Origin of the sequence: Lacicoccus qingdaonensis, from assembly GCF_900101075.1 — a bacterium.
GTDB classification, from domain to species: domain Bacteria; phylum Bacillota; class Bacilli; order Staphylococcales; family Salinicoccaceae; genus Lacicoccus; species Lacicoccus qingdaonensis.
In genome coordinates, this window is record NZ_FNFY01000015.1 from 1 (window position 1) to 57671 (window position 57671).

Genomic DNA, 57671 nt, shown 5'->3' on the forward strand with positions numbered 1-57671 from the left:
ATCATCGGGATACGTTCAACATATCTAACAAAGATAGAAATAATCATGGCGGCATAGTTCAACTCTTCAGGTGCACCAAGTCGGGACTTTTTCGTTACTGCATGATAAATTTTATCCAAATTTATCGTAGAAATAATGGCATCATATTTTTGGGGAGGTGCCATGTCATATAATTCCTGGATGCCAAATAAGCTTGGTTGTCGTATAATGGTCATAAGAAGCACTCCTTCAGTCTTTTTATGGTTTGTTCGTCAACTACCATTATACAAGATTTGGGGAGGTGCTTCTTTTTTTAACTCTCAAAACTGTTGGGAGACATGGGGTTAGAATTATGAAATTCATTCATTCGTTAACGATAATATCTTTTCGATTAAATACTATAAATGAACTTATCAAAAAGATGACGTAATATATAATGAGAATTGTTATAGAGAACGATAAGGAAGTATCTTCAAGTAACATGGAATTATTTTGGTATTGTTGTAAATCTGTATGTGCGAAAAGTAAATATTTAGTAAAAGATTGGTCAGCAAAAAAAGTGACAATCATATTTCCACTGAGCATGAGTACAATAGCCAAAGATATTGCAATTGTACTGTTCTTAAAAATAGTTGATATGGTAAATGCAAGTGTCGCCATCATTATTAAAGGAATTAAATTATAACTATAATTCGAAATAATCATTTTGATTGCATTGAGCTGACCGACGTCCCCATTTCGAAAAGCAACAATTTCTGGATTGATACCTTCAATACCTAGTAAAAAAGCCCCAGTAATAAAGGATGCAAGCTGCATAAATAGAAGTGTAAAGAATGTGAAAATAAGTATTGCGAGATACTTTACTGCCAAAATGGTGCTGCGACTATAAGGTCTAACCATTAAAAGTTTAATCGTGCCCCACTTATACTCATCAGATATTATAGTTGCTCCAATGATGATAGAAAACAAACTGACTATAATCAGCATATCTGCATTATCCAGGACAAATTGCCAGGCCCCATAGTTCATAGGTTTCATATCATTTTCTAAATAAAATTGATTTGTCATGATAGATTCTTGATTAACATCTCTGATAGTTTGCATTCCAGGCATTCCTGAGAATTCTTCAATTTCTTGCACTAAAGTTTTATTTTCTTCTTCTAACTCAACTTTCCAATTCTCTGAGTAGCTTGATTGTGTATTAATTGCAAGGATGGCTCCTCCTGCAATAAAGACAACTAAAAATAGATACATCATCCAAGTTGATTTTCTTTTATATATCTTTAGCATTTCATTAAGAACAAGGTTGAATAGATTTTTAATCAATTGTATTTCCTCCAGTCCATTCAAAAAAACGCTCTTCTAAAGTTGATTTAGTATACGCCACTTCATATATCTTTACGTTATTAACAGTTAACAAATGAATGAGATTAGGTACTTCCTCTTTATTAATATGAAAAATGAGCAAATTATTATCGATTGTATAGTTATATTCATTCAATATTTGTTTTGCTTCATCAATCTGCTGAATTTCAATAGTGACTTTATTTTTTGAGGAATCTTTAATGAGTTCCATCTCACTCAGATTATGTTCAGACACCATTTCTCCATGTTTAATAATTCCAATACGATCACATATTAATTCCATTTCCGATAGAAGATGGCTTGAGATCAAAATTGAAGTGTTATTTTGAAGTGCAATTTTTTTTAAATAATCTCTCATTTCTTTGATTCCTGCAGGATCTAACCCATTTGTGGGCTCATCTAGTATAAGTAAAGACGGATTATGCAGTATAGATTGAGCGATGCCTAATCTTTGTTTCATCCCTAGTGAGTAATTCTTCACTTTCTTATTAATGGAATTAGTGAGTCCAACAATCTCAATCACTTCTTCTATGCGCTTTTTAGATATATTTGGGTACATTCTAGCAAAATGAAAAAGATTTTCCTTTCCTGAAAAGAAAGGATACATGTCAGGCCCTTCAATAATAGTTCCTAAAGTTAACAAAGCTCTTTTTCTTTCTGTACTAATGCTTTTTTCTTTAATAAAAATATCACCACTTGTGATACTTGAAAGTCCAGTAATCATTCTCATTAAAGTGGTTTTTCCAGCACCATTTGGTCCAATTAAACCGTAAATTTCTCCTTTAGGAATTTTAATAGATATGTTTTTTAAAATCTTTTTTCGTTTAATAGCCTTAGTGACATTTTTTATTTCTAATATAGTATTTTCCATTATCTCCTCCGGTAACTGTTCTGACTTCAAAGTATTTATGTAGTGGTATATACTCGACAAAATTTTTATTGATGAAATCAAAAGACTAAAACATGTGTAGAAAAAATACCAACAGCTTTAGTCTTTTGGAATAGAATGATTTATTCATTGATATTCTTATTTTCTAAACTTATGATTTTTTATGTGCATCGCTCTGATTTTTTAGAAAGGTAATGATTGCTGCAATTAGATAAAGTAAAGCTGGTACAATGGGTAAGAGCATCCACCAAAAAACAGCAACAGATCCAATAGCGCCTACCAAAAAAATAAGAGCAGATATCATAGGTTTTTTCTTTAACAGAATTAATGCAACAATACCAATTAGTGAGAAAACTACTAACAAACCTGAATCAAGCGTATAATTAATATCTTCCATAGAATTTACAAACTCTGAAACTTGTTGATCATCTTCATCTTGTGCTACTTCTTCTTGGATGGAGTCACGAAACTCATCATTACTCATCATACTGCCAACTAACATCGTTCCTCCAGCAAGCAGCATAAAACCAATGATTCCAATAATGCCCATAATTTTTATACTACGATTTTTCATCTTTTTCTCCTTAGATTGAATGTTTGACTTATAGATAACTGTTACGTCATCTCCCTCGTTTTTCTATACTACCTTCAACCATTGCTTTAAGAATATTTTCTAAATAGTCTTCCTCTTCTTTTGTCCAAAAGTTTGGTGCTACAAACTCATCATACCCAGCAGAATCTATCTGCTCATTCCAATTTTCTAAGGTTGGAATTGATTCTTCAGGTATTGTTTTCAAAAATATATCTTTCATTTGTATGAGAACCTGCTGTGCTTCTGGTGCGTGAGGGGGTACATCATTTTTTATAAGAGCTTTAACCTCTGCTAAAATCAAAAGCCATTCTTTATCCAATTCCTTACGTTGTTCTGTAGGAATGTTTATTAGGGATTTTCTCAGATCATCTTGAAAGTGCTCCTTTATCCAATCCATTTGTTCATCTTCAAATTCTATTGAGTAAAGTAAAGGGATAAGTGCATTCCAATCTAATGGAATATCATTTTGTAATAAATGGTGAACGCGATCAATCGCTGAAATAGCTCTATCCAACTCCTCTCGTTTATGCACTAAAATCTTTCTTTGAATAGGTAAACTTTTAGTGAAAGTTTCTAAAGTGATCTCTTCAGTAGATAAAATTTTCTTAATTTCTTGTAAAGAATATCCAATGAATTTCAATGATTGGATACGCTGTAAGATAGCTAGTTCTTTCAAACCATATAAACGATGACCACTTTCATTTCTTTCACCAGGGAGGAGAATACCTAATTCCTCATAAAAGCGTAATGTTCTTCTTGAAAGTCCAGTTTTCTCTCCAAATTTTCCGATGGTATACATTATTTATCAGCTCCTTTAAAAGAGAGTATAGGCTATTCCGTAGCGTGAAGTGCAAGGGTTTTATGAAAAATAAAAGAGGAGATAATTATCTGACAGCAATCTCTTCTTGCTAATTTTTGATACACGTTCTGTTAGAACAGTTCTTGTTTCCCTAGAGGTAAGGCTTTTACGAGACCTTTGCTGATTTCCTCAAAGAGCCTGTCATAATAACATCTTTTTCTCTGATATTAGGCATAAGATACATGTCATCTCTATTATTTCCAAGTTAATAAAAAAACTATAGAGTTATTGACGACTTAATCTTTATACCTCCTAAATTAAGACAGAGAAATTAATCTATTTCAGAAATTTTCATCATTTAACAAGTAAATTTGATAAGAAAGATAAGCCGTGGGAGTATATAACTCTAATAATATTTTCTTTTATCTTGATAGTAATTACAGTTTTTACAATTATAATATGTGATAACCCTTTTAACAGATTTTACCTTATCGCACTAATTATAATATTTGCTGTAATTTCTTTATGTACAGCCTGTGTTTTAGAACGTATCTTTAAACGTATATATAAAATAATTATCCATAGTTATCAAAATGATAGAGATGTCGATAAATTTACATTTGAAGATAAAGTAATAGCTATAGTAATTTTTAGTGTAAGTGCACTAACTTTTTTCTCAACACTATTAACGCTAATGATAGGATTATCAGACTTATTATAAATAATTTATATTCAGTGCTTATTTAAAATCTTTAAAGTGCCCTTGATTTGCCCTTAAATTTGGATTTAACAAAGGAATAAACCCTATGACCTTTATAGTCATAGGGTTTATTCCTTTTATATAGTTATTCCCACTCAATCGTCGCAGGTGGTTTATTCGTAATATCATAAACCACTCTGTTAACATGCTTCGACTCGTTCACAATCCGCTTTGAAATCTTGTTCAGCACTTCCCAGTCGATTCTCGCGAATTCACTGGTCATGCCGTCGACGCTTGTCACGGCTCTGATGCCGATGGTATAGTCATACGTCCGGTAATCGCCCATGACGCCGACGGATCTGATGTCTGGAAGTACGGTAAAGTACTGCCAGATGTCTCTTTCGAGTCCTGCTTTACGGATTTCATCTCTTAAAATCCAGTCCGACTCTCTCACGATTTCAAGTTTTTCTTCCGTAATTTCACCCAGTACTCTGATGCCGAGGCCCGGCCCCGGGAATGGCTGTCTCCACACGAGGTGTTCCGCGATGCCGAGTTCGACGCCGAGTTCCCGCACTTCATCTTTGAACAATTTGTTCAGCGGCTCGATGAGTTCGAACTCCATATCTTCCGGCAGTCCGCCGACGTTATGGTGGGACTTGATCGTCGTCGCAGTTTCGGTGCCGGATTCAATGATATCGGTGTACAGTGTGCCCTGTGCCAGGAAGTCAACGTCTTTCAGCTTGCCAGCTTCATCATCGAATACATAGATGAACTCGTTGCCGATGATTTTACGTTTCTGCTCAGGGTCTGAAACGCCTTTTAATTTGTTTAAGAAACGGTCTTTGGCATCAATTTTGATGATGTTCATATTGAATCCTTCGCCAAACTGTTCCATGACCATGTCACCTTCACCTTTACGGAGCAGCCCGTGGTCGACGAATATGCAAGTCAGCTGGTCGCCGATTGCTTTATGCAGAAGGACTGCAGTGACGGATGAATCCACACCGCCGCTCATCGCGCAAAGGACTTTACGGTCGCCGACCTGCTCGCGGATCTTCTCCACTTCGATGTCGATGAAGTTACCCATTGTCCACTCTGCATGGGCACCTGAAATGTCTCTGATGAAGTTTCTCAGGAAATCATCGCCTTTCATGGAGTGTTTGGATTCCGGATGGAACTGCACGCCGTAGAAAGGTTTTTCTTCATGTCTGATCGCTGCAAATTCGCAGTTTTCGGTATGTGCGATTTTAATGAAGCCTTCCGGAATGTCTGTCACTTTATCACTGTGGCTCATCAGCATGGCTTCGTTCTCATTCAGCCCTTTGAAGATATCCACTGATGGATCCAGGACCAGTTCGGTCGTACCGAATTCCCGCCCCGGTGAAGAGACCACTCTGCCGCCGAGTGTATCAACCATCAGCTGCATGCCGTAACAGATGCCGAGCACCGGTATGCCCAGGTTGAAAATCTCAGGGTCCACTCTGTAGGCATCTTCGTCATAGACGCTTTTCGGCCCGCCTGAAAGGATGATGCCTTTCGGGTTCAATTCTTTTATCTCTTCTATTGTAATACTCGGATTGTGCAGCTCACTGTACACACCGAGATCACGGATTCTCCGGGTGATCAGCTGGTTGAACTGACTGCCGAAGTCGATTACCATAATGAGTTCCTGTTCTTTAGCCATTTCCATTTATAAAAATCTCCTATCAAGTAGTATAGTTCGGTGATTCTTTTGTAATCTGAATGTTATGCGGATGGCTCTCCACTAAACTTGCACCGGTGATTCTTATAAACTTGGAATCTTCTCGTAATGCTTCCAGATTTCTGCTGCCTGTGTATCCCATACCTGATTTCAGACCGCCCATCAGCTGATAGATCGTATCTGCAAGCGGTCCTTTGTACTCGGTACGGCCTTCTATACCTTCCGGCACATACTTTTTCGATTCTTTGTCTTCCTGGAAATAACGGTCTTTTGAACCCTGGTCCATTGCACCCATCGAGCCCATGCCCCGGTATGTCTTATAACGCCGGCCCTGGAACATTTCAACTTCACCCGGTGATTCCGTCGTACCTGCAAGCAGGCTTCCGAGCATGATTGCATTACCACCGGCAGCAATTGCTTTTGTGATATCGCCTGACAGTTTGATGCCTCCGTCGGCAATGATTGCCTTGCCTCGTCTGCGTGCTTCCGTCGCAGCGTCATAGACTGCTGTAATCTGAGGCACCCCGACTCCTGTCACAACACGCGTCGTACAGATCGAGCCCGGTCCGATGCCGACTTTGACAACATCCACGCCTGCATCGAACAATGCGGCAGTACCTTCTGCAGTCGCCACATTCCCGGCAATGAGCGTGGTGTCCGGATATTTGTCACGGATATCTTTGATCGCTTCCAGCACGCCCTGTGAATGGCCGTGTGCAGTGTCGATGACCAGTGCATCAACACCTGCTTTCACAAGCTCTTCCGCTCGTTTTTCAGTTTCTTTGGCAATGCCGATTGCTGCAGCGACAAGAAGACGGCCCTGCTCATCTTTTGCCGAATGCGGGAATTCGATCACTTTCTCGATATCTTTGATTGTGATCAATCCCTGCAGAATGTCATTGTCGTCAACGAGAGGCAGTTTTTCTATACGGTGCTTCTGTAAAATCGTACTCGCCTCTTCAAGCGTCGTACCTACAGATCCTGTAATAAGATTATCTTTTGTCATCACATCATCAATCGTCGTCGAATAATCTTCTATAAAACGCAGGTCGCGGTTCGTAATGATGCCGATCAGCTTCTTCTCTTCAGGATTGCTGACGATCGGCACACCTGAAATGCGATACTTCGCCATTAAATGTTCCGCTGCATACACTTCTTCTTCTTTTGTCAGGAAGAATGGATTTTTAATGACACCATTTTCCGACCGCTTCACTTTTTCCACTTCTTCTGACTGGGCTTCGATTGACATATTTTTATGAATGACACCGAGGCCGCCCTGACGTGCAATCGCAATCGCCATGGCTGATTCCGTCACTGTGTCCATGCCTGCGCTCAGCACAGGGATATTCAACCTGATATGTGACGACAGCTGGACGGACAGATCCACATCCTTCGGTAATACTTCGGAATGCCCCGGCTGTAATAACACATCATCAAACGTTAAACCTTCTTTTTCAAACTTACTTTCCCACATCTTATTGCCTCCTGTATTATTGATGATAACCTCCAATAAATGAACATGACGAAGAACAATTAAAGCATCCGATTAATTGTTATCTCATAGTAGGTTTTTTTATGGAAAACCATAGAAACTCACAATCCATATTATTGTGATTATATGAAATAAATAATTATAATATCATAACAAAGTGAACGATAATATACAACTCAATTGTACATGATAACCGGATAAATATCTGTAATATGATGAGTAAAAAATGAACAGTGAGGGTAAATATAAATAATACATCAATTATCGGAGGCAAAGTCTATGAACTACTATGAATTTTTTTCTGATCGTGATGAAGTATTGAAGGAAATTGAAATGTTAAAAACAGATGATTACTTCGAAGAGGACTTTCATCTGCTGGCAGATGAAGATGCAGACCCGGATGAAATGCAGTGGATCAAATATACCGATATCAATTTCCACCCTTATTACGAACAGGCCGAAGGCATAAAATCAATATTCACAGCCAATGAACCGGCAGGCAATTATATTTATGACATCGGACTCTCGGAAGATACGGCCGAGGAATACTTAAACAGGATCAAAGACGGAGAGTTCCTCCTCTACTACAGCGATGAAGCGAAATATACGAGGGAGCAGGATGCCGGAGATACGCCGGGCTCGGAGACCTATTAAATGACGAACGTCCATGCACAACATCATGCATGGACGTTTTTTATTTATGTAACTTTAAGATGACTTTCTTTCCTGTACTGAAAATAACTCGATCAGCTGCTGTTTTGTAATATAAGTCGGTATGCCGATTTTCGGGATGTCGAAGTCTTTGAATTTTATCAGCATCCTGCGGTATATCTCTATATTGAGCGCAGGGTTTTCAATGACTTTCGGCAATTTATTCTTTTCATGCTTTTTCAGGAACCTGTAGTAACTCAAATAATTGTGTTCCTCCACCATATCACTTCTGAAGCCGCCGAAATCAATGATGTACTTTTTCCTTAAAAACTGCTGATCATCATATGTCAAAAATTCAAAGGATGTCTCTATGCAGTGATACATGCGGAGTATGATTTCAACTTCTTCACTGACCTCTTTCGAGATGCCATTGTCCATATGATGGATATGTTCAAATATTTCATCGTACTTGCTTTCAATCCCATTGATGACAATGTCGATATAGTAGTCGTAGTTCATGTAATTTTCACTGCCCTTTTTGTAGCGGTCCCGCCTTTCCATAAGAAGCAGATAGACGAGCAGACGTTCTTCTTTGCGGCTGAGCGGCGGTTTATTGTCGATAGACATCAATATACACCTGCAGGTTTTCCGAAGTCATGAACTGACATGCTTCTTCCCTGCCCCCTCTGCATCAGTACTGTTAAAAACTTCTTATTGTTCATAAGAAATAAACCCCCTTGGTATGTACAAAATCCATTTTAATATGGAAATTTATCTCAATAATAAATGATAAATACATATATGGATATAGGGTTTATTCAACTATTCACTTGTGAATAATTTTCTAATTTGTCCAACAACTCCAAACAATTACCATGCTCGAAAATAATTCGTGTCTTCGCTTTCAAATCTTCGTATTCATCCCATTCTCCCAGCTGACCGTGGGCATTGATCCAAAGACAATAAATGTCACCCATCAAATACGCTGATTCATTCTGGTTCAGCAGATTGATTGCCCTTTTACATTTTAATATGACTTTTCGATACTGGCCGTCCCTAGTGTAGGACGCGATCAGGTTATGAAGTATTTTCATTTCCAGTTTGAAATTCGGCACTTCCAGCCCGTGGCACAACTCTTCTGCATATGCATAATGTTTTAACGATTTCTCGCCGAGATAATACTTCGTATTGCCTATGGCCATATGCAGGTGAGGCAGATAGTCTTTGTACTTGTATTTTTCAGCGATATGGAGAGCATACTCCAACAATGTGTTTGAAGTCACAAAGTCCTTTCTGCTTATGGCCACCAGGCCAAAATGCCACTTCATGTACATCTTGACTTTGGCTGACGGCTCTTCTGTCACATGGCTGAATTCTGCCATCAGCTTTTCCATCATGTTATAATCACGCGCGTCCCTCGCCTCGTCCAGCCTGCTGAAAAATATATTTTCCTGAATCGACTCTTCCTGTGCCAGCAGATCATTGACCGATAAATTCAGCCGCCCCAAAATCTGGTTCACTGTCAGAAATGATAAATTCAGATTATTGCTTTCCAGCCTCGATAAAGTCGACTGTGAACAGATGTCGTCGCACAGCCTTTTTTGTGAATACCCCTGTCTTCTTCTTTCCCGTCTGATTCTGTCCCCTATTGTTGTCAATATGCTGCCCCCTTAAAGTAATAATTCAATCATATTATGATTATCATCCGTGTCAATATAAACTTTCGTTTCTGTTTATTATTATTTTGAAGGGGTATCTTTTTAGTAACAATAAATATATGGATATTGAATGATATTTAATATGGAGGGTTACTATGGGACAGTTTGAAAGCTTTAAAAGTGAACAGGAATTAGTCGGCCGCATCGAACGCCTGCGGGCTGACGGTGTACACGATAATGACATTACAGTATTCTCAAAAGAGTCTTTGGAAGGCACTTCACTGAACTACACAGGCGTCAATTTTAAAAATGCCGATGGGTCCGCGTGGGACAGATTCGTCTCTCTTTTCACGTCGGATGAACCTGAGGAAAGGGCACTGGCGAATCTTGATTTAAATGACTCGGAGAAACAGGATTATATCACTTCGCTGCAGGCGGGAGATATTCTGCTCCACGTCAATGAAGTCGCTTTAGGTGAATCAGACAAAATGGGCAGTGATGAAGAGGAAGCATCCCGTTATGACAGCAATGACAATAATGTCGGCGGTGCCGCACATGAAAAGCAGGCTGTCGGTGAAGAAGACAACCCGGGGGTGGCAGACACTTCCGCCGAGACAGAAAGCATGGGCTCGACGTTCAGTGCTGGAGAAAAACTCGACGAGAGCGATTCCGGGCCGACAACACGTGCAGAACTCGACAGAAACTATGAAGCACGTGAAGTTGACAGCATCAATGAACTGGATGATGACGAAGAACAGAGCGGACGCATCGTCGATGCAGAACCGAACGTGGAATACGGCGCCGGCGAAACAGGCGATCCTGAAAATAAGGAGTTCGAAGGCACGATGAGAGCCGAGGACCGTGAGTCCGGCACTGCAGAAGCAAGCGGCCGTGTCGTCGATACCGAACCGAACGTGGAATACGGCACCGGTGAAACAGGCGATCCTGAAGATAAAGAGTTCGAAGGCACGATGAGAGCCGAAGATCGTGAGTCCGGCACTGCACAAGCAAGCGGACGTGTCGTCGATACCGAGCCGAACGTGGAATACGGCGCAGAGGCTCCGGCGGACCATGAGGATAAAGATTTCGAAGGCACAATGCGGGCAGAAGACTACGGAGATAACAGAGACCCGGCAGAAGACAGAATCAACGTGGCTGACGACAAAGTCGACGTTTCAAATTACGGTTATGGTGACACCGAAAATGTGGACCCCATCGATGAGGATGACGATGATGACATCGAGAGAAAGAAAGCCGCTATGGATCAGCAATATTACAGTAAAAAGAACGACAACACCAAAAATGAACCGGACAGACGAAATTTCAATATATAATGATTGATTATTTCCCTCTTGATGAGAATCAAGGGGGATTTTTAATATGGATAAGACCTTGGTTCAAACGGACTAAGGTCTTTTATTTTCCCCATATTTAACTTTCTTGTACATTTCCCTGAACTTTTCCCTGCTGAAGATGACCGGCACCGGATAGTCCGGATTTGCTTCATCAAATGAATACCCGACCATTTCCTCAATGTCCGCTTCTTCAATTTCAGAGATGCGGTCACCGATGCCGAGTGCTTCATTTAAATCCCGGATGCTCTGGATGAATTTCCGGGCCTTGTCGCTGTTAGTATCGCCATGTTCAGTTATACCGGCACAGTCGGCAAGCTTTGCAAGGTCAGGATGGACGGTTTCGCCATACTCTTCCAACACATACGGCATAATGATCGCATTGGCCTCTCCGTGAGTCACTGGATATCTGGCACCGATCTGGTGAGCCATCGCGTGGATATTGCCGACATATCCGCGGGTGAATGCACGTCCTGCAAGATATGCTGCGTAAAGCATATTCTTTCTGGCGGTAATATTCTCTCCATTATTGTAAGCTTTTTTGATATTTTGATAAATCAGCCCGACCGCTGTTTCTGACATATTTCTCGTTTCCGCCGTATTGCTCAAGTTCGTATAGGACTCGATAATATGGCTGAGGGCATCCATTCCCGTATGTGCAGTGATCTCGGCCGGCAGACCGGTTGTAAGAGATGCATCAAGCACAGCGATTTCCGGCCGCAGCACCATATCCGACACCGCATATTTCATGAGGTTTTCACTGTCGGTGATCACTGTTGCGATCGTTCCTTCGCTTCCCGTACCTGCAGTCGTCGGCACTGCAATGACCGGCGGCAGTTTTTTGCGGATTTTCATCAGTCCCTGATACTTTTTAATGTTTTTCGTCCCTGTACCGATGACTGCTGCAGCCCCCTTCGCGCTATCGAGCGGAGAGCCGCCGCCGAATCCGATAATCGCGTCACATCGGTTTTTATTATAAAGATTCGCCGCTTCGTATATATTCACATCCGTCGGATTCGCCACTGTTCCATCGTAAATAAAGTACTTGATACCCTGGGCGTTCAGCCCGGCCAGTAAATAATCGAGGAGCCCGGTCTCCCGGATCCCCTCATCTGTGATGATGAGCACTTTATTATAATTTTTAGCTTTTAAAGTGTCCGGAAGTATTTTAAGTATCCCCTCTCCGTGAAGAAGGAGCGGCGGCGTCCAGTTCAGTACTTTTGACAGATGCTTCATCGTTTTTTGATACGCTCTGGCATATGTTTTGAATAATTTGAAGTGCACTCTATCACCTTCACTGTTTTAGATGACTCTTCCCTGAACCGGATGTTTCTTAACATCGTTCTAGACGTCGAATGTATTTGTTTCCATATCGATCAGCCAGTGGTTTTTAAGAGACAGCGCCCGCTCGGTTGCTGCAGTGAGGCCGAGTATCAGGAGCGTCCCATTGAGCCAGGCCGGGAACTGGAATGGACTGGTGAAAGTCCCGACGTTATCAGCAACCAGATCCAAGCCTGTAATCAATTCTATCACTTCACTGCAGGTATCGCAATGATCAGGCCGATGATGAGAATGACGATCGCAATGTAGCCGACCCATTTACTCGCTGACAGAAATTTTGAATCGAAGCTTGCCCGCTTACCTTCAAGTGAATGCCGGTCCGGTATCAGCTGCACTTCATCAGTGTCGGTGACATAGTTGATTTTCTTCACCCCGTAAGTCGTCGTTTCAACTTCAATGAACCCGCCAGGCACTTCATAGACCGAAGGCACGGTGGATTCTTTAATACGTACACCATTTTTATACAAGGCGCTCTCAGGGCCCATCAGCTCCTTGCCGTATAGATCCACATCCACAGAGTATAAATCCTCGCCAATTCGTTTATGAAATACCGTCCGATGTAAATACTGCCAGAAATGAATTTTTTTCAATGGTTCCCCGTTCGCATCTTTCACCTTTTTAATTCTGCGCTTTTTCCTGAAACTTTTATATTTTTCCAGCACCTTTATCCATCCCCTTCGATTGAGATAAAGCTATATGTATAATTACAATTTACTCTAGTGCTGGGTTTTAATCAATGAATTTCATACTCAGGTTTAAGATTTTAAAACTTGAAACTGGATGGTGTGAAGTTATCCTATAAAGGGTAAATTATATGTAAGTATTTATATAGTAGTGATTTCAATGACAATGAAGAAGCGATTGGCAGCAGACGCATTATCGACAATACTCCTATTCGGCGCATGCGGAGAAAGTGATGAAACTGATGTGACAGAGCCCGATGATCCGAACAGTGAAGTAGAACAAGAAGACAGAGGCGAAGATATCAGTGAAGAAGAAGGCGATGACGATACTTCGACGGAGTAAGTGAGTGACACGAAACCCGGATTTCCAGTATGTTCGTGTCTCAACACCAGCACAAAACTTAATAATCGTAAGTAAAAGAACCCCGAGAGGCCTGAGCCTCCCGGGGTTCTTCGCATATTATGCTTCTTCTTTTACATATGGTAACAATGCCATATGACGTGCGCGTTTGATCGCCACTGTGAGTGGACGCTGATACTTCGCTGAAGTACCTGTTACACGTCTTGGAAGAATTTTTCCACGCTCTGAAATGAACTTTTTAAGAAGTTCTACATCTTTGTAGTCGATGTGCGTAATGTTGTTTGAAGTGAAGTAACAAACCTTTTTACGACGACGACCGCCTCTTCTTGGACCTGCCATGTGAGACATCCTCCTTTTATTATAGATTGATCGGCTGAGTCCGGTGTGTGGCCGGCTCCTAATGCCTTACGAATCCATAATTTCGTTCATTACGTGTAATATGCCCTGTGTGTATGTGCACGATACATCATACAATATTTGAATTGCATTGTCAATATACACATTTTAATTTTAGGATTCGTTCGCTTTTACCCGGATGAACATCAGCATGAAGAACGACAGTACGACAATGACGATGACCCATGCCCAGGCGAGTGTCATGTTGCCGGACTGGAGAGCGACATATATCGCTGTCGGCAGTGTCTGTGTACTGCCTGGAATATTGCCGGCAATGATGATGGTTGCGCCGAACTCGCCGAGCGCGCGGGCAAAGCTGAGGAGCGCTCCGGTGATGAGGGCCGTCTTTGTGAGCGGCAGTGTAATCTTGGTGAAGACCTGCCACTTGTTTGCGCCGTCCACCTTCGCGGCGTCCTCGATCTCTTTATTGACATTGAGAAAACCGCTTTTTGCCGCCTGATACATCAGCGGAAATGCGACCACCGTACTTGCTGCAACTGCCGCATACCACGTGAAAATGATGGTATCTCCGAAAAGCCATGAGAACATGTCGCCCACAACGCTGTTGTTTCCGAACAATACAAGCAATAAAAACCCAACCACCGTCGGCGGCAGCACAAGGGGCAGCATCAATACCGTTTCGATAATCACTTTTCCCCGGAAATCGTTTCTCGCCATGAATCTCGCAATGACGACGCCTGCGATCAGCACAATCACTAAAGCTATGAATGCTACTCTTAATGAAAGCATCACAGGCGTCAGGAACTCTGCAGCTGTAATGTTACTCGATAATAAAACCATAGTCATTGAAAACCTCGCCTGCTTCCTCACTTTGTACAAATTCGTAGAAAGCGCGCTGCGCTTTTGGATTATCCGTGCCGTTCAGAGTGCCGAGCGGATAGACGACCGGCGAATGGCTGTCTTCCGGTGCCGTATCCACGACTTCAATGCCGTCACTGGTCAGTGCATCTGTGTGATACACAACTCCGGCATCGACATTTTCAGTTTCGACATAGTTCAACACCTGCCTTACATCCGTTGCAAATATGAACTTTGATTCAAGCTCTTCCAATATATTCATATTTTCAAAAGCTTCCATACTATATTCCCCGGCAGGCACCGATTCCGGGTTGCCGATTCCGATACTTTCCGCATTTTCCAGATCATCAAAAGAAGTAACGGTGCTGCTGTCTTCGGGAACAACGAGAACGATCTCATTACGCAGTAGATCAACTGTGTTCTCTTCATCTATGTAGCCCTCGTCCACCACTTCTTCAAAATGGCTTTCATTTGCAGAGAAGAACAGGTCCGCCGGCGCACCCTGGAGAATCTGCTGCATCAGCGCTCCGGAGCCGCCGAAATTGAAGTCCACCTGTACATCTGGGTACTTCTCATTGAAAAGCTCCGAAACCTCTTCAAGTGCGTCCACCAGACTCGCTGCGGCTGAAACAGTGATCGTCCCCTCAACAACATCTTCTGCAGCTTCGCCCGATTTATCAGCGGTGTCTCCATTGCCACACGCTGCCATGACAAAAATAAGCACCGGAAGCAGCATATATTTCAAACTGTTCATAAATTTCATCTTACATAAGCCTCTTTTCACTTAATGTAATCATTTATCTTTAAGTATATTGTTAAAATAATTCAAAGTAAATGATACAAAAACGGTTGAAATGACAATAATAGCAATATTTATGATCCGGTGTATCACTTTACTCAGCAGTGCTGCACCGATACACTTAAAATAATAATGATTACAGGGGGATTGAATATAATGGCCGATGAAAAGTTAAGAGAAGCAGGGATCCAGTTCAATTTAAGCGTGATGGCGGATGACTTTGCGGATGTCATTTTAGGTGCACTGGATAACGTCGATACGACAAATGTCTGGATGAAGACAGATGATGTTGCAACAGCAGCCACTGGCAGCATTGCCGATGTTTTCGACGTGGTCAAGGCAATTTATCTGAATGCGGCGAAAACAGGCATCCACACGGAGATGAGCGGAAATATCGTACTCGGCGGATGCAACACAGGAGAAGACAACAACGATAATGATAAAATCCAGCTGAATAAAGAACTTTCCGATGCGATTTCCCAAAGAGCCGGCTGCCGTTTTTCAATATACCCGTTGGGTGAAGAAAACTACATTGATAAGATCACGAAGGAAGTTGAAAAACTGCCGGATTACGGTGTCGAAGTCAGCATGGCCCCTTTCGCCACACGCCTTGATGGTGAAGTGAACGATATATTTACAGCACTCGAAGCCACATTCACTGAAATTCAAAAAACGAGTGAACATGTCGTCATGCCGTTCACGATCTCATGCAACAGCCCTTCCAGTCAATAAGTGCGTTCAGAGCCGGAATCCTCCGGCTTTTTTATTTCCCGGGAAATCCCTGGACTTATAACGGTGCCCGTTACTATTGAAAAATGCATCATATCAGCAGTTATCCGAGGTTATAACATTCCATGTAACGCCCTGGATATCTTTTTTCAGACATGACGGGAGAAGCATTTCGATGAATAATTTTCGGCTAATTTCATAAAAATGAGGGATTATATTTCAATCACATGAGGATAACATTTATAATGGAACATATCAGAGTTTAGAAAGGGGTATTTAATTGGCACAACTTGCAGGATTAGGGAAATCGGGGATTTATGTTCATCCCATTGCACTTGGCACAAACTTCGTAGGTGGTCACAACTTGTATAAAAATGTGGATGAAGAAGCAGGCAGGCAGACGGTCCGTGATGCACTGGACAACGGTGTCACCATGCTGGACACTGCGCAGATGTACGGCCCTGACCGTTCTGAGGAACTGGTCGGCGAAGTGCTGAAAGAATATCAAAGAACCAAGGTGGCCATTGCAACAAAGGTGGCACACCGTGAAGATGAAAATGGGGAGCAGGTCATTGATAACGACCCTGAATTCCTCAAACAGAAAATAGATGAGGCTCTGGAACGCATGCAGCTGGAGTATATTGACCTCTTCTATATCCATTATCCGGATCCTGAAGAAAAAACACCATTGAATGAAGCTGTCGCCGGTTTAAAAGAAGCAAAAGATGAGGCGAAAATAAGGGCAATCGGGGTCTCCAACGTGACACTCGATCAACTGAAAACGGCAAATAAAGACGGCTACGTCGATGTTGTGCAAAATCAGTATAATCTTCTGAACCGTGAAGCCGAAGATGGCATGTTTGATTACTGTGCAGAAAACAACATAACTTTCATTCCATTTTATCCGCTGGCTGCGGGGCTCCTTGCGGGACACTATGATGAAAATTCCAAGTTTGACGACCTGCGATCCAGGCTGCCGTTCTACCAGGAAGACGAATTTAAGGAAAACCTGGAAAAAGTGAATCAGCTGAAACCAATCGCGGAAAAATATGACGAGGAAGTGGCCCAGATTGTACTGGCTTTCTATCTCACACGCCCGTCTGTCGGTGTCATCATCCCCGGCGCCAAAAAAGGTTCTCAGATCAAAGAAAATATGCGTGCAGCGGATATCGAGCTGCATGAGGAAGATATTCAGAAAATCGATAAAATTTTCAAGTAACATAAAACTGCGGGAATGGATCTTGTCCGACACAGATTCCATTCCCGCAGTCTTATTCACGCACTTCCAGCCATTTTACAACAGGTTTCAGATAATTTTCATCTTTCCAGTCATATGCCGTTTTGCGGTCCCCCATGATTTTGTACTGTTCCGGGTTTTCACTAAGCTTCTTTTTATAGATCATATATCCGATCCTCACCATCATCTTGTCGGAAAATTTCATATTTCTGAAATCAAATTCCCCTCTTGCATAACAGACTTCCACGTCAAGCTCCAGATCTTTGAAATTTTGCAGCCAGATTTTTTCTGTGAGTCCTTTATGGAAATTTTCTGCACCGACCGCAAGTACCGCGACTTTCATCTTTCCCAACTGATCTGCGTATTTCTTCATAAAATCAAGTCCCCCAAATTTACCGGCATAGATTCCGCCTGCGATTATAACCTTACTGTAGTTTTCAATATCCTCAGGCAGCCCTTCTTCCATCTGCCGGACCTCGCATTCCACGCCCGCTTCCAGCCACTCAGCATACTGTCTGGTGGCGCCGTATCCGGATGTATAAAATACCAATATCCTGTCCATTATCATCCCTCTTTTCCGTATCACTGATATTTTACCATCTAATCTTCAAAATTATCTAAATCTTTACAATGTTCACCCAGTGTATTATTATTCTTGTATACAGTATACAAGAGGTGGTCAAACATGTTGGAAAAAATAAATCAAAGAGTGACGAAACTCGAAATACCGGGGACGCGCCAGTTCTCAAACAGGGTTTCTGCGTTACGTGACGGCATTAATTTCACGATTGGCGAGCCTGACATACCAACACCGCATTCGGTGAAGAAGGCGGCCATAAAAGCGATTGAAAACAACCAGACCGGCTACTCCCACAACGCAGGTCTGTTTGAACTCAGGGAAAGTGTATCCAACTTCTTCAAAGATACATACGATGTCAAATACAACCCTGAAGATCAGATCGTCGTCACGACCGGCGCGAGCGAAGGGCTGAGATCAGTCTTTGAAACGATTTTGAATGAAGGTGATGAAGTCATCATTCCCGCACCCTGCTACTCCGCCTATGAGCCGCTTGTGGACCTCTTAGGCGCCAGCGTCACTTATATGGATACTTCAGATACGGATTTTGTACCGGATCCTGAAATGTTGAGAAGCATGATTACCGATAAAACGAAAGCCGTCCTCCTCAACTTTCCGTCGAATCCGACCGGGAAAGTATTATCAGAGACAGAAATGGCACCGCTGGTGGAGGAACTCGCGAGCCATGAGATCTTTATCATTTCAGATGAAATCTACAGTGAGATCACTTATGATGCGAAGCACATTTCGTTTTCACAGTACCCTGAACTGCATGACAAATTATTCCTTATTCACGGATTATCCAAATCCCACTCGATGACTGGCTGGAGACTCGGTTATGTGCTGGGCCCATCCGAACTTATGCCGCACGTTTTGAAAGTACATCTGTACGATACGATCTGTGCATCCCTGCCGAGTCAGTATGCCGCAATCGATGCGCTCGACAACAGCCGTCACTCCGCTGCTGAAATGGCTGCGACATACAGGGACAGACGGGACCTGATTGTTGAAAGACTGACACAGATCGGCCTAAAAACAAAAACACCGCAAGGTGCTTTCTACGTTTTCCCATCTATAGAAAAATTCAATATGTCATCATTTGAATTTGCAGACAGACTGCTTGAGGAAGAACATGTCGCCGTCGTTCCCGGCAGCGGTTTCACAGAGTTCGGCGAAGGGTTCATCAGAATTTCCTATGCCACTTCAATTGAAAATATTAATGAGGGATTGAAAAGAATCGAAAGATTTGTAGAAAAGCTTTCATAAAAATTTTTACAGGGGGATGGCGCTATGAAAACGATTCAGACGAAAGTCTCTCTTTCAGAACAGGCATTTCATATTCTGAAAGAAGAAATTGCTACAGGGAAATTGAAGGTCGGCGATGCGCTGCCGGAAGAAAAGATATCAGCGCAGCTCGGCATCAGCCGTACCCCGCTCCGGGATGCACTTGCCAAACTGGAAAATGAAGGGCTGATCAGAACCAGGAGCGGAAAACCCTCTGTCGTTTCCGGTTTTTCAAAGGAAGACTCCCTCAACCATATGGAGATGCGACGTATTTTGGAAGTTGAAAATTTAGAGCGCATCATTCATAAAATGGATGAAGGTAACCTGGAAAGCCTGAATGAAAATATATACCGGCAGGAGCGAGCTGTAAAGGACGGCCGTCACCAGCTCTATCTGGAGCTCGACAGTGAGTTCCACATGCTGCTTACCGAAAGCAATGACAACCGGCTGTTCCGCGAAATGATCACCCGCTTGAGTACAGGTGTGGACAGAGCTTTTCTGACTTTATCAAATACGATTGAAGTCAGCCTCGAGGATGCTTTGACTGAACATAAAGAAATACTGGATGCTCTGACAGTCAAAGACCTTTCACTTGCGAAAGAGGCACTGCTCCAGCACCTCAATAACGTAGAGGAGCGATTTCTGAAATTTTACGACAAAGGGGAAAACACTTATGAGTGAGACATCAAACACAAGCTGGCAGACGCCCGGTCAGTTATATGAACTGATTGCACAGCTGGTCAGTTTCGACAGCAGGTCGGGTACATCAGGAGAAATCGGATTTCCACATTTCATAAAAGAGAAGCTGATGGATTTATCATACTTCGAAACACATCCGGACAGGCTGCATCTTGTCGATTCAGAAGAGGACCGGCATGCCCTCATCGCCCATTACAAAGCTGATGACACAAAGGACACCGTCGTATTGATCAGCCATTTCGATGTTGTACATACAAAGGAGTTCGGCGATCTTGAAGAGATTGCCTTTGACGTTGAAAAACTGACGGAAGCAATGAAAGAAAGAAAAGACGGTTTCAATGCCACGCTCAAAAATGACATTGAGTCCGGCGATTATATATTCGGACGTGGCGTCATGGATATGAAAATGGGTCTTGCGCTCCATATGAGCCTGATCGAACTTGCATTCACCGAGGAGTGGCCGCTGAACATCATCCTCGTCACCGTACCCGATGAAGAAGTGAATTCCGACGGCATGCGGGCCGCTGTCAAGTTTCTGTCCGGACTGAAAGACTCTGAAAATCTGGATTTAAAGCTGATATTGAACAGTGAACCTTCATTCAGCCAGAGTCCGCAGGATACCAGCTATTATATTTACACGGGTTCCATCGGCAAAATCATGCCTTCCGCCCTTTTCTACGGTGTCGGCACCCATGCGGGAGAGCCGCTTCAGGGCATCACCAGTCATTTTATGAGTTCTTATTTAACAAAGGAGATGGAATTCAATGCAGATTTTTCAGAAGAAAAATTCGGGGAACGGACGCCTCCGCCGGTCTGTCTGCAGCAGAATGATCTGAAGAAAGATTATTCCACCCAGACTTCGCATCATGCCTATGCACTCTACAACGTCTTCACACTGGAGCGGAGTCCGGGCGAAGTGATGGATATTTACCGGACTGTGGCAGAACGCGCAATGGATGAGTGCTGGTCGGACTACAGCGACTTATGCAGAAAACTGGAGACAGAACCGCTGGATAAAATTCACACCATCACTTTCCATGACCTCGCCCTGCACGTCATCAACAAGCACGGCCGGGACCGTTACGACTTGATTTCTGACAGTGTGTTCAACGACAGTACGTTGAATATAAGGGAAAAAGCGATTAAGATCACCGACCGGCTCATGGACGCGGCAAAAGAGCTTGCACCAGCAGCAATACTCTTTTTAGCACCATCCTATTACCCTGCCGTCAACGCATCGGATGATCCGGAGCTTGAGAAGAAAATAAAATACATCCAGAAGATTTTCAAATCGGAGCACGATGTGGATGCGAAACAAATCCATTATTTCAACGGCATTTCGGATTTAAGCTATGTGAACTATACCGGCAGTGAAGCCGGATGGATGTCATTCATGGAAAACATGCCGGTCTGGGGTGAACCTTACACCATCCCTTTCAAAGAAATGCAGAACTTGAAGGCACCTGTATTGAATGTCGGACCTTACGGCAAAGATGCACATAAAATGTCGGAAAGGCTGCATAAGGACAGTGCCTTTATTTACACGCCGGATGTTTTAAGAAAATTGATGACAAGTTATATACAGCAAGCACCAAATAATTGAGGGGTTGTTTTTATATGAGAAATTTAAGTTTTCTGGTGTTGATCACCGTATTGATACTGTCTGCCTGCGGCAGACCGAATATAGATGAACAAACCGGTCAGAAGACAATCCGGCTTGCGTATCTGGTGAACCCGACCCAGTCGACACATATCATGTCGGAAGAGTTCAAGGAACAGGTCGAGGAGGAATCGGACGGACGTCTGAGAGTCGAACTCTACCCATCCGGTTCCTTATTCCCGTCTGACAGGGAAGCGATTGAAGCAGTGCAGCTCGGAAATGTCGAAATGACCATTCCGGCACTCGCCAGCGTCTCCGGCTTTGACCGGGACTTTATGATACTCGATCTGCCCTACTTGTTTGAAGATACAGAAGAGGCCTACTCCGTTCTCGACGGTCCGTTCGGCCAGGGTCTGCTCGACGGACTTGAAGATGTCAATATTAAAGGACTCGTCTACGGGGAAAACGGCTTCCGTCACATTACCAATAACATTCATCCGGTCTATACTCCGGAGGACATAGAAGGACAGAAGATGAGAACACTGGAAAGCCCGGTACATACGGATGTCTTCAATGCCTTTGGCGCCAACGCTTCACCATTCGCTTTCGGTGAAATGTACTCCACACTGCAGCAGGGAACATACGATGCAATGGAATCACCCATCGCCCTGATGTATACGAGCAACTTGTATGAAGTTCAGCAATATATGTCACTCACTTCCCATGTGTATATGCCGGTCGCACTGCTGATGAATAATGATTTTTATGAATCACTTGAACCGGACCTGCAGGAGATCGTCATGGATGCGGCTGAGGATTACAGAGAAAATCAGCGGATTCTCTCCCAGGAACAGAACGAGGAATACATGCAGGAAATGGTCGATGGCGGTCTTCAGGTCAATGATCTGACCGACGAAGAAAGACAGGCATTCAGTGAAAAAGCTGAGCCGGTTTACGAGAAATATGAAGAAATGCTCGGATCCGAACTCTTCGATGAACTGAATAAAGCTGTTGAGGAAGCACAATAGATATGTCACAAAATAAGGGGACTCTCTATGAAAAAATATTTTAACAGATTTGAAGAAGGTTTTCTGATTGCCACACTCGTACTGATGGTCCTGCTCATATTCGGACAGGTCGTCGGCCGTTACGTTTTCCAGAGCGCACCCAGCTGGACGGAAGAATTCGCAAGATTCATCCACATCTTCCAGGTATGGATAGGTGCAGGTTATGCGGTGAAGCTGAGAGAGCACATAAAAGTGACTGCATTTGTAGATTTATTTAACGGAGTGACGAGAAAGGTCATGGATATCGCCTCTACTTTAATATGGTTTCTGCTCATTATACTTGTTGCGATTTTCGGTACCCACCTGGTCATCGCAACGCTTCAGTACGGCCAGGTATCACCGGCAACGCAGATTCCGATGTGGGTCGTATATATTGCGGTGCCACTGGGCGCGCTCAGCATGGCCATCCGTCTCATCCAGCAGCTGCTCGAAATCATCCGCAAAGATTACTCGAACATTAAAGAAGAAGAAAAAGAGAAAGAGGAGGCACCGCTATGAATATAATCATCATATTATTTGCTGTCCTGTTAGTGTGCTTCCTGATCGGCGTACCGATTGCGATTTCTCTCGGAGCAGCGGCCATCGTTGCCATCTGGTTTGGAACCGATCTTCCAATAAATCTGATTGCACAAAAAGCATTTACGTCGCTTGACTCATTCTCACTGCTTGCGATTCCGTTCTTCATACTTGCCGGAATTCTTATGGGCAGAGGCGGGATTTCAAAACGTCTGCTCGCCATGGCGACGGCACTTGTCGGCTGGATCAGGGGCGGTCTGTCTCTTGTAACGATTGTTGCCTGTATGTTCTTTGCCGCCATCGCGGGTTCCGGCCCGGCAACAGTTGCTGCCATCGGAAGCTTCATGATTCCGGCGATGATCGACAACAAATACCATAAAGGATTCTCAGCAGGTGTTCCTGCCGCAGCCGGTTCCATCGGAGTCATCATTCCGCCGTCCATACCGTTCGTCGTGTATGGTGCAGTCGGCAGTGTGTCCGTCGGCGCAATGTTCATGGCAGGTATTCTGCCTGGTATTTTAATCGGTGCAGCGTTACTGATTACGGCTTACCTGATTTCTAAAAAACGTGGATATAAACCTCAGGAAGGTGCAGAAAAACTTGTTTTCAAAGATGTTTTAAAAGCGTCATGGGATGCCAAATGGGCCTTATTCGTCCCGGTCATCATTCTCGGCGGAATTTACGGCGGGGTCTTCTCCCCGACAGAGGCTGCAGTGACAGCCGTTGTATATGCGATCATAGTCGGTGTCTTCATACATAAAGAACTCGACTGGAAGGGAATGTACGACGCCTTTATGGAGACCATTCTCATCAACGCAACAACGATGATCATCATCAGCTTCTCTGTGTCATTCGCATTCTTCATGACGCTTGAGCAAATACCGAATACGATTGCCGATGGATTGATGCAGCTGACATCGAACCCGATATTCATACTCATCATCATCATTATCCTGCTGCTGATCGTCGGCATGTTCATCGATACCATTTCAGCATTGATCATTTTGACACCGATTCTGCTGCCGGTCGTCACGTCTGTCGGTATCGATCCGGTTCACTTCGGGGTCATTCTCGTCGTGGCACTTGCCATCGGTTTTGTTACACCGCCGCTCGGCGTCAACTTATTCGTCGCCTCAAGTGTCGGTAAAGTCAAATTCGAGCAGGTCGCAACCGGCGTCATGCCGTTTGTGCTGATCATGATCGTATGTCTGTTGATCATCGCATTCATCCCGGCGATTTCGATGTTCCTGCCCGGTTTGTTTGAGTAACCAATTAATGGAGGTAGACCGTTATGAATAAACCACTCATCTGGATTTTAAATGACGTCTGGAAAGAACATGATTATGAAATTGAACGATTGAACAACGAAGGTTATGAAGTTGTCGTCACCAGACTGGAAAATTTTGATGCAGACTCGAAAAAATATTCGGCCTCTGCATCAGTCGTCATGTTCCAGGTCGGCTTCATCGTTGATCAGGCACTGATTGACACACTTGATAACTGCAAGGCGATTATTGCCATGGGCATGGGCTATCAAAATGTCGATATGGAGGCAGCAACCAATAAAGGGATCCATGTCTCCAATATTCCGGATTACTGTATCGAGGAAGTGTCGGACCACACCATCGCCATGATGCTTCACGGCATGAGGAGACTGGCGGATTACAGTGCCGTCGTAAAAAACGGCAGCTGGGATTCATTCGCCGTTTCCGGTGTAAAACCGATCAACAGCCTGACCGTCGGCCTGCTCGGCTTCGGCAGAATCGCAAAACGCGTTGCTGAAAAGCTGAAACCGTTCGGTGCAGAGATCATCGCGCATGATGCGTTTATTCCCCGGGAAATATTTGAGGAATATGAAGTCGAAGCCGTTTCATTTAATGAGTTGATGCAGCGTTCCGACCACTTGAGCCTGCATGTGCCGCTGACCGAGGACACGAAACATATAATCAACACGGACAGCCTGAAATTGATGCAGGACGGTGCATATATCATCAACACATGCCGCGGCGGTATCATTAAAGAAGATGATCTTGTCCGGGCCGTCGAATCAGGAAAGGTCGGCGGTGCGGCTCTCGATGTGCTCGAACAGGAACCGCCCGACTTCAGTGATGTTCTGCTGAATAAAGACCAGGTGCTGATCACACCCCACTCCGCCTATTATTCCGACGAGGCGCTGAAAAACCTCAGGATCAAAGCATGCGATAAAGTCGTTGAGGCCATCGAAACCGGCGCGGTCGGCACTTCATTGAACAAAGATAGATTGAAGTGAATATAAAAACCAGCTGTGATTATAAAAAATCACAGCTGTTTTTATGCTGTCAAAGCCTCCGTTGCACTTCACAATAGTATTCCTGAATGCTATTTGACCTCGTTGACCGCAAAGTAATTCTCTTCATCATCCGAGAAATTGAATACCCGTCCATCCGGAGTCTCCACGATATCTCCGCACCGGATGCCTTTATTCTTAAAATCTGCATACAGTTCATCCAGATTTTTCACCTGGAACATGAGTGACGGCGTTCCGAGATTCACTTCAGGACTCGCCTCCCTTATGAAGGCCTTGTCAAAAATCACGATGCTCGTCTGTGAATCAAGACTGGGCGCCACTTCCACTGATTTGTAGTCATCGTAAATAATGTCTTCTGATTTAATTACAAACCCCAGATCTTTCGTCCAAAAAGCCACGGATTGTTCCTGATTGTCAACGTAAAGCATGACACTCTTCAAACCATCGATCATATTTACTCCCCCTATTTATAAACGCATCAACCAGCTTACTATTTCAATTATAAGTATCCGTTTACTATTACACAAATTTAAAAAAAAAAAAACAGTTCCTGATCATTGAAGATAAGGAACTGTTTTAATCAATCACTTTTTATGAACAGAGTGAATGACAAGATCTTCACCGTAACGGCGGCGGCTTATTTTTCTGGCATCGATGGAACTGCGTGCCGGAACTTCATAACTCTTTTTACCGCCATCCTTTTCCACTGTCACCATGAAGCATTTAGTACCGCATCTCATATACATACACCCTTTCACATTTTAATCTACATCGGGCCATATTCAATGAAGAATGCAATGACCAGGAATATCGCCCCTGCTCCATACCATAACAGAAGCAGCGGCCAGATGAACTTGAGCCAGTCTGTATACTTGATTTTGGCAATCGCAAGTGCCGCCATGAAGTAACCGGACGTCGGGTAGAATATGTTCGAGAAGCCGTCACCCATCAGAAATGCAAGAACTGCAGTCTGACGTGTCATTTCCGTCAGGTCGACGATACCGACCATAATCGGCATGGTGGCGGCCGCCTGTCCGCTTCCGGAAGGAATCAGGAAGTTAAGCAGTCCCTGTACGATCATCATTGCGACAGGAACGAGCCACTCAGGCAGGAATGTCACAATCTGACTCAGGTAATGTACAGTCGTATCCATGATGACACCGTCTTCAAGCATTACAGCAATCGCACGTGCCACACCGACGATCAATGCACCTAAAATGATATTTTGAATCCCTTCGTTCATCGCCGTCGCAATTTGTGATGGTTTCAGTCCGCCGATCAGACCTGTAATCAAACCTGCCAGTATGTAGAAACCTGCAAGTTCGATGAAATACCACTGATACTGGAATATGCCGAACAGCATGAAACCGAGGGATGCGATGAAGACCCAGGTCGCGACGATCGTTCTTGTGGTGACATCTTTCGTATCATCGTCATCCTTGATGAACTGCGAGTCGTCCACATCGTCTGTTATCAATGTTTTCGAAGGATCTTTCTCTACCTTTTTAATATAGCGCATCACGAACAGAATACCCAGCAACGTCATCACTGCAAGCATGATACCGCGGTATCCCATACCTGAGAATAAAGGCAGTTCAGAGATGGTATGCGCCGTCCCCAGGTTTGCAGGTGCCGTCAGTGCCAGTGAAAATCCGACAACCGTTGCAATCAGAACCGTGGCTGTCGCAGCCATGCGGTCAAAGCCGAGTTTCAGGAACAACGGCAGCAGTGCAGGCAGGAAAATCAGCGATGATTCTATGTTCCCTGTCAGTGAAACGAACAATGCCAGAGGAATGACAATTGCAGGAATGATCAGCAGCCCTTTGTTTCCGAACTGTTTGATCAGGAAATTGATGATGACATCAATGACACCCGCTTTTTCAATGACTCTGAACATTGCACCGATCGCCATGATACCGAAGATGATGATGACAGTACCTTCAACACCACGCGGAATCGCTGTCATGAATTCCAAGATGCCGACCGGTGACTGGGCGACAAATTCAAACGTCCCGGGGATGATCACCGATGTACCGTTGACTTCCTCACGTGCGAATTCCCCGGCCGGCACTATGTAGGATGCGATTGCCGCAAGCGTGATCAGAATGAACAGTATGACGTAAATGTGCGGCATTTCAAACTTACGTTTAGTCGTATTTTTTGCCAAATGTAAAACCTCCCATCAATATTTTTAAAATTTAAACAATTATATAGAAGCCATTATTACATAATTTACTAAAAATTTGGAGCTTATTTTTATTTTGGTTTAAACTTTTAGTGTATTTTTTCATTAATAAAATTATATTATGAAGCTTTGCATTTAAAAACATTATGATATATTAAATTTCAGTCAATCCCTGTAAGCTAAGGGTAACAGTAGATTAAGAAAAGGGAGAGGACACAATGGAACGTATCATCAGTTTCCAGGATGACATATTAACTGCATTGTCCAAAAATGACAAACAGAGATTCAGGGATATTTTTCTGAATATCCATCCGATGGATCAGGCTGCGATTTTTAATGCTCTTGATCATTTAGGGCATGAACAGATAAAAAAATACCTCTCAGCAAAAGAATTCTCGAGTGTGTTTCAAGCTTTGGACCTGGAGCACCAGAATGACACCGCGAAAGAACTCGATGACCGTTATATTGCAAAAATGTTCGGCTACATGTTTGCAGATAACGTTGCAGACTTTCTGGAAATTCAGGATGATGCCTACCGTACAAAAATTCTGTCCCTGATGACGGATGAAGAAAGTACGGAAGTCGAAGAACTGCTGAATTATGCCGAAGACAGTGCCGGCACGATCATGACCAAGGAATATATCGCTGTCGACCGTAAAGACCAGGCCGGCAACGTTCTTAAGCGCCTGCAGGAGGAAGCCCCGGATGCGGAGACGATCTATTATCTGTATGTCGTTGACGCACAGCACCGTCTGCAAGGTGTCTTGTCTTTGAGAGATCTGATCGTTGCAGAAGACAGCGAAAGAATTGAATCCATCATGCAGACGAATTACATTACAGCCGGTGTGGATGAAGACCAGGAAGAGGTGGCAGAAATCATTAAAAAATATGATCTGATCGCCCTCCCCATCATTACAGCCCAAGGCCTTCTCGCCGGTATCGTCACAGTGGATGATGTCCTCGATGTCGTCCAGATTGAAACAGAGGAAGATTTCGGTGAACTCGGTACGACAAGAGGCGCAATGGACCATAAACTCACCATCTTCCAATCCGCCAAAAAGCGCGGTCCATGGATTATTCTGCTCATGCTGTTCGGCATGATTACAGCCAATATCATCGGTGCCTTCGAGAACACATTGGAAGCCGTCGTCCTGCTCTCCGCCTTCATCCCGCTGATCATGGATTCAGCCGGGAACACAGGCACACAGGCGCTGACCGTCGCCGTCCGTAACCTGGCGCTCGGCAATATCGGACCGGGTTCCGTGATTAAAACACTGTGGAGAGAACTCGGCACAGGATTTTTGCTCGGCTTGGCATGTTCTGTCCTGCTGCTCATCATCATTCCATTGCTGTACCCTTCAGGTGATATCATGCTCGCAGTCATCGTCAGCTTGACCCTGATCATCACATTGAGCTTATCCGCGGTCGTCGGCGCAATCATACCCATGGTCATCAAGAAATTGAAAATCGACCCCGCAGTCGCATCCGGTCCGTTCATCACCACGATCAATGACATCATGGGACTGTTGATCTACTTTACGATTGCGACCACACTGCTCAGTTATTTGTAAAAAAACATAGTCTGCCTTCAATTTTGGCAGACTATGTTTTCATCATCACTAATTTTTAAAGTCAAACTCACCATATGAACTGACATTAATATTATCCACACTTGTTGAATGTGCATTATAATCTGTCGGATGAAGGATGAATATTGCAGGTGCTTCTTCAATTAAAATCTCCTGAACTTCGGCATATAGATCATGTCTCTTTTCTTCGTCACCCTCCTGTCTTCCTTCGTCTATTAATTTATCCGCTTCTTCGTTGCTGAAGTACATGAAGTTCGCTCCCGGGTTACTGCTGTCAGAATGGAATATCGGTTTAATCCCGTTATCAGGATCACCTGTAGAATTCCCCCAGCTCATTATATATAAATCATGTTCCTGATTGCCCAACGCGTCTAAAAAGGAACCCCATTCAAGCTGAACAATTTCTAAATCAACCCCGATTTCCCGAAGTGATTCCTGAAGCCATATCGCTGTATCCACGCGCTGTGGGTTGTCATCATTCACATACATGGTAAGGCTGAAACCATCTGGATAGCCTGCTTCTTCGAGTAAACGTTCAGCTTCGTCCAAATCATATTCAAGTGGCTCCAGCGAGTCATTGAATCCAAATATATCCGGTGCAAGTGGTGACACTGCTTCAATACCTGCACCGTCATAAACACCTTCAATCACTTCTTCTTTGTTGAAGGCATGACTGATTGCCTGACGTACTTTCTTGTCCTGGAGAATCTCACTTTCAGTATTCATACCAATATATTCAAGTGCGACCGTCTCCGTTTCAGCCAGCTCCACTTCCTCATTCGACTCAAGACGCTCTCTGTCACTCGGTGGGACATCGCCTACGACATCTGCTTTACCTGTTTCAATTTCAGCAATACGCGAACCGGTTTCCGGTACGATCTTTAAAGTCAGTTCATCAATATCCACGTCGCCTGCCCAATATTCTTCGTTGCCTATTAATGAAGTACTGTCACCAGGCGTTCGTGAATCGAATTCAAGATAACCAGTACCTATCGGGTTTTGCTCAACAATTGAACCTGCAAACTCTGAAATTTCCTCCGCAATTTCTGTGTGTTCTTCTCCGCCTTCATTCCTCAGTTCATAATATTCCTCCAAAGTCACATCAACTTCTGCTTCTTCTAAAGCAAATTGATAATCCTCATCGATCTGCTCGGGAGAAATCATATCCCCGGCACCGTGGCTTAAATGATTAAGGAGCGGCTGGAATGGATACTCTGTTTTTATTTCCACTATGTAATCTTCAATAACACTCACTTCTTCAATCGCTTCCAGCACATGTGAGCGGGATGCCGCACGCCCTGGATCAAGTAGACGTTCTATGTTTGCTTTGACTGTCTCTGCATCGAACGCCGAGCCATCATGAAATGTAACACCCTCCTGTAAAGTGAAATGCCATGTCAGATCATCTATTTGCTCCCACTCTGTAGCAAGTGATGGAACAATGTCAAAATTCTCATCCTGTTTGACCAAACCTTCAAAAATATGTTCTCTCACTCTCTCGGAGGGTGAGTCGTTACTGCCGTGAGGATCGACTGACACAGCATCTGACGGCAGTGATAAAGTGATGGATCTGCCTTCCCCGCCATTTTCTTCGCTTGCTTCTGCGTCTTCCTCCATTTCACTATCATTTGTACAGGCGCCCAGTATCAATACTAATGAGAATAATAAACTAATTGCTAAAAAATGCTTCATTTTAAATACCTACCTTCTTAGTATGCTTTATATCATATAATATTACTATGATTTAAAATGAAGTCAATGAAACTTTTGATTTATTAAATAATTTCAATAAAAATCCTCTGGAGCATTAACTCCAGAGGATAATGTTTATTTCCCAAATACTTCTTCCGCTGTTTCTCTGATCAGCTCAAGCTTTTCCCACTGTTCCCTTTCGGTCAGGTCATTGCCTTCTTCGGTCGAGGCGAATCCGCACTGCGGGCTGATGCATAATCTGTCCTTATCAATATATTTCGCCGCTTCTTCAATGCGCCCTTTAATCTCCTCTTTATCTTCAAGCTCAGGGAGTTTGGAAGAAAACAGGCCGAGGACCACCACTTTATCACCGCTCACTTTTGACAGTGATTCAAAACCGCCGGCGCGTTCCGTATCAAACTCCAGGTAGTACCCCTCCACATTTTCTTCTCCGAATAAAACATCAGCCACCGTGTCGTATGCACCGGATGATGCCCATGTAGAACGGTAGTTTCCGCGGCAAACGTGTGTCGTAATGACGAGGTCTTCCGGACTGCCGGCAATGGCTTTATTGTTCAGATCGACATATTTTCTGCTCAAATCTTCAACAGTAAAGTCCGCATTCATATCTTTCCAGAACTCTTCATCGACAATCATGCCCCATGTACAGTCGTCCAGCTGCAGGTTCCGGCAGCCCGCCGCATATAATTCCTGGATGAAAGTCTGATATGCCGCCGCAATATCTTCAAGCAGTTCTGCTTCATCCGGATAGAATTTCTCCGTCGCTTCCCGGTTATCCGGACGGTGCAGTTCCGCTAAAAACTGGGCAGGTGCTGGAATCGTCTGTCTTGCGATCACTTCCGCATCGGCAAAACGGTTGACGAACTTGAAATGTTCGATGAACGGATGACCGGAACCGCCGAGTTTTCCTGTCAGACGCGCCGATTCCGCTCTCGTTTCCACATCTGCAAATTTATAACCTTCATCAACATACACTTTCTCCACACCCTGAAGTCCCCACATAAAGTCGAGATGCCACCATGATCTGCGGAATTCACCGTCAGTGATTGCCTTCAGACCGATTTCCTTCTGCTTTTCAATCAGTTCTTCAATCGCCGCATCTTCCACCGACTTCAATTCCTCTTCTGCAATCGCCCCTTTGGCAAATGCATCACGCGCTTCCTTCAATCTTAACGGACGCAGAAAACTCCCCACGTTATCAAATCTGAAAGGCGCAGTTTTTCTTTTGGTCAAATTACTAATAGTCATATCCAGCACTCCTCTATGTGTTATTGATGTATCAAGATTAGCACAGACACGAGCAATAGTATAAGAGTTAATATTCATGGCTTGGTATAGCTTTTAGCTATACTCCATTTAAGGTATAATTTAAATAAAGTTCACCGGAAAGCAGGTATATTTATGACAATCCAACAATTAAAATACTTGATAGAAGTCGTTAATACAGGTTCCATCAATGAAGCCGCCAAAAATTTATACATATCACAGCCGACATTATCCAAGTCGATCAAGATGCTTGAAAAGGAAATGGGTATCCTCATTTTCACAAGAACATCCACAGGCATCGTCCTGTCTTCCGACGGCGCAGAATTTATGAGCTACGCAAGACAGGTCGTCGAACAGGTCGGTCTGATGGAGAACCGCTATTTGGATTCACCGCAGCAGGAGCAGCTGTTATCCGTCTCGACACAGCACTATTCATTTTCAGTGGATGCCATGGTAAAAATGATCGATCTTTACGGCGGCGACAAATATCAGTTCACCTTAAGGGAAACGAAAACTTTTGAAATCATCGATGACGTCAAAAACCTGACGAGTGAAGTCGGTGTGCTGTACATGAACTCCTTCAACTCCCAGGTGCTTACACAGATGATCAAAGAAAACAGCCTGGCGTTCGAGCCTTTATTTACCGCAAGTCCGCACATATTCATCAGCCGGGACAACCCGCTCGCCAAAAGATCTTCAGTGACGATTGAAGACCTGGAGCCGTACCCGAGGTTATCCTTTGAACAGGGCCAGAACAATTCCTTTTATTTCTCAGAAGAAATATTAAGAACTCTGAACAGCCCGAAAGATATACTGGTCAGTGACCGGGCAACGTTATTCAACTGTCTCATCGGCCTGAACGGTTATACCATTTCGACAGGCATACTGAGCGAAGAGCTGAACGGCACGGATATCATCCCCGTCAGACTGGAAGTCGATGACCAGATCACCGTCGGTACGATCACCAATAAAAAAGCACAGCTCAGCCGCATGGCCAAACTGTACCTGGAAGAGCTCGAAAAATGCATCGAGTCCTATGATATTTTATAAAAACAACTTCATGCCCTCATGTGTCACTTCAAACCCTAGCTTGTGATAGAACTCATGTGCACCGCCGCGGCGTTTGTCTGTCGTCAACTGGACAATCCCGCAGCAGTTTTCCTTCGACAGACGAATCGCTTCTTCGAATAAAGCCCGGCCGACACCTTTTTTCTGATGTTCTTTGTGCACTCTGACACCTTCGATCTGCGCCCGCTTCTGCCCGCCGCGTGCCAGTGTCGGGATGAAAGTCAGCTGCAGGCAGCCGATGATTGCCTCACCATCAACAGCGAGCAGGATCTGATTGCCACTCTGTGCTTCAATATCCTTAAATGACTGTAAATATTTCTCTTCCACCGTATCCGATACCGATTCACGCGTCTTCCCCAGCTCATCATCCGCAAGCATCGCGACGATATCTTTAAGATCGTCCTTTGTTGCGATTTTGAAATTCATTTCATCACCTCTTTGATTATATTTAATTTTCAGCGTTCCCTATTGGGCTTCTGCACAGCCAGGTTTCATCATATTCTTCGCTCAGTATATTTTTGATATTCAATATGGGGTTGCCTTCATATATATGGTACTTGATATTATCCCAGACCTCGACTCCGGCGTCCGAACCTGTGTCTTTATTTAGCAGCTTATCAAACCATTCTTTAACTTCATCTGGATAAATATTACCAGCGATGGAAGATAGACGATTGTATCCCCATGACACTTTCTTTTCCAGATCATTCTCTCCACCTGCATAAAATTGAAAATCCTTTTTGATTTCTTTTTTTAAATAAACCACTTTTTTCTGGTCACCAGGATCTTTTATGCCAATCACCGAATCACTTTTACTCAAGTAAATAATACTGTCCGATGATAAATCAAAGCCTGTCCTTCCGGGGTTATTATATAGAATGACCGGTTTGTTTGATAATTCTATAATCCTTTCTGAATATTGTATTGCTTCTTTCTGTGTGGGCTGTATGTAAGGCGGAAAACCTAGCATGATACCTGAGATGTTCGATTCACTTATCTCTTTCGCGAGTTTTTCAGCCTCCTTTTGTCTTACTGAAGACACACCCATTATAATCTCCATTTTTCCGATCAAATCTTCTTCAACATTAATAGCATCGAGTAATGCTATCTTTTCTTCCAGACTCATACTATGCTGTTCACCAGTGGTGCCTGATATTAAAACGGATTTCACACCTTTGGAATACAGTCTTTTGATATGCTGTACCGTTTTAACCGTGTCCAGACTTTCATCTTCGTTAAATGCCGTGGTTACCGCTACATGCATTTTTTCTTTTAACAAAAGTGACTCCTCCTTTATCTCATTATATCGAACTTTATCATTAAAAAATAAAGGAACAAGGCCTTTCACAGACCTTATTCCTTCAAAGTGATTAGTTTATTATATGATTATTTTAAATAACTATGCTTCATCCGGTTTCGGCTTTAACGCTTCTCTTTTCTTTCTGTTCCCTTTATCAAAATAAGAAACTGTAACTATCACAATGATATTAACAACAATACCATATATTATTGGATTACTGGATCCAAGGCCTTCTATCCATAACCCAATCAGTACAGTGACAGCTGATAGTAAGATGGCAGAAAATGCAGCATTAGACGTAATTTTCTTAGAAAACAGACCAAACAGGATCGGTATAAAGATTGAACCTGCAAGAATTGCATAAGCAACATCGATGGCCACAAGCAGTTCCTCGATCCACAAAGAAATGATGATAGCAAGAACCGCCAAGATAAACGTCGTGGTACGTGAAATCAATAAGAACTTCGCATCATCTATCTTCGTAAAGAAATGGTCCTTTAAAATATCCTTTGAAATCAGTGTTGACGACGCCAGTAATGTCCCGGATGCGGTAGACATGATAGCAGCTGCCACTGCCGCAAATACTACTCCCAGGAAACCTGTTGAAATAGTTTCAAAAGCCATTGTTGTGAATACATCCTGGGTATTTTGAATGCCCGGGAGCACTACAAGCGCAGCCATACCGATAACCACCATTGCCAGTGAATAGAGTAAACTGTAGACACCAACTAAAACACCAGCTGTTTTTGCAACTTTTCTATTTTTAGCTGTAAAGTACCTTTGCCATATATCCTGTCCCACCATCATCCCTAATGTATAGGTCAGTAAATAGGACATAATTTCTCTTAAACCAATTTCAGTAAAATTAAAATAAGTGCTTGGCAAATTGTTTCTTAATCCTTCAAAACCTCCTGCATCACTTAAACTCTGGGGCAGCATTATGACAAATATACCGATAGTCATTATCGCGAACTGGAAAACATCCGTGATGGATAATGTCCACATACCGCCAAGGATCGTATAACCGAAGACAATAGCACCACCGACTAAAATCGAAGATGTGAGCCCCCAATCGAATACTCCTGAGAGTAACGCTCCAATCGCAATAATCTGAGTCACACTGATAAGTAATGTATAAATCGCAGCGACTACTGCCCCGATAAGCTTTGAGTTGGTTCCAAAAAGTTTTCCCAACAGTTCACTGATAGTCAAAAGTTTATAGCCCATTACACGGTCAAGGAACAGTAATCCGAAAAGGGCAATACCCAGACCCATGGAGAATACAAACCAGACGCCTGAAAGTCCCATTTCATAGCCCAGTTGTGAAGATCCGATTGTTGAAGAGCCCCCTAAAAACACAGCAGTCAAACAGCCGAACAACATCCATACACCGAGATTTCTGTCAGCCACCATATATTGCTCACTGGTTTTTGCACGCATCATGCCGAGTAAACCTATACTGATCAATAGTAAGAAGTATACGGCAAAAATTAAATAATCTAATAGTTCCATAAATCTTATCCCACCCTGTTTAAACGACTCGTCGATTTCTAAGATGATGACTCCCGTTTATTAATTGCAATCAAACTGATCATTTCAAAAATTATTGCGGAAGCTGCCACAGCAGTTATTTCACCACTGTCGTATGTTGGCAATACTTCCACCAGATCGAAACCTTTGATATCAAGCCCCTTAAGATTTCTTACAAATTCCAGGCCTTCAAAAGAAGTCGGTCCTCCGACTTCTGGTGTCCCTGTACCAGGAGCATAGGCAGGGTCCAGAAAATCAATGTCGTATGATACGTATGCTTTTGCACTTCCGACACGTTCACGGATGCGTTCTGAAACTTTATCGAATCCAATTTCACGTGCCTCACGCATCGTTATCACTTCAAAACCTAAATCTCTGGCATCTTCGATACAGCCCGGACCGTACAGAGGCCCTCTCATTCCCACCTGGATGGAATGTTCTGTATCAATCAGTCCCTCTTCCACTGCTCTTCTGAATGGCGTTCCATGCATATATTTTTCTCCAAAATAATTATCCCATGTATCACCATGTGAATCGAAATGAATCAAAGCTACAGGACCGTACTTTTTATGGAACGCTCTGAGATGTCCAAGGGAAATTGAATGGTCGCCTCCCATCATCACAGGTGTGATACCACTGTCCAGGACAGGAGTAAGAGATTCTACGATATTGTCATAAGTCGCATGAATATTGCCTGGAATCACATCAATATCGCCATAATCAACACCTGAGCAGTAATCAAAAATATTTATATCCTGATCTGGGTTATATGGTCTGAGCAGTACTGAGAAATCCCTGATATGCTGGGGTCCGTACCTTTGTCCGGTACGATTTGAAGCTGCAGTGTCAAAAGGCACACCGATTACAGCGAAATCCACATCTTCTGTTGTTCTTATATGTTCCAATCTCATAAAAGTTCTTGGTCCTACAAAACGTGGTGATTTTGATGAATCTTTTGGTCTATACATAAATATCTTCTCTCCTTGTTATATTAAATTCCCTATCGACAAATATTTCGTATCCAAATAAGCTTCAATACCTTCAGGTCCGCCTTCTTTACCGAGGCCGCTCTCTTTCAGGCCGCCGAACGGAGCGTGTGCGGCCGACGGTGCACCGTCATTCCAGCCGATGACGCCGAAGTCGAGCTGATCTGACAGGTACAAGCCTGTTCTATAGTCATTCGTGAAGTAATATGCAGCGAGACCGAACGGAAGGCTGTTGGCAAGTTCAACTGCTTCTTCTATATCCGTAAATGACTGGATCGGAATCAGCGGGCCGAATGTCTCTTCACTCATAATTTCCATCTCCTGGTTCGCATTCTTGATGACAGTCGGCTCGAAGAAATATGTTTCTTTTTCATCGTCCGTGATGCCTTTGCCGCCGCACAGGATCTCTGCACCCAAACCTCTCGCATTTTCAGCCTGTCCGCTTACTTTTTCATAAGCCTTCTTATTGATCAGCGGCCCGACTTGAATGTTCTCTTCCAGGCCATTGCCGACTTTAAGCTGCGCCACTTTCGCACTCAGTTTCTCTGAGAACTCATCCACGACGGATTCATGGACGAACAGTCGATTCGCACATATGCACGTCTGCCCCGCGTTTCTGAACTTGGATGCGATGGTCTGGTCGACTGCGATATCAATATCCGCATCGCCGCACACGATGATCGGTGCATGGCCGCCAAGTTCCATGGACACATGCTTAACCGTCGCCGCACTGTTTTCAATCAGTGACTTGCCGACCGGGGTGGATCCCGTGAATGTGATTTTTCTGACCAATGGACTGTCTGTAAATAAAGACCCGATCTCACTGCCCGAACCGTTCACAGCTTTGAACACATTTTTCGGCACCCCAGCCGCGTAGGCGAGTTCCACCAGCTTCATCGTTGTAAGCGGCGTCTCGGCCGCAGGTTTGATGATGAATGAACATCCTGCCGCCAGTGCCGGCGCGACTTTTCTCGTCAGCATCGCCGCCGGGAAGTTCCATGGGGTGATGCCCGCAACCAGTCCGACCGGCTGCTTTTTAATGATGATATTCTTATTCGGAGAATTTGCCGGGACCGTTCTTCCGTAAATGCGTTTTGCCTCTTCAGCGTACCATTCGATGTAGGCATTGGCGTAGGCCACCTCGCCCAGCGCTTCGTGCAGTGGTTTGCCGCTTTCTTTCGTGATGATTTCAGCCAGTTCGTCCTTATTTTCATTGATCAGGCGAAACCACTCCTTAATAATACCAGAACGGTGATGGGCATCCGTCTTCTGCCATTCTTTGAATCCTTCATGGCATGATTCGATTGCTGCCTGAACCTCTTCTTTCGTATTTATCTTTAAAGTATCAATGACCGCGCCTGTTGCCGGATTTTTAACATCAAAAGTTTGAACCATTACGCCTTACCTGCTTTCTCAAGTGCCGCATCCAGGATGTCGAGCCCTTTATTGAGCTCTTCGTCAGTAATGACGAGAGGCATCAGAAATCTGATGACATTGCCGTAAATGCCGGCTGAAAGTAAAATCAATCCGTTGTCATTCGCATATTTTGCGATCTGACCGGTAAGTGCTTTATCAGGTGAATTTTCCTTATCATCATTGACGATCTCAACCGCCACCATCGCACCGAGGCGTCTGACTTCACCGATGAATGAATATTTATCCTGATAAATTTTAAATACATCTTCAAGTTTATGGCCGATTCTTTCCGCTTTGGTGCAGAGATCTTCCTCTTCAATCACATCAATGACAGTAAGTGCTGCTTGACATGCCACAGGGTTTCCGGCGAATGTTCCGCCGAGTTCACCCGGTTCTGCCGCGTCCAGAATTTCAGACCTGCCGACGACACCGCTCAAAGGGAGACCCGCTGCCAGTGATTTCGAAACCAGTACCAGATCAGGCTCAATACCGAAGTGCTCTGATGCGAACCATTTGCCGGTACGGCCGAAACCGGTCTGGATTTCATCTGCCACAAATACGATGCCGTTCTCTTTACAGAATTCGGCCACGGCTTCTACAAAACGTTTCGGCGGTATGATAAAACCGCCTTCGCCCTGAACCGGCTCCATAACGACGCAGGCGACATTTTCCGGTGCCACAGTCTCAATGAAGAAATCATGAAACTCCTTGATCGTCTGGTCGATATACTCTTCTTCAGTCAATGCGGAATGCCTGCGATAAACATAAGGGTACGGTGCCGGATAAATATCAGAAGCAAACGGTCCGAAGCCGTTTTTGTATGGTTTGACCTTGCTTGTCATGCTCATCGTCAAATTCGTCCTGCCATGGTAACCGCGTTTGAATGACACAACAGCATTTCTTCCTGTATGTTTCCTGGACATTTTCACTGCATTTTCAACCGCTTCGGCACCGGAGTTGAAAAGGATCGCTTTTTTATCAAAGTCACCCGGTGTAATCTGGCACAGTTTTTCAGCGAGTTCGATATAACCGTCATACATTATGCAGTTGAAGCCCGGATGCAGAAACTTATCGACCTGACTTTTTACCGCCTCTGTCACTTTAGGATGTGTATGCCCTACATTCTGTACACCGATTGCGCCCGCAAAATCGATCAGTTCATTGCCTTCAGGGTCGGTGATTGTCACACCGTGGGCATGGCCTGCGATACTCAAGTTGCCGTTGCTCACACTTCTGGATACATATTTATCTCTTTTTTTCTGTAAATCTTCAGTTCTCGTCATTGCTGAAACCCCTTTCACATTATGAGTATGGTCATTATTTCAAATATTGGAATAATTGAAAGTACCAATTTCATAAAAATAAGGGGACCAGATGAAAAGGGAATCTTGTTCATGCTGAAAATCAGTTTATCTTCATACCATTCAAAGTATTAAGTGTCATCAAAGACCCACAAAAATGACCCCGGTTCATTATGAACCAGGGTCATTCAGCTGATATTACTTTTTAATTTGATCCAGCAGCCAGCGGGCGACGTCTTTCTTATTCTGCTCACCGATCTGATGCGCCGTATCATACGTGGTATAAGAGACATTCGCACCTTTATCCTTAAAAAACGCTTCGTTCTTCTTCCCGATTTCCGGCGGGAAGATCTCATCTTCACTGCCGACTGACAGGAAGACATCCAGATGTTCCACACTTTTTACGCCGTATCGCTCCTCCAGGAATTCAGGCACATAGCCGTTCATGGACACAATGCCGCTGATCTCATCACCCATCAGGAGTGCCAGTGTATTCGACAGGATCGCTCCCTGGCTGAATCCGCCGAGATACACATGATCTTTATCCACCGGATACGCCTCAATGATCTCAAACACGAACGCCGGCATCTTTTTCATGCACGCATCAAACGTCTCCATGTCCGGCTTGCCGAATTCCTCAAGCAGATAATACGCATAGCCGTTCTTAAACTCCAGATTCCCGCGGACAGCGACGACGATAAACTCATCCGTCACACCGTCAAAGTTGATCCACGCAAATTCTTCATGATGCCCGATGCCATGAAACGCAATGAGCATCGGATACTTTTTATTTTCATCATAATTTTCAGGTGTTTTCACTTCGTAATAAAATTCATTCTCCACACGAATGCCTCCCCTGTCTTTTGTCACTATTATAGCTTTGTCTCATGCGTGAACGAAAATAATCTGCACCGCTCAATATGAACCGTTTTGATTAATGGAGGGCCTTGTGAAATAATCAATATATCAAATCAGACGATTTTAGAGAGGGATATGACATTGGAAAAACTACAGAATCTGGACTTCCGGGGACGCATCAGTCTAATGGAAGAGACAGCAAAACAGTTCAAGGAGACCGCACGGGAACATGATGAAAATGCCACGTTTCCGTTTGAGAATTTTGAAAAGCTGAAAGCGATCGGCTATCCTTCACTGTCCATACCGAAAGTATATGGCGGCGGGGGCATCAGTCTCGCTGAATTGATGAAACACCAGGAAACCATTGCGAAGTATGACGGCGCGACTGCACTGTCGATCGGCTGGCATATGGGCATCATCATGGATCTCGGTGAGAAGAAGACATGGGAGGAAGAAAAATATAAAAAGGTTGCTGCAGATGTGATCGAAAACGGCGCGCTGATCAACAACCTCGCCACAGAACCCGCAACGGGCAGTCCGACACGCGGCGGCAGGCCGGAAACGACTGCGGTGAAAGACGGTGACACCTGGATTTTGAACGGCAGAAAAACATTCGCCACACTCTCACCCGTCTTAAAATATGCTTCGGTCAGTGCAACAATCGAGGACACCGGCGAGGTCGGGGACTTTATTGTCGATACTGAACTTGAAGGTGTAAGTGTCGACGAAACGTGGAATTCTGTCGCAATGCGTGCAAGCGGCAGCCATGACTTCATAATGAAAAATGTCCGTGTGAAAGAAGAAGACCTCGTGTCATACAGAACACCCGGCAAAAAAGACCCGTCCGGCTGGCTGCTCCATATACCCGCCTGCTACCTCGGCATCGCGAAGGCAGCACAAAAAGCAGCAGTGGATTTTGCCTCGACCTATTCGCCGAACAGCATTAAAGGCACGATTTCAGAACTGCCGAACGTCCAGGAAAAACTCGGACGGATAGAAATGGCGGTGATGGAAGCTGACGCATTTTTATATACAATTGCGAAAGAATGGGATGACGTGGACCATGAGAAGAGAGAAGAAATGGGTCCAAAACTCGGTGCAGTCAAAACTTCCATCGTCAACAAGGCCGTCGACATCGTCGATCTGTCCATGAGAGTCGTCGGTGCGAAAAGTCTCGATGCCGACAACGAACTGCAGAGACATTACAGAAACGTCCGCGCCGGTCTCCATAATCCCCCGATGGACGATATGGTCATCATCAATCTTGCTGAATCATCAATTAAAAGGATTGGAGAGTAAATATGGAAAAAGTCATATTGGATGTGGATACGGGCATCGACGATGCCCTGGCCATCATTTACGCGATTGAAAGCAGACAGCTCGATATTCAAGGCATTACCACGGTGAACGGTAATGTGCCACTCGATTATGTAACCAAAAATACACTGAAAGTGCTGAAACTGGCAGACAGTAATGACATTCCCATCTATGAAGGCGCCGCCGAACCTTATGTCAGAGAAGCCGTCCATGAATTTAAGGTGCATGGGGGTGACGGGATCGGCAATGCCCTCGACGATATGGCAGTGTCAAAAGAACTGGAAGAGACTTTTGCCGCAGATTTCATCATCGAAAGTGCGCACAAATATAAAAAGGGACTGACTCTGATCATGGTGGGGCCTCTGACGAACTTGGCACTTGCCTTAAAGAAAAATCCGGCCATCAAAGATATGATTGGGCGGGTCGTCATCATGGGCGGCCTCGTGTCAAACGCCGGTTACGGCAATATGCTGCCCACTTCGGAGTTCAACATCTTCGCCGATGCGGAAGCGGCCAAAGTCGTGTTCCATAAAGGGCTGGACATCACACTAATCAGCCTTGATGTCACGCATCAGGTGATGATGACCGATGAACATGTAGAACAACTCAACGGCTCGCCGTATTATGATTTTATTAAAAATGCGACTGATGAATATATGGACTACGGCCTGAAACTGTATAATAAACGCCAATGCGCACTGCACGACCCGCTCACGGTGGGGTACGTGCTCGATTCCTCACTGCTTACGACAGAAAAATATTATGTGGACGTCGAGACCTCAAGTCCCCTCGGTTACGGTCAGACCATATGCGATTTCAGGGGGCTGCTCAGCAAAGAACCGAATGTGAACATCTGCGCCGGGGTGGACAGTGCACGTTTTCTGAAGGATTTCATCGGAACACTGTCTAAGTGATTTTATGATACAACCAAAAGTAGTATTGATATTAAGAAACGGCAGCGGGATTAAACCCCGCTGCCGTTGTTCGCATTTCAAATGATTTTGTGCACCTTCATAAAATTAATATCATTTACTGGTTATTGATTAAAAGTGAATTTTAATCTGCATGAAGAAATTTTAAGATAAAACCTCATTTAATATGCAAATTTCATATATCAAGTTTAATTCATATATTAAAGTGTATATAAAAGTAAATTGGAAGTTAAAACAGGGGGTATCGATATGGGAGAGTTTATATTCACCGTCTTATCCGCAGCATTCTTCATGTTTTTGGTGGCCTGGTATTCATATCTCAAGACAAGAAACACCATCAGTGATTCGACAGGCTACTTTCTCGCAGGCCGGGGCCTGACGGGGGGCTTCATTGCAGGTTCGCTCATACTGACCAACCTATCCGCTGAACAGTTGATCGGTCTGAACGGTCAGGCCTACAGCAGCAATATGACGAATATGGCCTGGGAAGTTACGGCGGGGTTCTCCGTCATCGTTTTGGCTTTGATTCTGCTGCCGCGCTACCTCGGCGGTTCATTCACAACCCTTCCCGAATTCATCAACGACCGTTTTGACCAGGGCACGCGCATCCTGGTCGTACTTTTATTCATGCTCGGATACGGACTTGTGACCATACCGTCGGTCCTGTACTCCGGTGCAATTGCAGTGCTCCAGCTGTTTGATGTGCCGGCGGCGCTCGGCATCACCTTCGAGCAGTCCATGTGGCTTACGGTCTGGATCATCGGCATCATCGGATCCTGTTATGCGATCTTCGGTGGCCTGAAGGCCGTTGCGATTTCGGATACGCTGAACGGCATCGGACTCTTCATCATTGGACTCATCGTTCCCGTGCTCGGCTTCATCGCCCTCGGGGACGGCAATATGCTGGACGGGATGAGGACGATCACACTTGAAAGTCCGGAGAAGCTGAACTCCATCGGTTCGAGCGATGACGGAGTGCCGTTTGGGACGATTTTTACGGGTATGATTTTCGCGAACCTCTTCTACTGGGGAACGAACCAGTATGCCATACAGCGTACACTCGGGGCCCAGAGCCTCGCAGAAGGTCAGAAAGGTGCCTTGATCACCGGGTTTCTGAAGATTCTCGTCCCTTTTATGATGATGATTCCAGGCATCATCGCCTTTCATCTGTATGGGCCGGGATTTGAGACGATGGATCTGGCATACCCTGCGCTGATTTCGGATTTGCTCCCGACATTCCTGAGCGGATTTTTTCTGGCTGTCCTGCTCGGTGCGGTCTTCTCAAGTTTCAATTCACTGCTCAACAGTGCCGCAACGATGTTTGCTTATGACATCTACAAAGTGCTGATTAATAAAAGGGCGACGGACCGTCAGATGATTCGCATCAGTCAATGGTTCGGCGTGGTTCTGTCGCTGGTCACTTTCTTCATTGCCCCGCTGCTGCTCAATGCACCTGAAGGGCTATGGACGGTCATACGTGAGTTCACCGGGTTCTTTAACATACCGATCATAGCAATCGTGCTCGTTGGTATATTTTCAAAATACATCCCGCCTATCGGCCCAAAAGTCGCAATCATCGTCCACGTCATCAGCTATTACATGTTGATGTGGGGCATGCCGATGTTTGTCAATATCGAAGTGCCAATCAACTTCATTCACATACAGGGTATACTGTTCGCGGTCGCAGTCATCATCATGTTGACGGCAGGATTCATCCGACCGCTGTCGGAACCCTTCAGATTCAGGCCGGATGCATCTGTCAGCATGGTGCCATGGAAGTACGCCATTCCCGTCACCATCATACTGTCCAGTGGGATGGTGTTCACATTTATGTTATTCTCCACAATAGGACTTGCAAGTCCTGACAATATCGTATCCGGCTGGTTCCTGCCCATCGCTGCAGGGTTGATCATCGTCACCATCCTCCTGTACATTGTAGCGCTGAAATCATGGAACAGGAAATACCAGGACTTCATCACCGGAGCTTAGCAAATAATCGACAGCGGAGCTCCAGCGTTATTAATATCAAATTTAGTCATTATAATAGATTAATAATGAACCCGGAAACTTAATTGTTTTCGGGGTTCATTTCGTTTATTTTATTAATGTTTGAAAAATGTAAATTTGGAAAAACTAATAATGAAAGTATATATAATTTGCATATTTTTAAACTGAAACTTGAGGAGGTGAATAAAATGCCTGATAGAAAAAGAGTGTGGTTCGAAGAAAGCGGCAACAGACTGGACCCTGCACTGATCGAGTTGTTGCGTAGCAACCGCAGAACTTTCCTGAAGGATACGAATACTGATGAAATTCCCGTGATCATCAAATATAAACGGGGATGTAATCAAAGTGAGAAAGATGATCTTGTGCAGGCTTGTAATACAGATTCACACAATCATCTTGAAGAGGAAATCCGCCTCATCAACAGTGTGAAAGGTCATCTGACACCAGAAAAGATCAAGGAAATCAGGAACCACGAAGCAATCGAGCGGATTTATTATGACCGGCCTGTCCAGGCTTTTCTCGATATCGCAGACCCCGGCACCGGTGCCGAAGCTGTCAGAGAAGCCCGGGATCTCAGCGGCAAAGGCGTGACAATCGCTGTGCTTGATACCGGCATATACCCCCATGACGATTTAACGACTCCGGAAAACCGCATAATAGCGTTTCACGATCTGATCAACGGAGAGACGGAGCCATATGATGACAATGGACACGGCACACACTGTGCCGGTGATGCAGCAGGTAACGGCGCACTGTCAGATGGTAAATATAAAGGACCCGCACCGGAAGCAGACATCATCGGCGTAAAAGTGCTGGATGAATCCGGCGGAGGCAGCCTGTCCACCATTATCGAAGGGATTGAATGGTGTCTGGATAATCAGGAAACACATGATATAAAAATCATTTCCCTTTCACTCGGCGCTTCTGCCCTCGAGTCGTTCAGAGATGATCCTTTGTCCATTGCGGCACAGGAAGCCTGGCACAGCGGAATGGTTGTCTGTGCAGCCGCAGGTAACAGCGGCCCTTCCCCGTCTACCATCGGCACACCCGCAATAAATCCTTTCATCATTACAGTCGGAGCCTCCCATGATCAAAACACAGTGGACCGTGCTGATGATGAAATCGCAGAATTCTCGAGCAGAGGACCCACGATTGACGAATTCGTAAAGCCTGATATTTACGCACCCGGCACAGACATCATTTCATTGCTCTCACCGGGTTCAGCGGCAGAAACACAATATGCAGAACAGGTCGTGGATGAAAATTATATCCAGATGTCCGGTACTTCAATGGCAACACCGATATGTGCCGGTATAATCGCATTAATGCTTGAAGCCAGTCCGGATTTAAGCCCGAATGATATAAAAAGTATATTACAGATGACAGGAGAACCCCTTTTCGAAGATCCCTGGGGTTATATCGAAGCAGAAAACGCTGTGGATAGTGCCATCAGCTACGCTGAAAACTTACAAAAAGCAGCTTCGAGTCATTGATTCTGGTTTAAGAATAAAAAGGTGTCCCCCGTTCAATTGATCGGCGGACACCTTTTTTAATATAAATCAATAATTAAATTTATCAATTCCAAATATCAGTGGAAGTATATAATAAAGGATTCCAAAATCAGGCTTTTATAGAACTGTAAAATATAGTAAAATGTCAACTGAAGCCGTAATCATAATTACATATAAAATTGGGAGGTGTAATTTATCCGCAAGGGTATTACAACAGCTGTATCATTTATACTGCTTTCCTTCATTATCATCGGCGGTGCTTTTTTATTCATCTTTATGGGAAATAATGACCCCGGCGGGGAAAATGAGGCCCATGCCCAGCTTTCTGCACCTAACGACGCAAAGCAGGACGTAGATCCCGAAACAGATGATATCATCGATTTTGATTCCACAATGGCAAGAAAAAAGAATGAGGAAATTTCCTTAAGCTTTGAAAATGAAGTCGATGAACCGAATGAAGAAGTGACCGAAAAGGTGTCCGACAATATCCACAGAATGACGCATTAAAAAGTCAGGGCCGAACACAAATGGGGGCACTTGAGAATCACAGATGAAAGAATTGATGAAATGATTTCATTGTTAGAGCAGTATGATGTACCTGACAGAACGTTTTTGCATGAAGAAATGCTGAACTGGAAAAACGGGGATTACTCAAATTCCGTCGAAATCCATAACGTATTGACGCAGCCAAGCGATTACTCGGTAAGGATAGGGAAAGCATACGGACTGATACAGCCAGGTGAAGAGCAGCGCTTTATCGAAGAAACATATCAGGAATCCGACGACGTACCGCAGGAAGAATACGCAGGATACCAGGAAATACAGCGAAGAATTGAAGCACAGAGCAGACTTTAAAGACGCCCAAATCGGGACGTCTTTTTTGTATACTGTAGATTCCAGTTCTGCACTTACGTCTCAATCTTTCTGTTTTATTCAATCTGAGAATGGAGATTTTCCTTTATTGAAACAGGGTAAATATAAACGGGTGATAATATGAGCGAACGTTATGAAATCGAGAAGAAATGGGCACGGGAAAAGTATAAGGTGATGATGCACAGTCAGAAGCATTATAATCTGATAAGGGAAGTATTGAAGAAGGATGTGGATATGGAAGAGCTGACCAACCTGATTGAAGAAGCATACGAAGTTAAACCGACAAAAGGATCAATGGAAAATGCTTATAACCACATATGGGGATATTTCAAGAAAATATGTACAGAAAAAGAGCGGGAAGCGTCAAAACAGATGAAGGCCGGTTTTATGAATGACGAATTAAACCGTGAGGAGCTGTTGAAGTTTATTTCACATTTAGCTGACAAGTATAAGGTTGAGTATCTTCAAAATTCATCGATACTGCATTCGAATCATCGGCAGAATAAAATGAATGGATGACGGAATCGATCCGTCATTCATTTTCACTTCAACCATTCAGGTACGGTGAGGGTTGTAAACCCTGAGACTGCTGACTGAAGACAATCCATGGTGCTGCTGATAGACACATCATCCTTATTCAATAATGCAGGGCCGTAGTGTACAAACTTGCCGGAATTGGTCATTATTTTACATGTATCCTTTTGAATATATGATTCTATGAACGGATTGATCATACACAGACAGCTGTCTGTAATGATTTCTGCGCCAAATCGTTTGATTTCATCTATATAACCCAATTTTTCCGCAGCATCATATGCATACCGGTTCGTCGTCAATATCAATTTCACATCAAGATGTATTTCCTTGTCCATCACAAATTCATTGATCTGTTTAAACTCGTCCAATGACAATTGCGGACTGCCCATCAGAATAAAATCCAATCGATCATTGTCAGCCGGTTTTAATTTTTGCCATGTCTCAGACAATTCTTCTTTAGTAATATGCCATACTTCAGATGGTTTCCTGTTTCCAAAGGCTGCTTCAACGGAGGGTGCCTCGGGCGTAACGCCGACGATATGGAACATGCCCACGGCACCGCTTGTTGCCAGTGCCGCCCCGAAAGCTTTCAGGTCGTCATGATCCGGTTCGTGGTTCAGCCCTTCCATGACCGGTACACCTTTACCCGCCCTGTGCCCGACCAGATATCCCAGAATCGGATAGAGGAACGAATCAATATGTTCTATATCATGCAGTCTGATGTGAATGGTTCCAAGCCTTTCCTCATCAAGATGATAACCCGAAAGCGGCGCCCTGCCTGTTAGCGCGATGCACAAATCCATAAAATCACCGTATCTGTTCGATCTTGCCCCGATGACACTGTTGGCAAACACGACAGCATTGGATTCAGCCCATGCGATATGTTCACCAAATTCCGGTGCACCCGGCAGCTGGTAAGGCGTACAGGCGTATGTCGGCTGAACACCCATCTTTTCATATTCCAGGGTGACCTGATTGCCCTTCTCTTCAAAGCCTGCATCCAGACCGGCCGCATTATAACGTCTTTTATCTATGGATATGGCATTCATCGTCGTCGGCACGCTGACCTGGCTGCCGTCCTTTGCCATTTCACGTGGGAATAGTATACTTGCTTCACCATTATAGGCACACCCGTCTATATGTGCCTTTGAAACATCAATCAGCTGCACTGCACCCTGCATCTCCGCCATTCTTAATATTATTTTCATCGCTTTTTTCTTCGTTTCACCAAATTTTCCCGACAGCAGATCCTGGTCATAACGCGACAGCTCAATTTCAGTCATCCTGATCACCTTCCATGAAATGAACTGTGACATCATTGTCACTGATATTGATATATTCCGCATTGATAAGATGTGAAAAATCTTCATCATCCAAAACAACCACAGGAATCCCTTCCGTAAATATTTCATCAGCGACGATACCGCCGAGTGTAATGATTTCATCAGCAGCTTTCAATATTATGCCGTTCGGTCCGTTTTCGCTTAATATCGCTTCCAACAGTACGACGCTCCCCGTACAAGACCCACGCCCTTCCGGTAAAACCATAATCTTTCCTTTTACATCCACATCATATAAATCATGATATCTGTCTATCACTTTTCCTTCGGACGGGTCAAAACCACCCCAAAAACTGAGCGGCATATTTGATGTGATGGCTTTTCCTTCAGCTCTGCCTTCAACGATTGTTTTTCCTTTAAAACTTTTTTCACAGGTCATTCTGTTCATATTCATCACCATGATTTCACAAATTTAAATGATTGAATTTTCTTACATTTTATATATTTAAAACTATATAGGACTGACTGTAATATTTCAAAATATTTATCAATAAAAGCCGCTTCAGCTTAGTTTAAAATCACTTTCAAATCCATTTGTAAAAGCCCCGGACATCCTTTATACTTTGAAACATAAATTGAGAAAATGCTCAAATAATTACAAAGGGGAGGATTATCAATGGCTCAAAAATCGAAATTCAAAGATCCCGGGCTGATTTTGACTGTTGTGGTTTTTATCTATTCGGTGTTCGTCTGGGCATGGTGGCCGACCGATATTCACATCGCGGGTGTGTCACTGGTCGCCTGGCTGATGTTCATCGGAATATTCATCTGGTTCGCTCTGGCGGTCATTTATGTTGTGTGGGTTGAGAAAATAGAAGGAAAACAAAAAAATGAAACAAGGGGGTAACAGTTCATGCAGGTAACTGAAGGAATTATTGTTCTGGCCTATCTGGTCTTGATGACATTTATCGGTATTTATTTTTATAGAAGGGCACGACACAGTGAAAGTGACTACTTCACTGCAGGACAGAGTATCAATACATTTGTCGGCGCATTTGCAGTTTTCGCAGCGATCGCCAGTTCCAGTTCATTGATGGGTGCGGTCGGTTCGGGCGTCACACTTGGGCTGCCGTATTACTTTACATACGCATTCGGTGTGCTGGCAGCGCTTCCGCTTGCCATGTTTCTCATTTCCGGACAGGTTCGCCGTTCCGGAGTAAAAAGTATGCCTGAATTCTTTTATCAGAGGTTTGGTAAATCTGTACAGATTTTAGCAGCAATCATTGTCGTCGTTGCGATGACATTTTACATGGTGCCGCAATTGACGGCAGCCGGTCTGATTGGGTCGCACGTGCTCGGTATCAATTACGGCACAGCAACTATCGTACTCGGTCTCGGTTTTACTTTATATGCGGCACTCGGCGGTATGTGGGCAATCACTTATACAGACCTGATCCAGGGTGCCATCATGCTGATCGGTGTCATCATACTCGCCGTTGTCATTTTCGCCGACTTCGGCAGTATCGGCAACCTTTTGGACAGCGCCCTGGCTGCAGACCCGGAATTCGGTGATGTAACACAGCCGTGGATGTCCTACTTCGGCATATTCATCGCTTTCATGTGGTTTGCCATCATCTCACCTTCGGTAGTCATGCGTAACTTCGCCTCGAGAGATGCACGTACAGCAAGACGTTCCGGCATGTGGGGGACATTGATCTACATCCTCCTGTTCCTTGCAGGTTTCTTCATCACAGCAGCAGGGGTGACTATGGATATCGTCGGCACACTCGATAACACCGATATGATTTTCATCACAGTGGTTGAAACATATCTGCCTGCGATACTGGGCGGCATCCTGCTCGCAGGACTGCTTGCCGCGATCATGTCATCTGCCGATGCGATGCTGCTGGCCATTTCCGCCGGTGTCGCACATGATATTTATAAAACACATATCAATAAGGCAGCCAGTGAACGCTTTGTCACACTGCTCGGGTTGATTACGATGTTCGTCGCTGTCATCATCGGTATTGCAATCGCACTCAATCCACCGGGCATCATCGCAGTCATGGTCGGCTGGGTCGGCGGCTTCCTATTGTCGTCATTCGGCTTTCCATTTGTGCTTGGAATCTGGTGGAAACGTGTCAACAAAATCGGCGCATTCTCCGGCATACTGACCGGTGCGGCACTTTTCGCCATACTCGCATCACTGCAAATATTGCCGACCAACGCAGAACCGATCATCGCAGCACCCGCTTCCCTGATCGTCATGATCATAGTCAGTCTGATGACGCCGCCGCCGTCTGAAGAACAGCAGGCTAAAGTGGATATGTATCATTCGCACCTCGAGCAGTAGGTGACTGAAGAAAAGGAATGGCTGAGTCTATGAAAATCAAACGAATCGGCAATGAAATACTCGGTATGGACGAGCTGCATCATGCCATATACAAAAGTATGGGCCTGAAAACGCGGTTTGACTGGAATATCGATGCACGGCATATAAAAGAAAATATCAGGGATGTAGAGCTTAAATACCATCCGTTCTGGATGGTTAAAACATTGCTCGTAGCAGCACGCCCGCCCTTTCCGCCGAGAAAACTTCCTAGGATGCTGTTCATCGATGCAGTATCCGGCTATCGGGGGCTGTTTTCACACGTCCCGCCCGTCAGTGAATCAGATATCGAAACAGAAAACCTCGTCCAGCCGGTCATCAAAGATGAAACAGAAACAGATCGCTACATCAAAGACGTGCAGGAGAAACAGATCAACCGTTCTTATATATTGAAAAAACCGGAACATGAAGTTTTGGAAAAAGAACTCGTGTATCTGCCCATCTGGACCGGAACGGTACAAAGCGATTTCGTAAACATAACATTCCATATCAATGCCAACACCGGCGAATCCGAAAAATTCCTCGCCGACAGATGGCAAAATGGAAAAGATCTGCTGACATGATTGGATCGGAGTCACAATTTGATGTGGCTCCTTTTTTATATACCGAAGCAAATTTATCCAGTAAAAAAGGCATGATTATCCATTGAAAGATTATCGTGAAATCTTTATTATAAATTTCCTGTTTGATGTACAAAAAGCTGCGAAAAATGACGGTATACTCGTAAATTCAAAGTATGATAATTTCCGGGAAGAACTTGGCTATTTCCAAAGTGAATATAACGTAGAATTCGAGAACTCAGAAGGCAGTGAGAGGTTGATCAGTTTAATGTATGCAGTGAGGACATACTTGAATATTGAATGGAAAGAGATATATGAGAAGTTGTAAATATTCAAAAACAGGAGCAATCCCCCTTTATAAGAAAATGCTCCTGTTTCTTAATTACAGTTTACTTAGTTGTGTAATTCAACAATGCTTCTATTCCTGCTGAAATTGCTTTTTCCGAGAAGATAATTTTTGCATTATGCAATCCGAGAACACTTCTCTCTTCTCCTTCAATTTTCGTTCCAACTCTGAATAATGCACCATCGATTTCTTCCAGATAGAACGCAAAATCTTCTGAGCCCATTGAAGGCTGGGCCAGTTCTTCCATCAGTTCGGCTGGACTGGAATTTACAAAATTATTAACTGTTTCCTGATTATTGATCACAGGCGGACAGTAATTTGAAAAAGTAACATCACACTGTGCATCTGACATATCGGTTATATTGTTGATATACTCCTCTATCAACCGGGTCGCTATATTCAACGATTCTTTGGAGAAGCTCCTGATTGTTCCGCTGAATTTACATGAGTCACTGATCACATTGGATTTAGTACCGCCATTAATTGTCCCAACTGTAATCACCAGGGGATTGACAGGATTATTATATCTGGAAACTATAGTTTGGATAAAACCAATTACATTGGATGAAAGAAATACCGGATCTGCAGTTGTATGTGGATGCGCAGCATGACCGCCACTCGCTTTAATTTCCACATCGAAACTCATCGCACCTGCCATCATATCTCCTGTACGGTATCCTACCTTGCCTTCTTCAAGAAAAGGCCATGTATGATAGGCAATAATTTCATCAATTTTTATATCCAGTTTTTTTAACTCTTTTAATATATATTGCGCACCTTCCATAATTTCCTCGGCGGGTTGAAAGATGACTACAACATTATAATTCAAGTTTTCTTTTAGATCAGATACAATTTTGCAATATCCATATAAAATGCTTGTATGAATATCATGACCACATGCATGCATCACGCCTTCATTTTGAGATGAATACTCCAAGCCTGTATTTTCAATGATAGGCAAAGCATCAATGTCGGCTCTTATCGCCAAAGTTTTAAGAGATTTATCTTTCTCTATATAACCTATCAGACCAGTTTTTTCTTTCAGATGGAAAAATTCAAAAGCAGTATCTTGTAGTCCATCCGCAATATTTTTGGTCGTTTCAAATTCCTCAAAGCTTAACTCAGGATTTTCATGCATATTTCTTCTGAACGTGATGATGTGATCAATGTTTTCCTGGATCAATTTTTTACTCACCTAAATCCTCCTTACCCATTTCCACTATTTCATTATATCTTTCTTCTCCCCATGTTTCGACACCTAGCTCATCTCTCACACTCTGAGTCTGTTCCTCAAAAGCTTCAAGATCTGGTTCTATAATTGTTGTGCCGTTGTCTTCCAAAGTCTGAAGCGTTTCTTCCTCTTCTTCTTCCAGTAGTTGTGTGGTGACTTCTTCAGCTTCCAGAGCAGCATCATAGAAAACTTCTCGGTCCTCTTCTGATAATGACTCAAAGAATTCATTATTTACAGTAATAAATGCCGGTTTATACATATGGTTCGTAAGTGAAATATCACTTTGAATCTCCATAAACCCACCCGCAACAATCGTTTCTAAAGGGTTTTCCTGAGCTGTGACAATCCCGGTATCTATTGCACTGTATAGTTCACCAAAGTCGACAGGGGTAGGGCTTGCACCCAAAGCTCTGAATGTCTCCACATAATAATCTCTTTGAGGTGCTCTGATCTTAAGCCCAGCCATGTCTTCCGGGGTTTCTATTTCAACATTCGATGAAACTATTCTTGGTCCTCTAGGTAAGATACCGATATTAATCAGGCCCTGATTCTCTCTCATTTGATCTTCCCACTCCTGACCAATATCAGATTCGAGCACATTTTTCCAATGTTCATTACTATCCATCAAATAAGGGAGTGATAGCATTTCTATTTCCATTAAACCTGGATCACCACTTGACATCATTTCGATTGACCCCATCATCACCTGTTCCATCTGTTCTACTGTAGCTCCGAGCTGATTTCCCGGAAAAATGTTAATATTATACTCAGTTTCTTCTTCTATGATTTCTTCAAACCTAAGCATTCCATCAAATGCCGGCTCACCGGGATTAGCCCATGTACTGAAGGAAACATCATACTCACCACTGCCTGGAGCTTCACTTTCTACTTCGCTATTTCCATTGCATCCTGCTAAAGTAACAATAGAAGTAAGTAAAAGTAATATGCTTTTTTTCATATCAATTACCCCTAACTAATATAATTTCTCAACACTCTCGCATATATTATTCACTATATGGTCAATAGCCTTTTCTCCTATATCTGCACTTGGTTTGAAGGTGGTGGAATATATTCCGTCTTCAGATATGTCGCTCATATCCAAATATACATCCACGTTTATCCCATCAATATTGACCTGATTAAGATTCAAGATTTCCATACCATCTTTGCTTACTTTCTTTTTTTCAATGACTTCTTTTGTAGTATCTACATAGTCTCCATATAAATATCTCATTATTGAAGTCAATGGTTCTGCACCATGACCAGAAGGATCTTGATCGGTTGGGTATAAAGACTTTTTTTGATTCGGTGTGAATGTTTGCCATAAATTAAATGTGTGTACTTTGAGGTCAGTAATTGTTTCTTTTAATTCTCTGACAGCAGTAGTTATTGAACTCTTATTACCTGCATGACCATTTAAAAATACTATTTTATACTGCCCATGATCTACAAGATTCTCAATAACATCTTTTACTATTCGTGTGACCGTTTCTTCTCTTAATGAAATTGTACCTGGAAACGATTTAAAATAACCAGAATTACCAAAAGGGATCGTCGGAATATACAGGTTGTCAGTCTTTTTTGCAACCTTTTCAGCAATGTGTGTTGCTGCCAGGAAGTCACCATTAATAGAATGACTGCCGTGCTGTTCCATAGAACCCATAGGAATATAAATAACCTTGTCTTCAGTAAATGCTTTCTCTATCTCTTTCCAAGTCATATAGTGTAATCCAAATTTTTCCACCTAATACACTCCTCTTTTAGTTAATAAACCATTCAATAAGAATTAATGAAATTCCCGGAATAAATCCGACAAGTAATGAAGTTGCGAGTAGCGGAACATACATTGGTGCAACTTCTTTCAGTAAAGGTACATAACTTACTTTTGCAATATCGGCAACAATATAAAGCAGAACACCCACTGGTGGCGAAGCACCGCCAATAGTCAGTGTCAGAACCATCAGTACACCAAACTGTACAGGATCCATGCCTACTTCGATCATGATTGGTGTCAATATCGGCGCAAATACAACGATCCCTTCACTAGGTAACATGAATAATCCGATGATAAGGAGGAATATAATTATCATAGTCACAATCAAATACTGATTTGTTGTTATGCTGAAAATGAAATCACCTATCACTGCTGAAAGTCCTGAACGGGTGATTACCCAAGCAAAGACAGAAGCAGCCGCAATAATCAGCAGAATTTTTGCCGATTCAAATGTTGATTCTTTAAGTATTCCCCACAATTCTTTAATAGAAGCAGATCGATAAATAAATAGCACGACTATTAAAGCATATACCAGAGCAATACCTGCCGATTCAGTTGCTGTAAAAAAACCTGACACAATACCGACGACAATAATTATCGGTAACAGTAAAGCAAATACACCTTTATACATAGCGGTACCACGCTGTTTAAAAGTGGCTTTCGGATCTCTTGGATAATCTCTTTTTTTAGAAATGAAGTACGTATAAATCATTAACGATAAAGAAACTAAAATACCAGGAATAATACCTGCTATAAGTAATGGTCCAATTGGTGTCCCGCTGACTACACCAAAAATAATTAAAGTTATGCTTGGCGGTATAATCGGACCTACAATAGATGATGTTGCTGTAATTGCTGCAGCAAATTTCTTATCGTATCCTTCCTTCTCCATTGCGGGAATAAGTACTTTACCAAGTGCAATTGTATCCGCTGTAGCTGAACCCGATAAGCCGGCAAATATTGTACTGGATATGATATTAACCTGTGCAAGACCACCTTTAAAATGGCCAACCAGTGTTTTTGCAATATCAATAATTTTGTCGGTTATTCCGCCTGTATTCATAATGGCACCAAGGAACAGGAAAAATGGAATTGCAAGTAGTGTGAATGAATCCACTCCTCCAACCATACTCTGAGCAACCATGCTTAGATCATAACCTGCGAACACGATATACAACATAGATGCGATACCGATTGAGAAAGCAACTGGTACACCTAATATGAGCAAAATGATCATAATTAATATGACTAGTGTGATTAACATTACTTATCCCCCTTCCATTCCTTCATTTTGAGAAACTGATTATAAATTATTGCAACAATCATCAATATCGACCCTGCAACAACTGAACCCCTCCAAAATGAATATGGTATATCCAGTGCAGGACTGGTGTTGTAACCTGCTACTCTTAACAGGTCAATCGAAAAAACAACTAGTACAATTAAAAATGCCAGAACAATAAATGCTGAAAAGGTTTTTAAAAAATTTGTCATTTTTGGCCCTGTATATTCATAGATGAAATCTACAAACAACTGTTTATCTTTAAAAGAAACTACTCCTGCCCCTAAAAATACCATCCAAATTAAAGCAAATCGTGCAAGTTCATCACTCCAAATCAATGGAGAACCAACAACATACCTAAAAAAGACTCCAGCAACTGTTGTAAACATAATAATGATCAATAAAATTGAACATAAAACTAGAACTGCGTTATAAAAAGCTTTCATTCGGACACCTCCTAATATTCATAATCAATATGGTATTGCCAGATGTCAGTGTTGACATAATATTCTACGTATTCTACAAGCTTATGTTCTGTGTCGTGAGTAAGACGCTCAATCTTCAGGATGGCTTTATTTTCTTCAACATGCAGATTATTGCTGACGATTTTGTCGGCATTCACTGCTTTTAACCTTTCGTTTGAAAATTGAAAAACAGTATCTGTTTTCTTTTGTATCCAACTCCGTAAATTGTTTACATCATAAAACTCTTCATTTGTGATATTTTTTACCAGGGATTTTGGGTAGTGCGTTCTGATAAAAAATACAGGTTCCCCTTTAAACTTTCTGACTCTCAATACTTTAATCAGAGGATCATTTTCTTCTTGTTGTATAATCTTCGCTATTT

The 57671-nt window shown here is 43.5% G+C and carries 59 protein-coding genes, 2 pseudogenes and 1 riboswitch (1 of these 62 running past the window's edge); of the genes and pseudogenes, 25 read left to right on the forward strand and 36 right to left on the reverse strand.

Annotation, left to right across the window (positions count from 1 at the left end; all coding sequences use genetic code 11):
- The 7 genes and pseudogenes from BLR15_RS08745 to guaB form a co-directional block, all read right to left on the reverse strand.
- A pseudogene (locus tag BLR15_RS08745) lies at positions 1-215 on the reverse strand (IS5/IS1182 family transposase); the annotation flags it as partial.
- Between the two features lie 127 nt (positions 216-342).
- On the reverse strand, positions 343-1305 hold the full coding sequence (locus tag BLR15_RS08750; protein WP_245696713.1) for an ABC transporter permease: 963 nt from the start codon (positions 1303-1305) through the stop codon (positions 343-345).
- Positions 1298-2215 carry an ABC transporter ATP-binding protein gene (locus tag BLR15_RS08755; protein WP_092986653.1) on the reverse strand — a complete coding sequence of 306 codons (918 nt, stop codon included), beginning with the start codon at positions 2213-2215 and terminating at the stop codon, positions 1298-1300. Before BLR15_RS08755 ends, BLR15_RS08750 begins: the two co-directional genes overlap by 8 nt.
- Positions 2216-2384: 169 nt before the next feature.
- Entirely contained in the window at positions 2385-2807 is a 423-nt protein-coding gene (locus tag BLR15_RS08760) for a DUF4064 domain-containing protein (RefSeq protein WP_092986655.1), read from the reverse strand.
- A gap of 46 nt (positions 2808-2853) precedes the next feature.
- On the reverse strand, positions 2854-3624 hold the full coding sequence (locus BLR15_RS08765; protein ID WP_092986657.1) for a MerR family transcriptional regulator: 771 nt from the start codon (positions 3622-3624) through the stop codon (positions 2854-2856).
- Positions 3625-4469: 845 nt separating this feature from the next.
- The gene (gene guaA, locus BLR15_RS08770; protein WP_092986659.1) at positions 4470-6014 is read right to left on the reverse strand and encodes a glutamine-hydrolyzing GMP synthase; all 1545 of its coding nucleotides are present in this window, start codon (positions 6012-6014) and stop codon (positions 4470-4472) included.
- A 16-nt stretch (positions 6015-6030) separates the two neighbouring features.
- Complete coding sequence (gene guaB, locus BLR15_RS08775) at positions 6031-7500, reverse strand: IMP dehydrogenase (RefSeq protein WP_092986661.1); 1470 nt, start codon at positions 7498-7500, stop codon at positions 6031-6033.
- Positions 7501-7567: 67 nt separating this feature from the next.
- Positions 7568-7668: riboswitch (purine riboswitch) on the reverse strand.
- A gap of 129 nt (positions 7669-7797) precedes the next feature.
- Between guaB and BLR15_RS08780 the strand changes: the two genes are divergently transcribed.
- Positions 7798-8172 (forward strand): general stress protein, encoded by a 375-nt coding sequence (locus BLR15_RS08780; RefSeq protein ID WP_092986663.1) that lies wholly within the window; start codon positions 7798-7800, stop codon positions 8170-8172.
- Between the two features lie 54 nt (positions 8173-8226).
- On the opposite strand, the gene BLR15_RS08785 is transcribed toward BLR15_RS08780, so the two are convergent.
- Entirely contained in the window at positions 8227-8796 is a 570-nt protein-coding gene (locus BLR15_RS08785) for a YfbU family protein (RefSeq protein WP_092986665.1), read from the reverse strand.
- Positions 8797-8987: 191 nt separating this feature from the next.
- Positions 8988-9827 (reverse strand): helix-turn-helix domain-containing protein, encoded by an 840-nt coding sequence (locus tag BLR15_RS08790; RefSeq protein WP_092986667.1) that lies wholly within the window; start codon positions 9825-9827, stop codon positions 8988-8990.
- Between the two features lie 155 nt (positions 9828-9982).
- Between BLR15_RS08790 and BLR15_RS08795 the strand changes: the two genes are divergently transcribed.
- Positions 9983-11161, forward strand: a complete 1179-nt coding sequence (locus BLR15_RS08795) for a general stress protein (protein ID WP_092986669.1) — start codon at positions 9983-9985, stop codon at positions 11159-11161.
- A gap of 72 nt (positions 11162-11233) precedes the next feature.
- On the opposite strand, the gene BLR15_RS08800 is transcribed toward BLR15_RS08795, so the two are convergent.
- Genes BLR15_RS08800 through BLR15_RS08810 form a run of 3 tightly spaced genes read right to left on the reverse strand, consistent with a single transcriptional unit; the run spans position 11234 to position 13182 of the window.
- Positions 11234-12463 (reverse strand): iron-containing alcohol dehydrogenase, encoded by a 1230-nt coding sequence (locus BLR15_RS08800; protein ID WP_245696715.1) that lies wholly within the window; start codon positions 12461-12463, stop codon positions 11234-11236.
- Positions 12464-12523: 60 nt separating this feature from the next.
- Positions 12524-12712, reverse strand: a complete 189-nt coding sequence (locus tag BLR15_RS08805; RefSeq protein ID WP_143003950.1) for a hypothetical protein — start codon at positions 12710-12712, stop codon at positions 12524-12526.
- The gene (locus BLR15_RS08810; protein ID WP_092986673.1) at positions 12709-13182 is read right to left on the reverse strand and encodes a hypothetical protein; all 474 of its coding nucleotides are present in this window, start codon (positions 13180-13182) and stop codon (positions 12709-12711) included. The genes BLR15_RS08805 and BLR15_RS08810 overlap by 4 nt, the downstream gene beginning before the upstream one ends.
- A gap of 187 nt (positions 13183-13369) precedes the next feature.
- On the opposite strand from BLR15_RS08810, the gene BLR15_RS14065 reads away from it, so the two are divergent.
- Positions 13370-13546 carry a hypothetical protein gene (locus BLR15_RS14065; RefSeq protein ID WP_176754112.1) on the forward strand — a complete coding sequence of 59 codons (177 nt, stop codon included), beginning with the start codon at positions 13370-13372 and terminating at the stop codon, positions 13544-13546.
- Positions 13547-13663: 117 nt separating this feature from the next.
- On the opposite strand, the gene rpsR is transcribed toward BLR15_RS14065, so the two are convergent.
- The 3 genes from rpsR to modA all read right to left on the reverse strand — a co-directional run bounded on the left by rpsR (position 13664) and on the right by modA (position 15533).
- Positions 13664-13903 (reverse strand): 30S ribosomal protein S18, encoded by a 240-nt coding sequence (rpsR, locus tag BLR15_RS08820; protein ID WP_092986677.1) that lies wholly within the window; start codon positions 13901-13903, stop codon positions 13664-13666.
- Between the two features lie 171 nt (positions 13904-14074).
- The gene (modB, locus tag BLR15_RS08825) at positions 14075-14761 is read right to left on the reverse strand and encodes a molybdate ABC transporter permease subunit (RefSeq protein WP_092986769.1); all 687 of its coding nucleotides are present in this window, start codon (positions 14759-14761) and stop codon (positions 14075-14077) included.
- Positions 14742-15533, reverse strand: a complete 792-nt coding sequence (gene modA, locus BLR15_RS08830) for a molybdate ABC transporter substrate-binding protein (RefSeq protein ID WP_092986767.1) — start codon at positions 15531-15533, stop codon at positions 14742-14744. The genes modB and modA overlap by 20 nt, the downstream gene beginning before the upstream one ends.
- Before the next feature lie 201 nt (positions 15534-15734).
- On the opposite strand from modA, the gene BLR15_RS08835 reads away from it, so the two are divergent.
- Together BLR15_RS08835 and BLR15_RS08840 are read left to right on the forward strand one after the other, a co-directional pair.
- Positions 15735-16310 carry a YkoF family thiamine/hydroxymethylpyrimidine-binding protein gene (locus BLR15_RS08835; protein WP_092986679.1) on the forward strand — a complete coding sequence of 192 codons (576 nt, stop codon included), beginning with the start codon at positions 15735-15737 and terminating at the stop codon, positions 16308-16310.
- A 277-nt stretch (positions 16311-16587) separates the two neighbouring features.
- Entirely contained in the window at positions 16588-17526 is a 939-nt protein-coding gene (locus tag BLR15_RS08840) for an aldo/keto reductase (RefSeq protein WP_092986681.1), read from the forward strand.
- A 52-nt stretch (positions 17527-17578) separates the two neighbouring features.
- Here BLR15_RS08840 and BLR15_RS08845 read toward each other — a convergent pair whose 3' ends face one another.
- Positions 17579-18106 carry a flavodoxin domain-containing protein gene (locus BLR15_RS08845; protein ID WP_176754113.1) on the reverse strand — a complete coding sequence of 176 codons (528 nt, stop codon included), beginning with the start codon at positions 18104-18106 and terminating at the stop codon, positions 17579-17581.
- Between the two features lie 123 nt (positions 18107-18229).
- Between BLR15_RS08845 and BLR15_RS08850 the strand changes: the two genes are divergently transcribed.
- Genes BLR15_RS08850 through BLR15_RS08880 form a run of 7 tightly spaced genes read left to right on the forward strand, consistent with a single transcriptional unit; the run spans position 18230 to position 25556 of the window.
- Entirely contained in the window at positions 18230-19387 is a 1158-nt protein-coding gene (locus tag BLR15_RS08850; RefSeq protein ID WP_092986685.1) for a pyridoxal phosphate-dependent aminotransferase, read from the forward strand.
- A 24-nt stretch (positions 19388-19411) separates the two neighbouring features.
- A complete protein-coding gene (locus BLR15_RS08855; RefSeq protein WP_092986687.1) occupies positions 19412-20086 on the forward strand; it encodes a GntR family transcriptional regulator in 675 nt (224 codons plus the stop codon).
- Positions 20079-21707 (forward strand): M20/M25/M40 family metallo-hydrolase, encoded by a 1629-nt coding sequence (locus BLR15_RS08860; protein ID WP_092986689.1) that lies wholly within the window; start codon positions 20079-20081, stop codon positions 21705-21707. The genes BLR15_RS08855 and BLR15_RS08860 overlap by 8 nt, the downstream gene beginning before the upstream one ends.
- A 14-nt stretch (positions 21708-21721) precedes the next feature.
- Positions 21722-22732, forward strand: coding sequence for a DctP family TRAP transporter solute-binding subunit (locus tag BLR15_RS08865; RefSeq protein ID WP_092986692.1), 1011 nt, complete (start codon positions 21722-21724; stop codon positions 22730-22732).
- Positions 22733-22759: 27 nt separating this feature from the next.
- Positions 22760-23269 (forward strand): TRAP transporter small permease, encoded by a 510-nt coding sequence (locus BLR15_RS08870; RefSeq protein ID WP_092986694.1) that lies wholly within the window; start codon positions 22760-22762, stop codon positions 23267-23269.
- Entirely contained in the window at positions 23266-24555 is a 1290-nt protein-coding gene (locus tag BLR15_RS08875) for a TRAP transporter large permease (protein ID WP_092986696.1), read from the forward strand. The genes BLR15_RS08870 and BLR15_RS08875 overlap by 4 nt, the downstream gene beginning before the upstream one ends.
- A 23-nt stretch (positions 24556-24578) precedes the next feature.
- Positions 24579-25556 (forward strand): C-terminal binding protein, encoded by a 978-nt coding sequence (locus BLR15_RS08880; protein WP_092986698.1) that lies wholly within the window; start codon positions 24579-24581, stop codon positions 25554-25556.
- Between the two features lie 89 nt (positions 25557-25645).
- On the opposite strand, the gene BLR15_RS08885 is transcribed toward BLR15_RS08880, so the two are convergent.
- The 3 genes from BLR15_RS08885 to BLR15_RS08890 form a co-directional block, all read right to left on the reverse strand.
- Positions 25646-26026: a VOC family protein gene (locus BLR15_RS08885; RefSeq protein ID WP_092986700.1), complete on the reverse strand. Its 381-nt coding sequence runs from the start codon at positions 26024-26026 to the stop codon at positions 25646-25648.
- A 132-nt stretch (positions 26027-26158) separates the two neighbouring features.
- Positions 26159-26290, reverse strand: coding sequence for a hypothetical protein (locus BLR15_RS14400; protein ID WP_281182372.1), 132 nt, complete (start codon positions 26288-26290; stop codon positions 26159-26161).
- Between the two features lie 50 nt (positions 26291-26340).
- Entirely contained in the window at positions 26341-27741 is a 1401-nt protein-coding gene (locus BLR15_RS08890) for a YfcC family protein (protein ID WP_092986702.1), read from the reverse strand.
- A 236-nt stretch (positions 27742-27977) separates the two neighbouring features.
- Here BLR15_RS08890 and mgtE point away from each other — a divergent pair, with 236 nt between their 5' ends.
- Positions 27978-29330, forward strand: a complete 1353-nt coding sequence (gene mgtE, locus BLR15_RS08895) for a magnesium transporter (protein ID WP_092986704.1) — start codon at positions 27978-27980, stop codon at positions 29328-29330.
- Positions 29331-29378: 48 nt separating this feature from the next.
- On the opposite strand, the gene BLR15_RS08900 is transcribed toward mgtE, so the two are convergent.
- A complete protein-coding gene (locus tag BLR15_RS08900) occupies positions 29379-31040 on the reverse strand; it encodes a glutathione ABC transporter substrate-binding protein (RefSeq protein WP_092986706.1) in 1662 nt (553 codons plus the stop codon).
- A gap of 135 nt (positions 31041-31175) precedes the next feature.
- Positions 31176-32315: a 5-methyltetrahydropteroyltriglutamate--homocysteine S-methyltransferase gene (locus BLR15_RS08905; protein ID WP_218118664.1), complete on the reverse strand. Its 1140-nt coding sequence runs from the start codon at positions 32313-32315 to the stop codon at positions 31176-31178.
- A 147-nt stretch (positions 32316-32462) separates the two neighbouring features.
- Here BLR15_RS08905 and BLR15_RS08910 point away from each other — a divergent pair, with 147 nt between their 5' ends.
- The gene (locus tag BLR15_RS08910) at positions 32463-33377 is read left to right on the forward strand and encodes a LysR family transcriptional regulator (protein WP_092986710.1); all 915 of its coding nucleotides are present in this window, start codon (positions 32463-32465) and stop codon (positions 33375-33377) included.
- On the opposite strand, the gene BLR15_RS08915 is transcribed toward BLR15_RS08910, so the two are convergent.
- From BLR15_RS08915 to BLR15_RS08945, 7 genes are all read right to left on the reverse strand, one after another.
- Positions 33372-33821, reverse strand: coding sequence for a GNAT family N-acetyltransferase (locus BLR15_RS08915; protein WP_092986712.1), 450 nt, complete (start codon positions 33819-33821; stop codon positions 33372-33374). The two genes, BLR15_RS08910 and BLR15_RS08915, sit on opposite strands and share 6 nt — an antisense overlap.
- Before the next feature lie 22 nt (positions 33822-33843).
- Positions 33844-34674, reverse strand: a complete 831-nt coding sequence (locus BLR15_RS08920) for a dihydrodipicolinate synthase family protein (protein WP_176754114.1) — start codon at positions 34672-34674, stop codon at positions 33844-33846.
- A 120-nt stretch (positions 34675-34794) separates the two neighbouring features.
- Entirely contained in the window at positions 34795-36207 is a 1413-nt protein-coding gene (locus BLR15_RS08925) for a sodium:solute symporter family transporter (RefSeq protein ID WP_092986714.1), read from the reverse strand.
- 38 nt (positions 36208-36245) lie between these two features.
- Positions 36246-37193, reverse strand: coding sequence for an agmatinase (speB, locus tag BLR15_RS08930; protein WP_092986716.1), 948 nt, complete (start codon positions 37191-37193; stop codon positions 36246-36248).
- A gap of 18 nt (positions 37194-37211) precedes the next feature.
- Positions 37212-38606, reverse strand: a complete 1395-nt coding sequence (locus tag BLR15_RS08935) for an NAD-dependent succinate-semialdehyde dehydrogenase (protein WP_092986718.1) — start codon at positions 38604-38606, stop codon at positions 37212-37214.
- Complete coding sequence (gabT, locus tag BLR15_RS08940; protein ID WP_092986720.1) at positions 38606-39910, reverse strand: 4-aminobutyrate--2-oxoglutarate transaminase; 1305 nt, start codon at positions 39908-39910, stop codon at positions 38606-38608. The genes BLR15_RS08935 and gabT overlap by 1 nt, the downstream gene beginning before the upstream one ends.
- Positions 39911-40126: 216 nt before the next feature.
- Positions 40127-40771 (reverse strand): alpha/beta hydrolase, encoded by a 645-nt coding sequence (locus BLR15_RS08945; protein WP_092986721.1) that lies wholly within the window; start codon positions 40769-40771, stop codon positions 40127-40129.
- Positions 40772-40921: 150 nt separating this feature from the next.
- On the opposite strand from BLR15_RS08945, the gene BLR15_RS08950 reads away from it, so the two are divergent.
- The 7 genes and pseudogenes from BLR15_RS08950 to BLR15_RS08980 all read left to right on the forward strand — a co-directional run bounded on the left by BLR15_RS08950 (position 40922) and on the right by BLR15_RS08980 (position 47945).
- A complete protein-coding gene (locus BLR15_RS08950; RefSeq protein ID WP_092986723.1) occupies positions 40922-42085 on the forward strand; it encodes an acyl-CoA dehydrogenase family protein in 1164 nt (387 codons plus the stop codon).
- 2 nt (positions 42086-42087) lie between these two features.
- Positions 42088-43017, forward strand: a complete 930-nt coding sequence (locus BLR15_RS08955) for a nucleoside hydrolase (protein ID WP_092986725.1) — start codon at positions 42088-42090, stop codon at positions 43015-43017.
- A gap of 267 nt (positions 43018-43284) precedes the next feature.
- The gene (locus tag BLR15_RS08960; protein ID WP_092986727.1) at positions 43285-45024 is read left to right on the forward strand and encodes a solute:sodium symporter family transporter; all 1740 of its coding nucleotides are present in this window, start codon (positions 43285-43287) and stop codon (positions 45022-45024) included.
- A gap of 206 nt (positions 45025-45230) precedes the next feature.
- Complete coding sequence (locus BLR15_RS08965) at positions 45231-46535, forward strand: S8 family peptidase (RefSeq protein ID WP_092986729.1); 1305 nt, start codon at positions 45231-45233, stop codon at positions 46533-46535.
- Positions 46536-46829: 294 nt separating this feature from the next.
- Complete coding sequence (locus BLR15_RS08970; RefSeq protein WP_092986731.1) at positions 46830-47060, forward strand: hypothetical protein; 231 nt, start codon at positions 46830-46832, stop codon at positions 47058-47060.
- A 12-nt stretch (positions 47061-47072) separates the two neighbouring features.
- Positions 47073-47408 (forward strand): annotated as a pseudogene (locus tag BLR15_RS08975) (DUF6241 domain-containing protein); the annotation flags it as partial.
- A gap of 138 nt (positions 47409-47546) precedes the next feature.
- On the forward strand, positions 47547-47945 hold the full coding sequence (locus tag BLR15_RS08980; RefSeq protein WP_092986735.1) for a YbgA family protein: 399 nt from the start codon (positions 47547-47549) through the stop codon (positions 47943-47945).
- A 23-nt stretch (positions 47946-47968) separates the two neighbouring features.
- Here the strand turns inward: BLR15_RS08980 and BLR15_RS08985 are convergent, their stop codons facing one another.
- Both BLR15_RS08985 and BLR15_RS08990 read right to left on the reverse strand, forming a co-directional pair.
- Positions 47969-49246, reverse strand: a complete 1278-nt coding sequence (locus tag BLR15_RS08985; RefSeq protein WP_176754115.1) for an aconitase X — start codon at positions 49244-49246, stop codon at positions 47969-47971.
- Positions 49239-49682: an aconitase X swivel domain-containing protein gene (locus BLR15_RS08990; RefSeq protein WP_176754116.1), complete on the reverse strand. Its 444-nt coding sequence runs from the start codon at positions 49680-49682 to the stop codon at positions 49239-49241. Before BLR15_RS08990 ends, BLR15_RS08985 begins: the two co-directional genes overlap by 8 nt.
- 237 nt (positions 49683-49919) lie before the next feature.
- Here BLR15_RS08990 and BLR15_RS08995 point away from each other — a divergent pair, with 237 nt between their 5' ends.
- From BLR15_RS08995 to BLR15_RS09010, 4 genes are all read left to right on the forward strand, one after another.
- On the forward strand, positions 49920-50150 hold the full coding sequence (locus BLR15_RS08995; protein ID WP_092986741.1) for a hypothetical protein: 231 nt from the start codon (positions 49920-49922) through the stop codon (positions 50148-50150).
- A gap of 6 nt (positions 50151-50156) precedes the next feature.
- Positions 50157-51596 carry a sodium:solute symporter family protein gene (locus BLR15_RS09000; RefSeq protein WP_092986743.1) on the forward strand — a complete coding sequence of 480 codons (1440 nt, stop codon included), beginning with the start codon at positions 50157-50159 and terminating at the stop codon, positions 51594-51596.
- Between the two features lie 29 nt (positions 51597-51625).
- Positions 51626-52195, forward strand: a complete 570-nt coding sequence (locus BLR15_RS09005) for a hypothetical protein (RefSeq protein ID WP_245696716.1) — start codon at positions 51626-51628, stop codon at positions 52193-52195.
- An 82-nt stretch (positions 52196-52277) separates the two neighbouring features.
- Positions 52278-52520: a hypothetical protein gene (locus BLR15_RS09010; RefSeq protein WP_092986747.1), complete on the forward strand. Its 243-nt coding sequence runs from the start codon at positions 52278-52280 to the stop codon at positions 52518-52520.
- A gap of 61 nt (positions 52521-52581) precedes the next feature.
- Here BLR15_RS09010 and BLR15_RS09015 read toward each other — a convergent pair whose 3' ends face one another.
- The 6 genes in view from BLR15_RS09015 to BLR15_RS09040 are tightly spaced (at most 16 nt apart) and all read right to left on the reverse strand, a layout consistent with a single transcriptional unit that may run on beyond the window.
- The gene (locus BLR15_RS09015) at positions 52582-53733 is read right to left on the reverse strand and encodes a M20 metallopeptidase family protein (protein WP_092986749.1); all 1152 of its coding nucleotides are present in this window, start codon (positions 53731-53733) and stop codon (positions 52582-52584) included.
- Entirely contained in the window at positions 53726-54727 is a 1002-nt protein-coding gene (locus BLR15_RS09020; RefSeq protein ID WP_092986751.1) for a TRAP transporter substrate-binding protein, read from the reverse strand. Before BLR15_RS09020 ends, BLR15_RS09015 begins: the two co-directional genes overlap by 8 nt.
- Before the next feature lie 15 nt (positions 54728-54742).
- Positions 54743-55513, reverse strand: a complete 771-nt coding sequence (locus tag BLR15_RS09025; RefSeq protein WP_092986753.1) for a creatininase family protein — start codon at positions 55511-55513, stop codon at positions 54743-54745.
- Positions 55514-55529: 16 nt separating this feature from the next.
- A complete protein-coding gene (locus BLR15_RS09030) occupies positions 55530-56807 on the reverse strand; it encodes a TRAP transporter large permease (RefSeq protein WP_092986755.1) in 1278 nt (425 codons plus the stop codon).
- Positions 56807-57271, reverse strand: a complete 465-nt coding sequence (locus tag BLR15_RS09035; RefSeq protein WP_092986757.1) for a TRAP transporter small permease — start codon at positions 57269-57271, stop codon at positions 56807-56809. Before BLR15_RS09035 ends, BLR15_RS09030 begins: the two co-directional genes overlap by 1 nt.
- An 11-nt stretch (positions 57272-57282) precedes the next feature.
- Positions 57283-57671, reverse strand: partial view of a GntR family transcriptional regulator gene (locus BLR15_RS09040; RefSeq protein ID WP_092986759.1) — the 3' portion only. 319 nt of this gene lie beyond the right edge of the window; only the last 389 of its 708 coding nucleotides appear in the window; the start codon falls outside the window, past its right edge; it ends in the stop codon at positions 57283-57285.

Excerpts from the sequence above, each read along its gene's own strand:
- BLR15_RS08755 (WP_092986653.1), bottom strand. The coding sequence starts at position 2,215 with ATGGAAAATACTATATTAGAAATAAAAAATGTCACTAAGGCTATTAAA.
- BLR15_RS08760 (WP_092986655.1), bottom strand. The coding sequence starts at position 2,807 with ATGAAAAATCGTAGTATAAAAATTATGGGCATTATTGGAATCATTGGT.
- BLR15_RS08765 (WP_092986657.1), bottom strand. The coding sequence starts at position 3,624 with ATGTATACCATCGGAAAATTTGGAGAGAAAACTGGACTTTCAAGAAGA.
- guaA (WP_092986659.1), bottom strand. The coding sequence starts at position 6,014 with ATGGAAATGGCTAAAGAACAGGAACTCATTATGGTAATCGACTTCGGC.
- guaB (WP_092986661.1), bottom strand. The coding sequence starts at position 7,500 with ATGTGGGAAAGTAAGTTTGAAAAAGAAGGTTTAACGTTTGATGATGTG.
- BLR15_RS08780 (WP_092986663.1), top strand. The coding sequence starts at position 7,798 with ATGAACTACTATGAATTTTTTTCTGATCGTGATGAAGTATTGAAGGAA.
- BLR15_RS08785 (WP_092986665.1), bottom strand. The coding sequence starts at position 8,796 with ATGTCTATCGACAATAAACCGCCGCTCAGCCGCAAAGAAGAACGTCTG.
- BLR15_RS08795 (WP_092986669.1), top strand. The coding sequence starts at position 9,983 with ATGGGACAGTTTGAAAGCTTTAAAAGTGAACAGGAATTAGTCGGCCGC.
- BLR15_RS14065 (WP_176754112.1), top strand. The coding sequence starts at position 13,370 with ATGAAGAAGCGATTGGCAGCAGACGCATTATCGACAATACTCCTATTC.
- rpsR (WP_092986677.1), bottom strand. The coding sequence starts at position 13,903 with ATGGCAGGTCCAAGAAGAGGCGGTCGTCGTCGTAAAAAGGTTTGTTAC.
- modB (WP_092986769.1), bottom strand. The coding sequence starts at position 14,761 with ATGGTTTTATTATCGAGTAACATTACAGCTGCAGAGTTCCTGACGCCT.
- modA (WP_092986767.1), bottom strand. The coding sequence starts at position 15,533 with ATGAACAGTTTGAAATATATGCTGCTTCCGGTGCTTATTTTTGTCATG.
- BLR15_RS08835 (WP_092986679.1), top strand. The coding sequence starts at position 15,735 with ATGGCCGATGAAAAGTTAAGAGAAGCAGGGATCCAGTTCAATTTAAGC.
- BLR15_RS08845 (WP_176754113.1), bottom strand. The coding sequence starts at position 18,106 with ATGGACAGGATATTGGTATTTTATACATCCGGATACGGCGCCACCAGA.
- BLR15_RS08850 (WP_092986685.1), top strand. The coding sequence starts at position 18,230 with ATGTTGGAAAAAATAAATCAAAGAGTGACGAAACTCGAAATACCGGGG.
- BLR15_RS08855 (WP_092986687.1), top strand. The coding sequence starts at position 19,412 with ATGAAAACGATTCAGACGAAAGTCTCTCTTTCAGAACAGGCATTTCAT.
- BLR15_RS08860 (WP_092986689.1), top strand. The coding sequence starts at position 20,079 with ATGAGTGAGACATCAAACACAAGCTGGCAGACGCCCGGTCAGTTATAT.
- BLR15_RS08865 (WP_092986692.1), top strand. The coding sequence starts at position 21,722 with ATGAGAAATTTAAGTTTTCTGGTGTTGATCACCGTATTGATACTGTCT.
- BLR15_RS08870 (WP_092986694.1), top strand. The coding sequence starts at position 22,760 with ATGAAAAAATATTTTAACAGATTTGAAGAAGGTTTTCTGATTGCCACA.
- BLR15_RS08875 (WP_092986696.1), top strand. The coding sequence starts at position 23,266 with ATGAATATAATCATCATATTATTTGCTGTCCTGTTAGTGTGCTTCCTG.
- BLR15_RS08880 (WP_092986698.1), top strand. The coding sequence starts at position 24,579 with ATGAATAAACCACTCATCTGGATTTTAAATGACGTCTGGAAAGAACAT.
- BLR15_RS08885 (WP_092986700.1), bottom strand. The coding sequence starts at position 26,026 with ATGATCGATGGTTTGAAGAGTGTCATGCTTTACGTTGACAATCAGGAA.
- BLR15_RS14400 (WP_281182372.1), bottom strand. The coding sequence starts at position 26,290 with ATGGTGACAGTGGAAAAGGATGGCGGTAAAAAGAGTTATGAAGTTCCG.
- mgtE (WP_092986704.1), top strand. The coding sequence starts at position 27,978 with ATGGAACGTATCATCAGTTTCCAGGATGACATATTAACTGCATTGTCC.
- BLR15_RS08900 (WP_092986706.1), bottom strand. The coding sequence starts at position 31,040 with ATGAAGCATTTTTTAGCAATTAGTTTATTATTCTCATTAGTATTGATA.
- BLR15_RS08910 (WP_092986710.1), top strand. The coding sequence starts at position 32,463 with ATGACAATCCAACAATTAAAATACTTGATAGAAGTCGTTAATACAGGT.
- BLR15_RS08915 (WP_092986712.1), bottom strand. The coding sequence starts at position 33,821 with ATGAATTTCAAAATCGCAACAAAGGACGATCTTAAAGATATCGTCGCG.
- BLR15_RS08925 (WP_092986714.1), bottom strand. The coding sequence starts at position 36,207 with ATGGAACTATTAGATTATTTAATTTTTGCCGTATACTTCTTACTATTG.
- speB (WP_092986716.1), bottom strand. The coding sequence starts at position 37,193 with ATGTATAGACCAAAAGATTCATCAAAATCACCACGTTTTGTAGGACCA.
- BLR15_RS08935 (WP_092986718.1), bottom strand. The coding sequence starts at position 38,606 with ATGGTTCAAACTTTTGATGTTAAAAATCCGGCAACAGGCGCGGTCATT.
- gabT (WP_092986720.1), bottom strand. The coding sequence starts at position 39,910 with ATGACGAGAACTGAAGATTTACAGAAAAAAAGAGATAAATATGTATCC.
- BLR15_RS08950 (WP_092986723.1), top strand. The coding sequence starts at position 40,922 with ATGACATTGGAAAAACTACAGAATCTGGACTTCCGGGGACGCATCAGT.
- BLR15_RS08955 (WP_092986725.1), top strand. The coding sequence starts at position 42,088 with ATGGAAAAAGTCATATTGGATGTGGATACGGGCATCGACGATGCCCTG.
- BLR15_RS08960 (WP_092986727.1), top strand. The coding sequence starts at position 43,285 with ATGGGAGAGTTTATATTCACCGTCTTATCCGCAGCATTCTTCATGTTT.
- BLR15_RS08965 (WP_092986729.1), top strand. The coding sequence starts at position 45,231 with ATGCCTGATAGAAAAAGAGTGTGGTTCGAAGAAAGCGGCAACAGACTG.
- BLR15_RS08970 (WP_092986731.1), top strand. The coding sequence starts at position 46,830 with ATGGGAAATAATGACCCCGGCGGGGAAAATGAGGCCCATGCCCAGCTT.
- BLR15_RS08980 (WP_092986735.1), top strand. The coding sequence starts at position 47,547 with ATGAGCGAACGTTATGAAATCGAGAAGAAATGGGCACGGGAAAAGTAT.
- BLR15_RS08985 (WP_176754115.1), bottom strand. The coding sequence starts at position 49,246 with ATGACTGAAATTGAGCTGTCGCGTTATGACCAGGATCTGCTGTCGGGA.
- BLR15_RS08990 (WP_176754116.1), bottom strand. The coding sequence starts at position 49,682 with ATGACCTGTGAAAAAAGTTTTAAAGGAAAAACAATCGTTGAAGGCAGA.
- BLR15_RS08995 (WP_092986741.1), top strand. The coding sequence starts at position 49,920 with ATGGCTCAAAAATCGAAATTCAAAGATCCCGGGCTGATTTTGACTGTT.
- BLR15_RS09000 (WP_092986743.1), top strand. The coding sequence starts at position 50,157 with ATGCAGGTAACTGAAGGAATTATTGTTCTGGCCTATCTGGTCTTGATG.
- BLR15_RS09005 (WP_245696716.1), top strand. The coding sequence starts at position 51,626 with ATGAAAATCAAACGAATCGGCAATGAAATACTCGGTATGGACGAGCTG.
- BLR15_RS09020 (WP_092986751.1), bottom strand. The coding sequence starts at position 54,727 with ATGAAAAAAAGCATATTACTTTTACTTACTTCTATTGTTACTTTAGCA.
- BLR15_RS09030 (WP_092986755.1), bottom strand. The coding sequence starts at position 56,807 with ATGTTAATCACACTAGTCATATTAATTATGATCATTTTGCTCATATTA.
- BLR15_RS09035 (WP_092986757.1), bottom strand. The coding sequence starts at position 57,271 with ATGAAAGCTTTTTATAACGCAGTTCTAGTTTTATGTTCAATTTTATTG.